This is a genomic window from Mangrovimicrobium sediminis (genome assembly GCF_004745945.1).
Taxonomy (GTDB): Bacteria; Pseudomonadota; Gammaproteobacteria; order Pseudomonadales; family Halieaceae; genus Mangrovimicrobium; species Mangrovimicrobium sediminis.
The window spans coordinates 57,266-114,936 of the sequence record NZ_SRLE01000014.1; the positions used below are offsets into that span (position 1 = coordinate 57,266).

50 protein-coding genes and 1 pseudogene (1 of these 51 cut by a window edge) are annotated in these 57,671 nt (G+C 63.8%); 22 read left to right on the forward strand and 29 right to left on the reverse strand.

The window, feature by feature from the left end; translation table 11 throughout:
- The first annotated feature begins 143 nt into the window (after positions 1 to 143).
- Both E4634_RS18725 and E4634_RS18730 read left to right on the forward strand, forming a co-directional pair.
- A complete protein-coding gene (locus tag E4634_RS18725; protein ID WP_135446201.1) occupies positions 144 to 1,262 on the forward strand; it encodes an epoxide hydrolase family protein in 1,119 nt (372 codons plus the stop codon).
- Positions 1,263 to 1,272: 10 nt separating this feature from the next.
- Positions 1,273 to 2,049: an SDR family NAD(P)-dependent oxidoreductase gene (locus E4634_RS18730; RefSeq protein ID WP_206046950.1), complete on the forward strand. Its 777-nt coding sequence runs from the start codon at positions 1,273 to 1,275 to the stop codon at positions 2,047 to 2,049.
- Positions 2,050 to 2,103: 54 nt separating this feature from the next.
- On the opposite strand, the gene E4634_RS18735 is transcribed toward E4634_RS18730, so the two are convergent.
- The gene (locus tag E4634_RS18735; RefSeq protein WP_240725250.1) at positions 2,104 to 3,015 is read right to left on the reverse strand and encodes a tetratricopeptide repeat protein; all 912 of its coding nucleotides are present in this window, start codon (positions 3,013 to 3,015) and stop codon (positions 2,104 to 2,106) included.
- A 105-nt stretch (positions 3,016 to 3,120) separates the two neighbouring features.
- Positions 3,121 to 3,432 (reverse strand): annotated as a pseudogene (locus E4634_RS22095) (winged helix-turn-helix domain-containing protein); the annotation flags it as partial.
- A gap of 271 nt (positions 3,433 to 3,703) precedes the next feature.
- Between E4634_RS22095 and E4634_RS18740 the strand changes: the two are divergent.
- From E4634_RS18740 to E4634_RS18760, 5 genes are all read left to right on the forward strand, one after another.
- Positions 3,704 to 5,287: a DcaP family trimeric outer membrane transporter gene (locus tag E4634_RS18740; protein WP_135446203.1), complete on the forward strand. Its 1,584-nt coding sequence runs from the start codon at positions 3,704 to 3,706 to the stop codon at positions 5,285 to 5,287.
- Positions 5,288 to 5,370: 83 nt separating this feature from the next.
- The gene (locus E4634_RS18745) at positions 5,371 to 6,249 is read left to right on the forward strand and encodes a hypothetical protein (protein WP_135446204.1); all 879 of its coding nucleotides are present in this window, start codon (positions 5,371 to 5,373) and stop codon (positions 6,247 to 6,249) included.
- Between the two features lie 75 nt (positions 6,250 to 6,324).
- Positions 6,325 to 7,677, forward strand: coding sequence for a serine hydrolase domain-containing protein (locus E4634_RS18750; RefSeq protein WP_135446205.1), 1,353 nt, complete (start codon positions 6,325 to 6,327; stop codon positions 7,675 to 7,677).
- 73 nt (positions 7,678 to 7,750) lie between these two features.
- A complete protein-coding gene (locus tag E4634_RS18755) occupies positions 7,751 to 9,277 on the forward strand; it encodes a M20 family peptidase (protein ID WP_135446206.1) in 1,527 nt (508 codons plus the stop codon).
- A gap of 36 nt (positions 9,278 to 9,313) precedes the next feature.
- On the forward strand, positions 9,314 to 10,672 hold the full coding sequence (locus tag E4634_RS18760; protein ID WP_206046951.1) for a metal-dependent hydrolase family protein: 1,359 nt from the start codon (positions 9,314 to 9,316) through the stop codon (positions 10,670 to 10,672).
- Between the two features lie 157 nt (positions 10,673 to 10,829).
- Here E4634_RS18760 and E4634_RS18765 read toward each other — a convergent pair whose 3' ends face one another.
- Entirely contained in the window at positions 10,830 to 11,276 is a 447-nt protein-coding gene (locus E4634_RS18765; protein ID WP_135446207.1) for a hypothetical protein, read from the reverse strand.
- A gap of 313 nt (positions 11,277 to 11,589) precedes the next feature.
- On the opposite strand from E4634_RS18765, the gene E4634_RS18770 reads away from it, so the two are divergent.
- Together E4634_RS18770 and E4634_RS18775 are read left to right on the forward strand one after the other, a co-directional pair.
- Positions 11,590 to 12,615: a tyrosine-protein phosphatase gene (locus E4634_RS18770; RefSeq protein ID WP_135446208.1), complete on the forward strand. Its 1,026-nt coding sequence runs from the start codon at positions 11,590 to 11,592 to the stop codon at positions 12,613 to 12,615.
- Positions 12,616 to 12,732: 117 nt separating this feature from the next.
- The gene (locus E4634_RS18775; RefSeq protein ID WP_135446209.1) at positions 12,733 to 13,503 is read left to right on the forward strand and encodes a hypothetical protein; all 771 of its coding nucleotides are present in this window, start codon (positions 12,733 to 12,735) and stop codon (positions 13,501 to 13,503) included.
- Between the two features lie 123 nt (positions 13,504 to 13,626).
- Here E4634_RS18775 and E4634_RS18780 read toward each other — a convergent pair whose 3' ends face one another.
- Entirely contained in the window at positions 13,627 to 13,824 is a 198-nt protein-coding gene (locus tag E4634_RS18780) for a hypothetical protein (protein ID WP_135446210.1), read from the reverse strand.
- Between the two features lie 355 nt (positions 13,825 to 14,179).
- Between E4634_RS18780 and E4634_RS18785 the strand changes: the two genes are divergently transcribed.
- Complete coding sequence (locus tag E4634_RS18785; protein ID WP_135446211.1) at positions 14,180 to 14,626, forward strand: cupin domain-containing protein; 447 nt, start codon at positions 14,180 to 14,182, stop codon at positions 14,624 to 14,626.
- On the forward strand, positions 14,623 to 15,309 hold the full coding sequence (locus E4634_RS18790; RefSeq protein ID WP_135446212.1) for a glutathione S-transferase family protein: 687 nt from the start codon (positions 14,623 to 14,625) through the stop codon (positions 15,307 to 15,309). The genes E4634_RS18785 and E4634_RS18790 overlap by 4 nt, the downstream gene beginning before the upstream one ends.
- 71 nt (positions 15,310 to 15,380) lie before the next feature.
- Here E4634_RS18790 and E4634_RS18795 read toward each other — a convergent pair whose 3' ends face one another.
- Complete coding sequence (locus tag E4634_RS18795; protein ID WP_135446213.1) at positions 15,381 to 16,649, reverse strand: hypothetical protein; 1,269 nt, start codon at positions 16,647 to 16,649, stop codon at positions 15,381 to 15,383.
- A 12-nt stretch (positions 16,650 to 16,661) separates the two neighbouring features.
- A complete protein-coding gene (locus E4634_RS18800; RefSeq protein ID WP_135446214.1) occupies positions 16,662 to 17,843 on the reverse strand; it encodes a sulfotransferase family protein in 1,182 nt (393 codons plus the stop codon).
- 257 nt (positions 17,844 to 18,100) lie between these two features.
- Here E4634_RS18800 and E4634_RS18805 point away from each other — a divergent pair, with 257 nt between their 5' ends.
- Entirely contained in the window at positions 18,101 to 18,700 is a 600-nt protein-coding gene (locus E4634_RS18805) for a TetR/AcrR family transcriptional regulator (protein WP_135446215.1), read from the forward strand.
- Between the two features lie 122 nt (positions 18,701 to 18,822).
- Here the strand turns inward: E4634_RS18805 and E4634_RS18810 are convergent, their stop codons facing one another.
- Positions 18,823 to 19,782: a TauD/TfdA dioxygenase family protein gene (locus tag E4634_RS18810; protein ID WP_135446216.1), complete on the reverse strand. Its 960-nt coding sequence runs from the start codon at positions 19,780 to 19,782 to the stop codon at positions 18,823 to 18,825.
- Between the two features lie 168 nt (positions 19,783 to 19,950).
- Here E4634_RS18810 and E4634_RS18815 point away from each other — a divergent pair, with 168 nt between their 5' ends.
- Positions 19,951 to 20,700: an IclR family transcriptional regulator gene (locus tag E4634_RS18815; RefSeq protein ID WP_135446217.1), complete on the forward strand. Its 750-nt coding sequence runs from the start codon at positions 19,951 to 19,953 to the stop codon at positions 20,698 to 20,700.
- A gap of 249 nt (positions 20,701 to 20,949) precedes the next feature.
- Positions 20,950 to 21,810, forward strand: coding sequence for an alpha/beta fold hydrolase (locus tag E4634_RS18820; protein WP_135446218.1), 861 nt, complete (start codon positions 20,950 to 20,952; stop codon positions 21,808 to 21,810).
- A 104-nt stretch (positions 21,811 to 21,914) separates the two neighbouring features.
- Here the strand turns inward: E4634_RS18820 and E4634_RS18825 are convergent, their stop codons facing one another.
- The 6 genes from E4634_RS18825 to E4634_RS18850 form a co-directional block, all read right to left on the reverse strand.
- Positions 21,915 to 23,654: a class I adenylate-forming enzyme family protein gene (locus tag E4634_RS18825; RefSeq protein WP_135446219.1), complete on the reverse strand. Its 1,740-nt coding sequence runs from the start codon at positions 23,652 to 23,654 to the stop codon at positions 21,915 to 21,917.
- A 4-nt stretch (positions 23,655 to 23,658) separates the two neighbouring features.
- A complete protein-coding gene (acuI, locus tag E4634_RS18830; protein WP_135446220.1) occupies positions 23,659 to 24,642 on the reverse strand; it encodes an acrylyl-CoA reductase (NADPH) in 984 nt (327 codons plus the stop codon).
- A 132-nt stretch (positions 24,643 to 24,774) separates the two neighbouring features.
- Positions 24,775 to 25,797: an acyl-CoA dehydrogenase family protein gene (locus E4634_RS18835; protein ID WP_135446221.1), complete on the reverse strand. Its 1,023-nt coding sequence runs from the start codon at positions 25,795 to 25,797 to the stop codon at positions 24,775 to 24,777.
- A gap of 4 nt (positions 25,798 to 25,801) precedes the next feature.
- The gene (locus E4634_RS18840; RefSeq protein ID WP_135446222.1) at positions 25,802 to 26,998 is read right to left on the reverse strand and encodes an acyl-CoA dehydrogenase family protein; all 1,197 of its coding nucleotides are present in this window, start codon (positions 26,996 to 26,998) and stop codon (positions 25,802 to 25,804) included.
- Between the two features lie 57 nt (positions 26,999 to 27,055).
- Positions 27,056 to 27,367 (reverse strand): Rieske (2Fe-2S) protein, encoded by a 312-nt coding sequence (locus E4634_RS18845; protein ID WP_206046952.1) that lies wholly within the window; start codon positions 27,365 to 27,367, stop codon positions 27,056 to 27,058.
- A gap of 243 nt (positions 27,368 to 27,610) precedes the next feature.
- Positions 27,611 to 29,023: an aromatic ring-hydroxylating oxygenase subunit alpha gene (locus E4634_RS18850; RefSeq protein WP_135446224.1), complete on the reverse strand. Its 1,413-nt coding sequence runs from the start codon at positions 29,021 to 29,023 to the stop codon at positions 27,611 to 27,613.
- Between the two features lie 203 nt (positions 29,024 to 29,226).
- Here E4634_RS18850 and E4634_RS18855 point away from each other — a divergent pair, with 203 nt between their 5' ends.
- From E4634_RS18855 to E4634_RS18865, 3 genes are all read left to right on the forward strand, one after another.
- Entirely contained in the window at positions 29,227 to 29,700 is a 474-nt protein-coding gene (locus E4634_RS18855; protein ID WP_135446225.1) for a VOC family protein, read from the forward strand.
- A 191-nt stretch (positions 29,701 to 29,891) separates the two neighbouring features.
- Positions 29,892 to 33,392 (forward strand): indolepyruvate ferredoxin oxidoreductase family protein, encoded by a 3,501-nt coding sequence (locus E4634_RS18860; protein ID WP_135446226.1) that lies wholly within the window; start codon positions 29,892 to 29,894, stop codon positions 33,390 to 33,392.
- 124 nt (positions 33,393 to 33,516) lie between these two features.
- A complete protein-coding gene (locus E4634_RS18865) occupies positions 33,517 to 34,494 on the forward strand; it encodes an NAD(P)H-dependent flavin oxidoreductase (protein WP_135446227.1) in 978 nt (325 codons plus the stop codon).
- A gap of 236 nt (positions 34,495 to 34,730) precedes the next feature.
- On the opposite strand, the gene E4634_RS18870 is transcribed toward E4634_RS18865, so the two are convergent.
- The gene (locus tag E4634_RS18870; RefSeq protein WP_135446228.1) at positions 34,731 to 35,162 is read right to left on the reverse strand and encodes a nuclear transport factor 2 family protein; all 432 of its coding nucleotides are present in this window, start codon (positions 35,160 to 35,162) and stop codon (positions 34,731 to 34,733) included.
- A 258-nt stretch (positions 35,163 to 35,420) separates the two neighbouring features.
- Here E4634_RS18870 and E4634_RS18875 point away from each other — a divergent pair, with 258 nt between their 5' ends.
- Together E4634_RS18875 and E4634_RS18880 are read left to right on the forward strand one after the other, a co-directional pair.
- The gene (locus E4634_RS18875; protein WP_135446229.1) at positions 35,421 to 36,086 is read left to right on the forward strand and encodes a hypothetical protein; all 666 of its coding nucleotides are present in this window, start codon (positions 35,421 to 35,423) and stop codon (positions 36,084 to 36,086) included.
- Positions 36,087 to 36,096: 10 nt separating this feature from the next.
- Entirely contained in the window at positions 36,097 to 37,236 is a 1,140-nt protein-coding gene (locus tag E4634_RS18880; RefSeq protein WP_135446230.1) for an MBL fold metallo-hydrolase, read from the forward strand.
- Positions 37,237 to 37,251: 15 nt separating this feature from the next.
- Here the strand turns inward: E4634_RS18880 and E4634_RS18885 are convergent, their stop codons facing one another.
- The 4 genes from E4634_RS18885 to E4634_RS18900 form a co-directional block, all read right to left on the reverse strand.
- Entirely contained in the window at positions 37,252 to 37,581 is a 330-nt protein-coding gene (locus E4634_RS18885; RefSeq protein WP_135446231.1) for a hypothetical protein, read from the reverse strand.
- Positions 37,582 to 37,618: 37 nt separating this feature from the next.
- Positions 37,619 to 38,833 (reverse strand): catalase family protein, encoded by a 1,215-nt coding sequence (locus E4634_RS18890; protein WP_240725251.1) that lies wholly within the window; start codon positions 38,831 to 38,833, stop codon positions 37,619 to 37,621.
- The gene (locus E4634_RS18895; protein ID WP_135446232.1) at positions 38,830 to 40,902 is read right to left on the reverse strand and encodes a di-heme-cytochrome C peroxidase; all 2,073 of its coding nucleotides are present in this window, start codon (positions 40,900 to 40,902) and stop codon (positions 38,830 to 38,832) included. The genes E4634_RS18890 and E4634_RS18895 overlap by 4 nt, the downstream gene beginning before the upstream one ends.
- A gap of 72 nt (positions 40,903 to 40,974) precedes the next feature.
- Entirely contained in the window at positions 40,975 to 41,841 is an 867-nt protein-coding gene (locus E4634_RS18900; protein ID WP_135446233.1) for a lipase family protein, read from the reverse strand.
- 147 nt (positions 41,842 to 41,988) lie between these two features.
- Between E4634_RS18900 and E4634_RS18905 the strand changes: the two genes are divergently transcribed.
- The gene (locus tag E4634_RS18905) at positions 41,989 to 43,794 is read left to right on the forward strand and encodes a sensor domain-containing diguanylate cyclase (protein WP_135446234.1); all 1,806 of its coding nucleotides are present in this window, start codon (positions 41,989 to 41,991) and stop codon (positions 43,792 to 43,794) included.
- A gap of 72 nt (positions 43,795 to 43,866) precedes the next feature.
- Here E4634_RS18905 and E4634_RS21540 read toward each other — a convergent pair whose 3' ends face one another.
- Complete coding sequence (locus E4634_RS21540) at positions 43,867 to 44,403, reverse strand: GNAT family N-acetyltransferase (protein ID WP_167854988.1); 537 nt, start codon at positions 44,401 to 44,403, stop codon at positions 43,867 to 43,869.
- A 310-nt stretch (positions 44,404 to 44,713) separates the two neighbouring features.
- Here E4634_RS21540 and E4634_RS18915 point away from each other — a divergent pair, with 310 nt between their 5' ends.
- Positions 44,714 to 46,024 (forward strand): cytochrome P450, encoded by a 1,311-nt coding sequence (locus E4634_RS18915; protein ID WP_135446236.1) that lies wholly within the window; start codon positions 44,714 to 44,716, stop codon positions 46,022 to 46,024.
- Positions 46,024 to 46,215, forward strand: a complete 192-nt coding sequence (locus tag E4634_RS18920; protein ID WP_135446237.1) for a ferredoxin — start codon at positions 46,024 to 46,026, stop codon at positions 46,213 to 46,215. Before E4634_RS18915 ends, E4634_RS18920 begins: the two co-directional genes overlap by 1 nt.
- 27 nt (positions 46,216 to 46,242) lie before the next feature.
- Here E4634_RS18920 and E4634_RS18925 read toward each other — a convergent pair whose 3' ends face one another.
- The 10 genes from E4634_RS18925 to E4634_RS18970 form a co-directional block, all read right to left on the reverse strand.
- Positions 46,243 to 47,535 carry an MFS transporter gene (locus tag E4634_RS18925; protein WP_135446238.1) on the reverse strand — a complete coding sequence of 431 codons (1,293 nt, stop codon included), beginning with the start codon at positions 47,533 to 47,535 and terminating at the stop codon, positions 46,243 to 46,245.
- A gap of 33 nt (positions 47,536 to 47,568) precedes the next feature.
- On the reverse strand, positions 47,569 to 48,312 hold the full coding sequence (locus E4634_RS18930) for an SDR family NAD(P)-dependent oxidoreductase (RefSeq protein ID WP_135446239.1): 744 nt from the start codon (positions 48,310 to 48,312) through the stop codon (positions 47,569 to 47,571).
- A 232-nt stretch (positions 48,313 to 48,544) separates the two neighbouring features.
- Positions 48,545 to 48,880 (reverse strand): DUF4286 family protein, encoded by a 336-nt coding sequence (locus E4634_RS18935; RefSeq protein ID WP_135446240.1) that lies wholly within the window; start codon positions 48,878 to 48,880, stop codon positions 48,545 to 48,547.
- A 72-nt stretch (positions 48,881 to 48,952) separates the two neighbouring features.
- Positions 48,953 to 49,756, reverse strand: coding sequence for an enoyl-CoA hydratase/isomerase family protein (locus E4634_RS18940; RefSeq protein WP_135446241.1), 804 nt, complete (start codon positions 49,754 to 49,756; stop codon positions 48,953 to 48,955).
- Between the two features lie 8 nt (positions 49,757 to 49,764).
- Positions 49,765 to 51,495 carry an FAD-dependent oxidoreductase gene (locus tag E4634_RS18945; protein ID WP_135446242.1) on the reverse strand — a complete coding sequence of 577 codons (1,731 nt, stop codon included), beginning with the start codon at positions 51,493 to 51,495 and terminating at the stop codon, positions 49,765 to 49,767.
- A 61-nt stretch (positions 51,496 to 51,556) separates the two neighbouring features.
- A complete protein-coding gene (locus E4634_RS18950; protein WP_135446243.1) occupies positions 51,557 to 51,886 on the reverse strand; it encodes a 2Fe-2S iron-sulfur cluster-binding protein in 330 nt (109 codons plus the stop codon).
- A gap of 96 nt (positions 51,887 to 51,982) precedes the next feature.
- Complete coding sequence (locus E4634_RS18955) at positions 51,983 to 54,382, reverse strand: TonB-dependent receptor (RefSeq protein WP_135446244.1); 2,400 nt, start codon at positions 54,380 to 54,382, stop codon at positions 51,983 to 51,985.
- Positions 54,383 to 54,539: 157 nt separating this feature from the next.
- On the reverse strand, positions 54,540 to 55,847 hold the full coding sequence (locus tag E4634_RS18960; RefSeq protein ID WP_135446245.1) for a cytochrome P450: 1,308 nt from the start codon (positions 55,845 to 55,847) through the stop codon (positions 54,540 to 54,542).
- A gap of 29 nt (positions 55,848 to 55,876) precedes the next feature.
- Positions 55,877 to 56,917, reverse strand: a complete 1,041-nt coding sequence (locus E4634_RS18965; protein WP_135446246.1) for a helix-turn-helix domain-containing protein — start codon at positions 56,915 to 56,917, stop codon at positions 55,877 to 55,879.
- 203 nt (positions 56,918 to 57,120) lie between these two features.
- Positions 57,121 to 57,671 carry the 3' end of a CaiB/BaiF CoA transferase family protein gene (locus E4634_RS18970; protein WP_135446247.1) on the reverse strand. The gene runs 655 nt beyond the window's last position, so 551 of the gene's 1,206 nt are visible here — the last part of the coding sequence; its start codon lies off the right edge, out of view; its stop codon occupies positions 57,121 to 57,123.

Consider the following 57,671-nt stretch of genomic DNA (forward strand, 5'->3'; position numbering starts at 1 on the left):
GTCGTCGCGTGGATACAGCGTTGGGTGAAGATATGATACCTTGTTTTTTAATTTTCACCCATGCCCGATTCCATCCGGCATGGCCGGCCCGATAACAAACGCCCGTCGCCGCGAGGCAGGCGGACAATAAAGGGAACCACCGTGTGAGCGACCTGCGCAATTTCATTCTGGAAATCCCCCAGGCGGAGCTCGACGACCTGCACACGCGCCTGCGCAGCACGCGCTGGCTGCAGGACAGCTTCGACGGCGACTGGGCCTACGGCGCGCCCCTGCCCTTCGTGCGCGAGTTGTGTGCCTACTGGCTGGAGGGCTTCGACTGGCGCGCGGTGGAGGCGAAGGCCAATAGCCACCGGCAGTGCCTGGCCCGGGTCGATGGCCTCGACGTGCACGCGATGTACCGGCAATCATCGCACCCGGATGCAATCCCGCTGCTGCTGTTGCATGGCTGGCCGAGTTCCTGCCTGGATTTTCTCGACCTGCTCGAACCACTGGCCGAACCGCCGGTGGGCCAGCCCGCCTTCCACCCGGTGGCCGCCTCCCTGCCCGGCTACGCCTTCTCCACCAGCCGCCCGGGCATGACACCGCAGGCGATGGCACCGATCCTGGTGGGCCTCATGGAACAACTGGGCTACCAGCGTTTCGCCGTGCAGGGCGGCGACTGGGGCAGCCTGGTCGGCACTGAACTCGCGCGGCAGTTCCCGGAGCGGGTGATCGGGCTGCACCTCAACCTGGTCAACGGCAGCCCGCCGGAGGACCCGGACGCGCTGCCGCTGGACGACGAGGAGAAAACCTGGACCACCGCCATCGACGACTGGCGCAGCTACCCGCACCTCACCCTGCAGTCGCAGAAACCGGCGAGCCTGAGCCATGCGCTCAACGACTCCCCCGCCGGCCTGGCGGCGTGGATCGGCGAGAAACTGCACGACTGGACCGACAACCGCGACGGCCCCGCCGTCAGCCCGGACCAGATGCTCGCCAACATCGCGCTGTACTGGTTCAGCGGCTGCGCCGGCTCCGCCTCGCGCCTGTACTACGAGATGGCGCACAACCCGGTGCAGGAGCGCTACGTCACCGTACCCACCGCCGGCGCCATCTTCCCGCTGGAGGTAGTGAAACTGCCGCGCGCCTGGGCCGAGCGCCACTACAACATCGTGCAGTGGACGGTGTACGAACGCGGCGGGCACTTCCCTGCCTGGGAGCAGCCCGCGGCGCTGCTCGACGACCTGCGGCGCTTCGCCGCCCACCTGCAAGCGAACCACTGAGGAGAACCGCGTGAGCAACCCCTATGCACAACTGGACCTGGGCGGCAGAACCCTGCTGGTCACCGGCGGTACCGGTGGACTCGGCAGCGCCACCGCGCGGCTGTGCGCCAGCCGCGGCGCGCAGGTGGTGATCGCCGACCTCGACGCCGACGCCGGCACAGCGCTGGCCAAAGACATTCGCGCGGACGGCGGCGAGGCCGCGTTCGTGCGCACCGATGTCACCGACGAGGCACAGGTGAAAGCCATGGTCGCGTTTGCGGTCGACACCTTCGGAGGCCTGCACGGAGCGTTCAACAACGCCGGCATCGACAACGGGCACAAGACCATCCTCGAGGCGGACCTCGCCCACTGGCAGCAGAATCTCGCGGTCAATCTCACCGGCGTGTTCCTGTGCCTGAAGTACGAGATCGAACACATGATCGCCACGGGTACCAGCGGCGCCATCGTCAACACCTCATCCACCGCCGGCGCCGTGGGCTGCGCCAACGCCGTGGCCTATATCAGCGCCAAGCACGGCGTGGTGGGCCTGACCCGCTCGACGGCGGTGGATTACAGCGCCAAAGGTATTCGCGTCAACGCGGTGCTGCCCGGCGCGGTGAACACGCCGATGCTGGAGGGCGCGCTGGAGGACAAGGCGTTTGCGGAGATGGTCGCACGCAGCCACCCGATCGGGCGGGTGGGTCAGGCGCCCGAAGTGGCGGAAACGGTGGCATGGTTGCTGTCGGATGCGGCGGCGTTTGTGACCGGCGCGTGTGTGTCGGTGGATGGGGGATTTACCACCCAGTAGCGCCCATCCTCGCAATGGGGAGCGAATCGCGCGCCAGGTGGTCCGTAGCTCGATTCAGTCGTAGACCGTGGCCAGTCTGTCGTCGCGCAGCAGGTGCGCGAGCCGCGGGTCGGTGCGCATGCCATAGAACCAGGGGCAGTGTTCCTGCTTGCTCTCCAGCAACAGCGCCACTGCCTCATCCTCACGACCCAGTTCGCACAGCACCGGCATGAGGTGCGGCCGGGGACAGCGGTAGCGATCGGCTTCCAGCGCGAAGCGGGCAAGCTCAGCAGCCTTGTTGCAATTACCCACCGCGGCTTCCACATACGCGATATTGGCCACCACGGCGGGAATGTCGCAGGACAAGGTCATCGCGCGCGCGGCGGCTTTGAGCGCCTGCCCGCCACGGCCAAGGTAGGCCGAAAATACCGCCAGGTAGGTATGGGCAGTGTCGTCGTCCGGGTAGGTCTCGGCGAGTTCCGCCTCCAGCGCAATGGCACGCTCGACATCCTGGCTGTGAAAAAGTGTGCAGGCCAGCCCGTGGCGGTTGAGCAGGGACTCGGGATTCAGCTTGAAACCGTGTTCCTGGTCGCGGGCGGCCGCCTCGGCATCGCCCATTCCGCGCATGAACCAGGAGCGGTGGGCGTGGCCCGCGGCGTACTCCGGGTCGTCCTGCAGTGCGGCGTCCAGCATCGCCAGGCCGTGCTGCAATTGCTGGCCGACGATGCCCTCGAACCAGCCCTGGATCACCCTGGTGGGAACATGCAGGGCATGGTGGTGCACGACGGTTCGACATGCGTGCAGTGCCCGGTCCCGCGCCACGTCTGGCGCCACGTAGCCGCGCACACACTGGTACATCGTCACATCGGCAATCTCTGCCAGCGCCGCGCTGTAGTCCGGGTCCAGTTCTACCGCGCGGTGGAGGAAATCAATGGCCAGCTCGAGCTTTTCCGGCCTCGGATTACTCGCCTCTCGCAGCGCAGACATATAATAGGAATACGCGGTCGCACTGGACGTCTCAACCGAATCAAACCTGGCGGAACCGGGCCGCACCTGCGGCGCCCGCTGCACAGGCACTGTCATCCGGTACCCGTGTTTGGGCACTGTCTCAATACAGCCGTCAACGCCAGATCGCCGCAACAGCTTGCGCAGGGAATAGACACAGCGGGCGAGGGACTCGTAGCGGACCTGCTGTCGGGGCCACAGGGTCTTCTCTATGCTAGCCTGCGGAACCACACTCCCGTTGGCGGAAAGCAGCAGTTCCAGGAGCTGTGCTTCCTTGGGTGGCACCGACAGGCGGTTGTCTTCCTGGAACAGGCCCTTATCCGGATGAAAGCGCAAACCAGCGAACAGGTAGGTGGGTACGCTCGTTAATGCCCCGGAGTTGAATGCCTTGCGTTTCATTCCCGACGTACCGCCCCCCAAGTACAAACCATTCCAGCATATACCAAATACAGACACGGGATCACCGCAGCGACCATCCGGATTCCTTGCGTTCGCGGACACATCACCACGCGTGGTTCATCAACATTTCATCAACTTCCCGGACGTTAGTGTGGACTATATTTGGGTGAATGCTTGTCTCAGCCAGGCGCGCCCGGATACCCCTGCCGCCCCCCTCCGGCTGGAACCAGCCTACAGTTGTAACAATCAAGTGCAGGAGTTCACGGCAACCATGACTGCCCAGAGCGCGCTTCAGACCCACGATCAGAGCTCCATGTTTGAGACAGAGGATCGCCCTGAACGACCCGGGATACCAAAACTCGCCCCCGCCCTCCTCTTAATTATGGCAGCCCTCGCCACACCCGCCAGCGGCCAGACGATGACCCTGGAAGAAATGCAGGCCGAACTGGAGGTAATGCAGGCGAAAATGCAGCAAATGCAGGCCATGCAGCTAAAAATGGAGCAGATGGAAAAGGAACTCAAGCTGCTTCGGGAAAGGGACGCGGCCCGGCAGGCAGAGACAGGTGGACAACTAGTGACACATAGTGACACGAGCAGCGGCACAAGCCAGGAAGTCCTCCCGAGCACCGCAGGTGCGGAGGCCGAAAGCGACGCCCAAATTGCCAAGCTCACCACGCCGGACACCCAGGCGATACTGGACACCATGCCGATTGCCCCCCTGGGCCGCGGGGAGCAACTCAACGATCCCGACTTCAAGAAATCCGTGCCGCTGTTCGGCTCGGACTACCGCTTCTCTATTGGCGGCTACGCCAAGACCGACCTGATCTTCGACTTTGACGGCGTGGGTGACCCCTACGAGTTCGTGCTCGGCGCAATCCCGGTGAACGACTCGCCCCAGGGGGGTAGCTACAGCAAGTTGGGGATTCGGGAGAGTCGCACCAACCTGGAAATCCGCAGCATGAATTCGCGCTTTCCGATCGACAAGTTTTTCCTCGAATTTGATTTCTGGGATGGCGCGGAAAATACCAACTTCCGCCTGCGCCACGCCTACATGCAGTACGGACAGCTCCTGGCGGGCCGTACCTGGAGCATCATCACGGAATTGCGCGCCCTTCCCCTGATCATGGACTTCGCCGCTGGCGACGCGATCCTCGGCGGGCGCTCCGAGCAGATCAAGTGGGATGGCGACAAGATCTTCGGCGCGCTGGACTGGGCGATCGGTCTTGAAGCCTATGACGATACTCGCATCGTGACCCCGGACACCCTCGAGGGCCGCGGCCTGGCCCGTGCCGATGCGCCGCGCCTGTCCGGGGGGCTGAGCTACCCCTGGGACCACGGTGTACTCAGTGTCGGTGGTGCGGTCAACGAAGTCCGCTTTGACGGCACGGACGGCTTGGGGGATGAATCAGAGTTGGGCTGGTCCGCGGTACTGGGTTCGCGGATCTACCTCGATCCAGATAACCAGCATTTCCTCGGTTTCAATGCGGGATACACCAATGGCACGGTGGCGGACATTATCGCTTTCGCCAATGACGGCACCCCCAACGCCGCCCTCGACGAGAACGGCAACCTGGACCTGGCCGAAGGCTGGAACGCCAACATTGGCATGCACCTGAACCTCCCCGGCAAGTTCTCGACCAACCTCCACTACGCCTACACCAAGCTCGAAGAGATTCCCGAGCTTTTTGCGCCGGACGAAATGGCCGAGGCCTGGGCGGCCCACGTCAACCTTATCTACGACTTCGATCCGCGTTTCCGGGTGGGGATGGAGTACATGTGGGGCGAGAGGCAAATTGTTTCCGGCGACGATGGTGACGCGTCACGCCTCCAGTTCAGCACCTTCTACTACTACTGACGCTCAGCTTTGAGTACGCCGAGAGTTCCCTGAATCGGTTAGCCGCCCCCCTGTCCGGGCCACATTGACACGAGGAGAGAGCAATGCAGCATGCGAAGCGCAATACAAGAACGATCCTCCGATGCACGTATTCTACAGCCTTGGCTCTGGCGTGTTCCTTCGGCATGTCGGACCTGACGCAGGCGGAAGAGGAACCCCGGGAGAAGACAGCAGCAGAAATTGCCGCCGAGTTGGCCAACCCCAATACCGTCCTCGGCACCATGAATTTCAACCTGGACTACATCGCTTTCGACGGCGATCTTCCTGATGCAAACGATCAAAGCGCCTTGCGCATGACCTTCCAGCCCAGCCTGCCCTACCCGCTGGAGAGCGGTATGAACTTCTTCGCCCGTCCCGCGATTCCCATCATTCTCAAACAGGATGTCCCTGTCGCCGGGGGCTACGATGAACGGGATTGGGAACTGGGCGATATCGGCTTCGACGTCGGTGTGGGCAAGACTTTTTCGAATGGTGTTGTCGCTATTGGTGGGATGGTCGGAACGTTACCCACCGCTACTGACGATGCATTTGGCAAAGACCAGTGGGCACTCGGCCCGGAAGCACTGATTGCGATCGTCAAACCCTGGGGTGCGCTTGGACTGTTGGTGACCCACCAATGGGACGTCGCCGGTGACAACGATGTCGATACCAATGTGACGGCTGGCCAGTACTTCTGGGTGGTGAACTTGAAGGAGGGCTGGCAGCTTCGGTCCGGACCGACGTTCGCCTATGACCACGAGGCCGAGAGCGGGCAGCGCTGGACGTTTCCTGTCGGTGTAGGCATCAACAAGACCGCCATCCTTGGAAAAACACCCTGGAAGTTTGGCCTGGAGTACTGGAAGTATGTAGAAGCCCCGGATACGTTCGGCCCTGACTACCAAATCCGGTTTGTTGTCGCACCGGTAGTGCCGCTGCCCTGGTGACGAATTGAAGCATGGACCAGAGCGATCACGGCCAGTGAAGATGGACCTGGCCCTGGTAGATACGGAGGAACCTGCATGAAAATCGTTAAACGATCGAAACTTTCCCCTCTGGAACACCGTTCAATCGTGACCAGGAACCTCGCAAGTTTCGCCGGCGTCATTCTCATGGCCAGCCATGGCGTATTAACCGCACTGGCTGCAGAACCCATCGTGTCGCGGGACACCTCCATCGCTGAGGTGCGCGAGATCTTCGATTACTTCCACACACCTGCCAACGTGGTCCAGATCCAGGTTGCCAGTGACAAGACGCTCTATGCCTGGCAGAACATGTCGGCATTCCAGTACACGATGCAAATCAACCGCGCCGGCCCTATCAGCAACCTGCCAGAGAAAATCGACCCCAAAATTGGCCAGCTCAAGTTTACCCGGCCGGGCATGACGCCGGAGACGGTCGCAGGGCATTTCGAATCCAGCACCATGGATGGCCTGTTGGTGCTGCACAAGGGAAGTGTGGTGTACGAGCGCTACAAAACCATGAGGCCTTTCGACAAGCACCAGTGGTTTTCCTGCAGCAAAGTCGTTCCGGGAACGCTGGTGGCGTTACTGGCGCTCGAGGGCAAGGTCGATATCAAGAAGCCGGTGAGCGACTACGTTCCGGAACTGAAAGGCTCCGAGTGGGACAGCGTGACCGTCGAAGAAACCCTGGATATGGCCACCGGTCTCGATTCCACCGAACACGAAGAACATGACGCGCGAACCAACCCCGAGCGCGGCTGGTACCGCTGGGCGGTGAGCCTTGGGTTGTTCGAGGACAAGGACAAGCTCAATTTGTCACCCTTCGACGTGCTGCGGAATATGAAGCGGGTCAAACCCGGCCACACGGTTTTCGAATACAACTCCATCAATACCTTCGTACTGGAACTGATCGTTGACGGGGCCACTGACCATACGCTCAACGAGGAATTCGGGAATCGCGTCTGGCGCAAGATTGGCGCACAGAACGACGCCTTTGTCGGTGTGACCAAACATGGACTGGGCAATGGATGGGGTTTCATCAACTCAACCCTAAGGGATATGGGCCGTTTTGCCATGCTGTATACCCCGAGTTGGGGCAAGGTCAGCAAGGAACGGATCATCCCGCCGGCACTCATCGATTCGATCCAGCATGAGGGCAAGCCGGAAATTTATCTCGGGGGCAATGTGGGCAAGCTGCTGCAAAGATCATTCCCTGACATGCAGGGACTCACCAACCGTTACCAGTGGGACATCGTGTTTCCGGACGGTGATTTCTACAAGGGCGGTGTAGGCGGACAGGGAATCTATATCTCCCCCTCCGCGGATACGGTCGTCGTCTGGTTCAGCACCGGCAAACAACAGGAAGAGGTCATGGCGAGGGAGATTGTAAACATATTTAAAAAGACGAGCTAAGTCGGTCTATTGTCGAACAGTGCCCATCAACACACGTCAGGTCACGAAAAACTGAATCAGGAGAAGATCCACGATGAATACGTCAAATCAGGGTTGGAAGAAATACGTATTGGCCACGCTGCTCGGCGCCAGCCTGTCTGCAACGGGCTATGCGAGCCAGGACTTTTCATCCATGCAGATGCAGGGCATCGAGCAAACTAGCGTCGATATAGATATCGATGCCGCCGCAAAGCGCCTGTCCCGGGCCGTTCAGTTCCCCACAATTTCGAACCAGGACAGGGACGACTTCGATACCCAGGCATTCACCGACTATCACGCCTACCTGGCGGAATCCTACCCCAACGTGACCAAGACGCTGAAGCGGGAGGTCCTTGGGGACCCCCGGCCCTACAGCCTTCTGTACACCTGGCAGGGAACCGATCCGAACGCGGAACCTGTGCTGTTCTACGCGCATATGGATGCGGTCCCAGTACCGGAAGATTCGCGTGACCAGTGGCTCCAGGATCCTTTCGCCGGGGTGATTGCCGATGGCTACATCTGGGGCCGCGGCGTGCTGGACGACAAGTGCCAGGTCCACGGCATCCTCGAAGCCGCCGAAATGAAGATCAAGGAAGGCTGGAGGCCCAAACGGACGATGTATTTCGTCTTTGGCCAGGACGAGGAAGTGGGCGGGCCGGAAGGCGCTCGTTTCATCGCCGAAACACTCGAAAAGCGCGGGATCAAGCGCTTCGCCTATGTGATGGATGAATCAGCACCGCTCGTCCCCGGCCTGTTCCCCGGCATTCCTGGCAATACAGCGTTGATTGGCATTGCGCAAAAAGGCTACATAAGCCTCGAGTTAGCGATCAATGCAGTGGGTGGGCACTCGTCCCAACCTCCCGCTGAATCCAATATCGGCATCCTCGCGAAAGCCATCACCAAGCTGGAAGCTGCGCAGTTTCCCTATCGGATCCATCCAGCTGTTCGCTCGCAGTATCGCTATATGGGTCCCGAACTGCCGGAAGCGCAACAGCCGATGTACAAGGCTGTCGCCTTCGGCAAGGATGGTCAAATGACCGACCTCGAAAAGCAGTTCATCAAGGCCATGGCCGCCAACCAGGTCACACGGGCCATGCTGCACACCACCATCGCCGTCACCATGTTCAACGCCGGCACCAAGGACAATGTCCTGCCCCCTTCCGCGACGGCCGTGGTCAATTTCCGGCCCATGCCGGGGGATACGCCAGAAGTGATCATCAAGCACGTGAAGGAAGCGATCGGTGACGATCGCATCACGGTGAGGGATATTTCCGCTTCCACTCCCGCGACGGCCATTGCCAATCCGGACAGCGATGCCTACCGGATGCTCGAAAAGACGATCCGCCAGACCTGGGGGAACGACCTGATTGTCGCGCCCTTCTTCGTGATCGGCGGCTCGGATTCCAAACATTTCCAGGCCCGGCCCTTTGCTCCGGACACCTTCACCATTACCGCGCTCCAGCTTGAAAACACCAAGGAGTTCGAAGGGTTCCACGGGGTGAACGAACGCATTCTTGTGGACGAATACGCAAAAACCATCGGCTTTTTCTACCGGATCTTCGAGAATCTCAATGCAATGTAAGGTACAGACTCAACGACGCGAAAATCGGGGGTTCCCATGATGAAAGCAACAATCACCGCAATACGCGGCACCGTGGCTTTTTGCCTAGCTGCCATCGTCGGACTGGCAATCCCGGCAATTGCTCAGGAAGCCGATGGTCCGATCCTCTTCACCAACGTCAACGTGTTTGACGGCGTTCACGAAAAGCTGATCAAGAATGCGAACGTGGTGGTCACCGGCAACCTGATCAGCAAGGTTTCGACCGAGCCGCTGATGGTCGCCGGCGGCAGGGTGATCGACGGCGGTGGCCGCACCCTGATGCCCGGGCTTACCGATGCTCACTGGCATGTGATGCATGCCCATATCGCAAGTATGCAGATCTTTGTGAATGACATTGGCTATCTGACGCTGGCGGGGGCAGAAAGCGCCGAAGCAACGCTGATGCGTGGTTTTACAACGGTCCGCGATATGGGGGGGCCAGTTTTTGGCATCAAGAAGATGATCGACGAGGGACGATACCTGGGGCCGAGAATCTATCCATCCGGTGCTTATATTACCCAGACCTCCGGCCATGGCGATTTCCGCTTTCCCACAGCAATGCCAAGAAAAGATGGCCGAGAACTTCTCGACGGGGAACTGATGGCGTGGACGGCCGTCGCTGACGGTGTTCCCCAGGTGCTGAGACGGGTGCGTGAGAATCTAATGAGAGGCGCCTCCCAGATCAAGGTCATGGCGGGCGGTGGCGTGGCCTCACTCAGTGACCCTCTGGATGTAAGGCAATATACGCAGGAGGAAATGAAGGCTGCGGTGGACGCGGCAGCTACCTGGAACACCTATGTCGCCGTGCATGCATACTCGGATTACGCGGTTCGTGGAGCCCTGGAAGCGGGGGTCCAATCTATTGAGCACGGAAATATGATCACTGAAGACACCGCAAAACTGATCAAGAAGAAGGGCGCATGGCTTAGCTTGCAACCCCTACTGAATGACGAGGACAGAATTCCATTTCCTGAAGATTCCTTCGAAAATCAAAAATTCCTAGCGATGACCGCTGGGACGGAGAAAGCCTACGAGTTTGCCAAAAAGTACGACCTAAAGGTCGCCTTTGGCACAGATTTGCAAAACGGTGCGGAGGTTGCGGCCAAGCAGGGGAAATCACTGGCGAAACTCACAAGGTGGTATGAACCGTGGGAGGTGTTGAAGATGGCAACCAGCACCAATTACGAACTCTTCAAGATGTCTGGACCCAGGGATCCCTATCCCGGAAAGAACGGGGTCATCGAAGAGGGCGCCCTGGCGGATATACTACTGGTGGACGGCAATCCGCTCGAGGACATCAACCTGATCGCCGACCCTGAGAAAAACTTCGTCCTGATTATGAAGGACGGGAAGATCTATAAGAACACCGTCAACTAGGATCATCGCCTTGCCGAAAGCGCGTGATGAGTCGTGGGGCTTCCGGCAAGGCTACCTGTTTAACGAGATTTCTGTTGCATCGATGTTAGCAGCAAGGATCAATCCCAGAGAAGCACTTCCATACCAGGTTGGTTCGATTGACCTGTAACAGTAGCTTTCAATCGAGCTTGAGCTGGGTTGACTTCGCATCCGACATAAATTTTCCGACCTTCTTTTTGGCACTATCAAAACTTTTGACGCGTTTTGTGTAGTCGGAATAGCTGTCGATGGTCGCTCTCTCGTACACGACTTCCTTTTCATCCAGGAGAAACACGGTGGAGAGCGTGAAAGAGTCGTGCTCCTTGATCAGGGACTTGATGGCCTTGGAGTCCATTTTACCTGGATCGATTATCTCGCCATTCGGAAGTTCGGCGATCAATTTGGAACTAATCTGTTGAACCTGGCCGAGATTATAAAGACTGCCGTTGTAGACCAACGTCTTTTCGGCGGTGTAAACCTTGGTACTACCGCAGGCAACCAGCAGAATCGACATGCCAGCGGCGAATACAATATATAGCCAGTTTTTAATAATAGTAGGTCGGGCGGTACGCGAAAAAAAGTCCATCTGTAAGGTCCCCTTAAGGCAATCCAGTAATTTGATAGTACTACAAAACTTCCAGTCAGCGGAAAACTCCCCGCCCCAGAATCGTATTGTTACCCGCCGGTCGCCCGAGCGCCGGCCACCGCGATAGCGGCCTCTATATTGTTGCCTGGAAGTCGCTCGAGAAAGCCACGCGTCGGATCTGACTTCACCAGCCCTCGACCTGAAACACGATGTCTGAACCAGCTGACAATTGGGCGCTACTCAGCGACACTTGTACTTTCGTTGTCACCCTGGATACGTGGCAGGCAACCAGGAGATAGGACTCGTCAGTTTCATGAACTACCAAAACAATGTCCGCATAGAGCGCGAGGCAAATGGGGATTATGTCCTCTACTGGGACGACAATTTCTCGACCTCGCCGGTGGAAATCTATGCCGCTGATTCCCCCGCGGCAGCCATGAATGGAACTCTCGTAGGCACAGGGACATGCGGCTCTGTGCGCATCGACACCTTGCGCGAACCGGTTCGCCACTACTTTCACCTGGTGCCCGAAGGCAAGACCGGAACGACCGTTGGCGAACGCGCGCTCTCGGTGGGCGGAGGCATGAACCTCAGGGACCTGGGGGGCTACCGGACCGGGGACGGCCGGCAGGTGCGATGGGGCAAGTTGTACCGCTCAGGCAAGCTGTCCATCGCAACGCAAAGCGGCATGGACTACCTCAGTTCACTCGGCCTGAAAGTAAACTGTGATTTTCGCGTCGCCAGGGACTTTACCGGCGCGACCAATACACTCCCGGACGAAGTAGAGGCGCTGAACCTGCCAGTGGACGCCGGCAGCTTTTCCACGTTCTTCAAGACCATTACCCAGGAACAACTCAACGAAGCAGCGATGGTCGAGACCATGCGCGAGGTCAACCGCCAACTGGTCACGCAGTACCAGGACGAATACAGACAGATGTTTGCAGCACTGCTGGCGCTGGAAGACGGCGGCTTCCTCGTCAACTGCACCGCGGGCAAGGATCGCACTGGTTACGCCGCCGCGCTCATCCTCCACGCGCTGGGCGTTCCCCGCGAGACCATTGTTCACGACTACCTGCTCTCCGCGCGCTATTTCAGCATCGACCCCAACGCTGTCGACCACGCGGCAATGGCCAGCAAATACCCGCCGGAGGTCCTGGCAATCCTGAAGAGCGACGCCACCAAACCGCTGGGCGAAGTACGCAGCGACTACTTGGAGGCGGCGTTCAGCGCCATGGAAGCCGCCAGCGGCTCGGTGGAGCGGTATCTCGAGGAGGTGCTGGGTGTGGGCGAGCCAGAGCGCGCAGTCCTGCGCGAGCGTTATACGACGAACGACCAATGACACATCGTCCGCCCGTAATTTGAGACGCTGGTCGACAACACGGGGAGTCCGCTGGCGCGGAGCATTGCCGACAGCGCCAGACTTCTGGCCCGAATATGCTGAGCTGGTGAAAAAACCATGCAAACAAGCATACTGCGCGTAATAGCCCTGGCCAGCCTCGGGCTGTTTCTCGGGCTGTTCAGCCTCACCTACGGCATGCCGGAGACCGTCGAAAACTCGGCCCGCGGGTTCGTGCAATCCCAGATCGAGCGCGAGCTGCAGGAGCGCTACGCAGACAGCGCAGCACGTGACGTGGAAGACGCCGCGCTGAAAATCGCCAGCCGGCTCGGTTACGAGGAGGACGAGCTACGCGAGGCGCTGGCAACGGGCATGGCCGACAAGATCGCCGAAATCATAGCTATGATGTGCGGTTACGACTGCGAGAAGAAGAAAGAAGTGTCGGCCTCCATCGCCGCCGGCTACATGGAACGCATAGCCAGCCTGGGTATCGCGCAACAGACCCTGGGCGACATCGTCAAAGGTAAGTATCTCGAGATCGTTGGCAAACTGCGCACGGACCTGCGCATTTTCCTCGGCTGCAACGCGGGCTTGTTCTCACTGCTGTTGCTGGCCAGCCTGGCGCGACGCGAGGCTGTGGCACACCTGTTCCTGCCCGGTATTTTCCTGCTCATCTCCACCGTCGCGGCGTCCGCCATCTACATACTCGGCCAGGATTGGTTCTACACCATCCTGTACAACGACTACATGGGTTTCTGGTACCTGGCCTACGTTGGAGCAATATTCGGCCTGTTGATGGACGTGTTCTTCAACCGGGCGAGGGTTACCACGGAAATCATCAACGGGATCCTGAACGCCATCGGCTCGGCCGCATCGCTTGCGCCCTGCTGAGCGACGCACCCGCACGCGTTGGCTGTCGTCCAACGGTTGCAGGGCTCCGGGCGTGTTAGAGAGGAACCAGAGCAATGGCCCCGCCTCCCTCCAGCCCGGATGGCCCGAGTAGCCCGGTGAATCTCAGTCGAATATTGAATCGGATAGCAATGCCAGGGCGAGGCCCAGCACCAGGATGCCGCCCAGAATCGACAGGGCCAGCGGCAGGTCGTAGTACCAGCAGACAACGGCTCCGGCGCCGGTACCGATACCAAACGCGATCAGAAACTTCACGAGCGCGTCAAAGCCGATTTTCAGAAGGTCTTTTAAAAAATCGAGCATGTCGTGTCCGAATAAAGTTCAAGTTCGCGTCCAAGGCGCGTGACATCCGGGCATACACAGCACCTACGTCCACAGACAACAAGCCGGCGAGAGCCATCCAGCTCAAATGGCTGGTGAGCAGCATCCCCTGTACAAAAGTAAAACAATTGCCAGGTTAAAAAAAGCGACTTCGTCCCCTTCCACACGACAGGCGTGGACTCAGTCGTCAGTGCAGGCAAAGAGCCCCGGAAAACACCTAGCCGGCCCCCTCCATCAGGATACCCGAACATCACGCCTCCCTTGCACCCTTCCATGTTTTACAGCGACACTGCACAGCGCAATTCCACGCAACCCGATACCCTGAGAGCGCGATACAATGATAAAAGCCCAGTTCAACCCCGAAGACGCCCACGCCGGCGCCAGCTATCCCTCCCCCCACGACGAGCCCTGCCGCGGCCGGCGCACCTGGACCGTGACCCGCCAGTACCGGCTGACCCAGTTCGGGGTCAACCGCGTCGAACTGGCGCCCGGGGCCTGGTCGACCCAGCGTCACTGGCACAAGAAAAATGACGAGGTAGTGATCGTGGTGTCCGGGGAAGTCGTACTGGTGACCGACCTCGGCGAGGAAGTGCTGCGCGCCGGGGACTGTGTCGCCTTCAAGGCGGGCGACCCCAACCCGCACCACCTGCAGAACCGCTCCGACCAGCCGGCGGTGTTCTACGATGTCGGCGGCCGCGACTTTACCGACGTCTCCACCTTTCCCGATATCGGCATTGAGGCGCGGCCCAACCTGCAGATCGAATTCCGCGACGTCAAAGCGTGAGTACTGGCATCGAGCTTTTTTATTTCCCCAGCCCGAACGGCAAGAAGATCAGTATCGCGCTGGAGGAAATGGAACTGCCCTACACAGTCACGCCGGTGAACATCCTGCGCGGCGAGCAGCAGGCGCCCGCGTTCCTCGAGATCAGCCCGAACAACCGCATTCCCGCACTGGTGGATTGCACTGCCAACGGGCAGCGCATCACGCTGTTCGAATCCGGCGCCATTCTTCAGTACCTGGGGCGCAAGAGCGGGAAGCTCTACCCCAGCGATGAGGCAGCGCGCTGCCAGGTGGATTCCTGGCTGTTCTGGCAGATGGCGGGTCTGGGCCCGATGGCGGGCCAGCTGAGCTGGTTCCTGCGCGTGTCGAATATCCCCGATCGCGACGAGCGCGACTACGGCTACCCGATACACCGCTACCGCAAGGAGGTGCGCCGGCTGTACGGCGTGCTGGAGCGGCAACTGCAGGGCCGCGAGTATATCTGCGATGACTATTCGATCGCCGACATCAGCGCCTGGACCTGGGTGGACCAGTATCACTCGCAGGTCGGGGAACTGGATGACTTCGGGGCGATAATGGCCTGGCATGCGCGAATCGCCGAACGGCCCGCCGTCCTGCGCGGGTGCGATATCTGGCACCCCGAGAGTAACGATGGCTGGTCTGCAGCCGGGCAGGCACCCGGCTGAGCCCAATCCGGCCAGATCGAAGCGCGTCAGACCGGGGGCAGTCGCGGCCGGGCGAGCCAGGTATAACCGACTCAGTAATCCAGCCAGCGTCGCTTGTAGCCCTCCAGGCGCTTGTGCAGTTGCTCGCGTCGCTCCTGCGCTGAGATACGGCGCACCTTCGCCGGGAGTTCCCGGTCGAGCGCCGAAAACGGGACCACGCGCGCTGCGATGGCTGGCGTACCTGCCGTCGAACCAGGCGGTATACCCTGCCAGCGGTGCCCGAGAATGGTCCGCCGCAGGCCGCCGGTGTCCAGCCAGTTGTGTATTCCAGGGTCGCGGTGCGCGACAACGTAGGTGAAGTCGCCGTCCTCGTCCGCCGCCATCTGGCACATGTTCAGGCTCCCGGTCCTCGACCAGTAGTCGGCAGTGAGGAAGAACTGGTCGCACAACACCACGTTGCGAAACAACGCCCCTGCCGCGTTCGCCGTGATCACCAGCGCCTGGTCATCCTCCAGGCAGAGATTGCTCTTCGCCCCCCACTGCGTGGCCATGCCACCGAACGCGCCGGATGACGCCGGCGCCCGCAGTTCATTGGGTGGCTGCCCGGACGCGGACTGGGTGCAGTAGAACGTGAAATACAGCGACTGCATGGCTCCCTGCGCTGCGCGCGCCGCCAGCACATCCTCGTCCAGCGGTTCCCGGCCGGGTGCATCCAGCAACTGCGCGCTGATGTGGTTGGGCGTTTCGGAGCCCCAGTCGCCGATGGCGTCGCGGATCAACAGGTGATCGGCGCCGGGCGCCAGGCGCAGGTGGTTGGGTCGCGCTCCGGCGTCATCGTCGTCCAGAGTCAGGACAAACGAGCCGTCTTCCTCGTAGCGCATCTCCGCGCTGTCGAGCACCGCCAGGGTCGCCGTGGCCGCACCGCCGCTGGCGAGCGAGTACGTCACGCTGGACGGCGCAACCCCACTGCACCGCCCGCGAATCTCGTAGCGCTGACCGGGCTCTACCGGAATCATGCGGTAGATAAAGTCCGGGCTGTCGCCACCCCAGCGGGAGCCGGGGATAGCGCGCCCGAACCAGTGGCCCGGCGGGTTCATCAGGCGCAGCACGCGCGGGTACCGCGGGTCGCTGTTGGCCGCCCGCAGCGCGTGGTGGAACAGGTACTCCTCGAGCATGTCGTCGAACCGGTCCATCTGTTCGCGCGCCGGGTAGGCGATGCCGTTGCGCCACAGCATCTCCACGATGGGTCGCACTCGCGCCACCGCAGGGGAGCACAACAGGCGCAGGGCGAGGTCCTCGAGCGCGCGCTCGTCCGCCGTGGCCAGCGGATTGTGCGGCAGCGTATCCGGGGGTTGGGGCATTGCGTCCTCCCGCTAGGCGTCCTGGTGGGCGCGCAGCCCGAAACGTTCGGAGTAACCGGCGAACAATTGTTCTATCCACTTCCGGTCCAGGCCGTAGGGTGGATAGGAGTAGTCGTAGCGGCCGTAGCGGTCCACCGCGTTCTCCGGGTCGTCCAGCCAGCGTCCGACGCGCTGGCGATATTCGTCGGAAACATCCCAGCCGCGGCGCGCATATATGGCTTCGATAGTCCCGATCGGGTCACCGACCAGCTGGTGGAACGGCAGGTGGAGAATCCTCGGGTCGTCGATGATCTCGCTGTTCATCATGCGCTCGACCGCCGCCTGCATCTGCTCGGCCCGCGCGCGCGCCTGGCTGGTCCAGTCCATGGGCCGGCCGTTGATCGCGTCGTAGGTCGCGGCGCGCACGGCCACGTTGGAAGCATAGATTTCCGACAGCGGGCGGTGCGCCCAGATGCACAGCGCGTCGGGGTAGGTCTCGAACAGGGCACCGAGGTCCTGCTGCGCAGTGGCGAACTTACTCACCCAGTGTCGCTTGCCGGTATTCCACATCAGGTGCTGCACCACCTCGCGATGGAAGCGCACCGCCTCGCCGTAGCCGCCGTCGAGCACTACGCGCACGTCGAGCGTGGGCACGCGGTGAAGCAGCGAGGGATAGGCCGTGCGGAAATCCAGCGTCAGCAGTTCCTCGTCCTCGATCAGCTGGTAGGCGCCCTTGTCGGCGTAGGGGTGCAGGATCAATTGCCCGGGACAGAGGTTGATCCAGCTCTGTACATCGTGATCCGCGTAGGCGATGCGCCCTTTGCAGACGGGCCCCGCGCCCGGCGGGGGCGACGGCATCCGGCTGTGCCACGCGAGCGGCGCACACGCCTGTGGGTCCTGTGCCAGCAGGGCGTGCAGCAAGGTGGTGCCCGCCCGCGCGAAGCCGATGACGAACACCGGTTGCTCTACTGGCGTTTTCGCTATTCCGGGGTAGCGCCGGCGGTCCGCCGCCAGGTGCAGGCGACTGGCCAGGATATGCTGGATCTGGCGCTGCATCGCCAGCACCTGGTCGGGGGTGTACGGGCCGCGCTCGTTGATCCATTGCACGAAATCGGCGACGCGCTGCTCCAGGTCCGCATCCATGTCGTCGAAAAACCCGGCCTCGCGCCGGGCCAGGGTCAGGATATGCGGCAACTCGAGGGTGACTGGCTGCATGGATTCGTAGCACTCCGGGGGGGTGACGACGCCGGGCGCCGTGATTGTTATTTTTAGCGTTCGCTCAATTATAGGACAATTTTTAGCGACTGCTAAATACCAGGCCCTGCCATTACCCGGGGAATCGATTGTATGTGCTTGTTTAAACAGATTCGGTACCGGAAAATGCCCGGACAGGTGGGCAGTTGCCCGCACTATCAGCGCCTCCAGCCAGGCATGGAGCCCCCTCCCCTCCCGACACCGACACAGGAGCCGGCATGACCCGCGTCGCCAACACCGCCAAGCGCCAGCGCACCCGGCAGCGCGGCGATTCTTCCGACACCCGGCAGCGATTGCTCACGGCCGCGGAGCAACTGATGCGCGAGCAGGGCTACGCCGCGGTGACCTCCCGGCGCCTCGGCCAGCAATCGGGGGTGACCGCGACACTGGTGCACTACTACTTCGCATCCATGGACGACCTGTTCGTCAGCCTCTACCGCCAACACGCGGAGACCACCCTCGCAAGGGTCAGGCAGGCTCTGGACACGCAGCAGGTACCGCAGGTGCTGTGGGCGTTGAATTCAGACCCCATCGACGGCGTACTGCACGTGGAATTCATGGCCCTGTCCAACCATCGCCCGGCGGTGCGCGAGGCGATGGCCAACTACGGCGAGGTGTACCGCAAGATCCAGCACAACGCGTTGAAGAAGTACCTGAAGAACAATGGCATCGAGCCGGCGATGGACCCGGACCTGATGATTACACTGATGGCCAGTACCGGTTTGCTACTGAGCCTGGAGCAGGCTTCCGGGATGACATTCGGCCACCGCAAGACTCGCCGCTTCATCGCCGAACTCATCGATTCGCTGGAAGCATAGGACTCTCACCCGGCTTCCCACCGCGCCCAACCATGTAACCGGCACCAACAAAAAGGCCACCTCCGCGGGGAGGTGGCCTTGCCGGTTTACAGTCGAGCCGGGAGGTAACTCCCGACGCCGCGCTAGACCATGGTGTCTTCGAGCACCTTGTCCCCCACCGCGTCATTCTCGAAACGCCCAAGGCCGTAGTCGCCCTTGATGGTAGTACGCTGCATGCGGCGGTGAATACCCGGGGTGTGGCCGCTGACGCTGTGCAGCATGCGCCAGTTGTCCCAGATCAGCATGTCGGTGGGCTTCCACTTGTGGTAGTAGGGCTTGATCACGCGGTAGATCTCCTGGCACACCGCCTCCAGCAGTGCATCGCCCTCGGGATCTTCCTGGCCTTGCAGGCCCACGGCCATCCACGGCGACACGTGCAGCACCTGCTCCCCGCTCTTGCGCTCCCACACCGCCGGGTGCATTGCCCGCGGCATGGTCTTGGCGATCTCCAGGGTCGCCTTCATGGCGACATCCAGGCGCACGTCCCTGAGATCGCCGGGGCGACCGAAGCGCATGTGGTCGTAGAGCAGGTCCAGGGTGTACAGCACATCCTTGCCCGCGATGCGCTCACGCAGCGCGGGGTCGAAGTCGCGGTACAGTTCGATGCCGTCGGCGAAGCCGGTCATGCCGCCCTCCGGCGGGATGTCCACCGCGCGCAGCACGCCGGCGCGGTTGAGTTCGTTGTTGTAGCAGTGGTCGAAGTGCCAGGGCAGCCAGGAGGAGAGTTGCTTGCCGTCCAGTTCGACGATGCCGCAGGTATCCGGGTTGTGGTCCATGTCGATCACGCCGGGCATGGCGTCCTCGTCGACACGTTTGACCGAGGCCACCGGGTGCTGCTTGAGCGGGCCGAACACGTCGCTCAGTTCCACCAGCATCTGCGGCGAGGACTCGATCTCCTCGAAGATGATCATGCCGCGGTCTTCGAACAGGTCGTTGATCTGCTGGCGCAGTGCTTCGTCTTTCAGGTTCTCGCGGGTCACGCCGGTGACGCGTACGCCGAAGGAAAGGTCATCCTGCAGGGGACGCACATCGATTGCTGACATTGGTTTTCTCCTCCCGGATCAATCTCGGGCTTGTTCGCTGGTGGTGGCAATGATCACTTGCAGGGCTCTCTAGCAGGGCTCCCTTGCAGCGCTAATTTGCGCTCTTCGCTTGTGTTACAAAGTGATCTGATATATCGTTTGGTGACATAATACTAAGGCGAGGCTCCCATGGCGGTCAAGCGCAGTCGCAGTGCATCCCGGGTGCTCTCGGTACTCGAGGGCATCGCCCAGTACCAGCCGGTGGGCGTCACCGAACTCTCCCGCCGCCTCGACGACGACAAGAGCGCCGTGCAGCGCGCCATCATGACCCTCGCCGACGAGGGCTGGATTCGCGCCACCGAAACGCGTCCCACGCGCTGGGAGCTCACCGCGCACATGCTCACCCTCACCTACAGCGCCCACCTCAGCAACGCCCTGGTGCAGCGCGCACGGCCCATGCTGGAAGCCCTGCACAGCCAGAGCGCGGAGACCATCCTGCTGTGCATCCCGGACCGCGGCCGCTTCGTGGTCATGGACGTGCTGGAAAGCCCCAACCTGTTACGCACCGTGCCCTACGTGGGCATGGAAGTGCCGGTTGCGACCAGCGCCACCGGCCGTGCAGTGCTGCCCTACCTGAGCCCGGAGCAACAGGAAGAGTTGCTCGGGGAACCAGTAAGCGAGGCGCTGCAGACCAAGCTCGCGGAAACCCTGGTGCGCGGCTACGCGGTCAGCGCCGGCGATGTCTTCCCCGGCTCCACCAACATCGCCGCGCCGATCGTCGAGCAGAACGGCGTGCCGGTGGGCGCGGTGGTGATGTCGGCGCCCACTGATCGCGTCGGCCCGGACCGCTGGGACTGGGCCGGCGGCCTGGTCAGCGATACTGCGCGGCGGCTGTCCCGCGGCCGGGCACGCGCCAATGCGACACTGACCGCGGCCTGAAGTAGCATCGGTTCCAGAATACGCAAGATACACGGACCGCGGCAAACAGGCGCACCCTCAGGGCTTTTACAGACAAGCATCGTAAACAGGAGTCGCACACAAAATTCGCAAACGGCTAACACCATAGCCATCGGCAAAAACCAGAAGTAAAAAACCATCAGTAGCAGCGAGTAGCAACCGCTATCAGCACCAACGATCACCAGGAACAATCATCAACAACTATCGCAAATAAAAACGGGAGAACACCACGTGCCTACCATCGAGATCGACGGAATCAACATCGCCTATGAACTGCACGGCAAGGAAGGCGACCCGGCCATCGCCCTCACCCCCGGCGGCCGCTTCAACAAGGAAAGCCCCGGCCTGCCGGAACTGGCCGACGCCCTGGCCGCGGGCGGGCGCCGCGTGCTGCGCTGGGACCGCCCCAACTGCGGCGCCTCGGACATCTGCTTCGACGCCGAGAGCGAATCCGAACTGCACGGCCGCACCCTGACCAAACTGATCCGCGCGCTGGACCTCGGCCCCACCACCCTGGCCGCCGGCTCCGCCGGTTCGCGGGTGTCGCTGATCGCCGCCTCGCGGGACCCGGAGATCGTCTCCAAACTCGCCGTATGGTGGATCAGCGGCGGCACCCTGGGACTGATTTCCCTGGCCTACTACTACTGCTGCGACTACGGTATCGCCGCCAGTCACGCGGGCATGGAAGCGGTGGCGGCGATGCCCGGCTTCGCCGAGCAGATCGAGCGCAACCCGCGCAACCGCGACATCATCCTCGCCCAGGACCCGCAAAAGTTCATCGAGACCATGGAGCGCTGGGCGACCTTCTACCTGCCGCGCGAGGATTCCCCGGTGCCCGGCATGAGTCCGGAGGACTTCACGAAGCTCACCATGCCGGTGCGCATCTACCGCAACGGCGTGAGCGACCTCAGCCACCCGCGCGCCACCAGCGACTGGGTGCAGAAGCTGATCCCGCACTCTGAATACGTGGAAGCGCCCTGGGCGGACACCGAGTGGAACGACCGCTGCGCGGCCCAGCTCAAGGACGGCAGCCCGCTGTTCATCAACTGGGTGAAGCTGGCGCCGTCGCTGCTGGAGTTTACGGCGGGGTGAGTGGCAGGGCGGGCCGGGGTCAGAGCCGTGGCTCCGACCCCTTGCTTCGGGCATCGGCTGGACCGGGGTCAGAGCCATGGCTCTGACCCCTCATTTCCCAAGCGTCAGGTGTCGATACCCAGGCGCTTGCAGGCCATGGCCTTCACATCCGAGGCCTTCACCTTCTCGTTGCCGGTGAGCGGAAACTCCTCTTCCGTAAACAGCAGCACCTCGCGCGGCACCTTGAAGCTGGCCAGCTGCTGCTTGAGGAAATCGATGATCGCCTTGCCGTCGAGTTCCTCGCCCTCCAGCGGCACCACGCAGGACACCACCATCTCGCTCAGGGTGTCGTGGGGCACGCCCACCGTCTGCGAGCGCTTCACGCCGGGATACAGCGAGATTGCCGTGTCCACTTCCTTGGGCGAGACATTGGCGCCGCCGGTCTTGATGATGTCGTTGAGGCGGCCCTCCCAGTACAGGTGGCCCTCCGCATCGAGGTAGGCGCCGTCGCCGGTGCAGAAGTAGCCCTCGTCGTCGAAGGTCTCCTCGGCGGCCTTGCCCACATAGCCCATCATCAGCGTGGGGCCCTTGATGCACAGCTCGCCGCGCTCGCCCAGCGGCATCACCGCGCGGGTCTGCGGGTCGATGATCTTGAGCACGTTGCCGGGTAGCGGCGTGCCAAAGCTGCCGGGGTAGTCCGAACGCTGCAGGCGAATATCGAAGGACGAAAGAATGGTCATGGTCTCGGTGGTGCCGAAGGAGTTCGGCTCCTGCCAGTCGCAGGTGACCGTCGGGTGCTGCTTGATCAGGTCGCCGTTGAAGATGTACTTCAGGCTGGAAAGATCCACGCTATCCCAGTTGTCCGCCGCCTGCAGCCGCGCCCACTGGTGCGGGCGGCCGTTGGCCATGCTCACTTTTTCCGCCTGCATCAGTTCGAGGGCGGATTCCGCCTCGAACAGGGGCTGCAGGACGATGGCGCCACCGCTGCCGAGGGCGGAGCCCACGATGATCGAGATGTTGCCGGACCAGAAAAAGCCGTTGCCGGTCCAGGCACGCACCGGGCCATCCACCCGGCACAGGCGCGGCCAGCGCCACCACTGGATGGTGAACGCGCGCTGCGAATGCAGGATGCCCTTGGGCAGGCTGGTGCTGCCGGAAGAGAAAAACAGCCCGCCGGTATCCGAAGGCTTGACGCTGGCGGCGCGGCCCTCGACCACTTCGACGGGCACTGCCGAGCCAGCAGCGAGGAAATCCGCCATGGATTCAAAGGCGGTGCAATCGACCGCCGTCGACGGGTCCGCCGCGGTCACGCCGGGCAGCCGCACCAGGCGGCGCAGGAAAGGAAACTTCTGCGAATACAGGGTACCCGGCGCGGCCTCGCGCAGGGCCGGTTCGAGGTCCGCCAGCATGGCGCCGAAGTCCTTCTTCAGCACCTGGTCCTCGAACAGCAGAACGGAAACGTCGGACACCGAGAGCAGGTACTCCAGCTCCGGCTCCGTGGAAAACGTGCTCAAAGCCACGCACACGCCGCCGGCCAGGGCGGTGCCGAACATCGCCGAGATGAACTCGGGCCGGTTGGTCATGAGAATGCCCACCCGGCTGTCCTTGCCCACCCCGGCGGCGATCAGCGCGCGGGCGATGTCGGTAGAGCGCTGCCACAGCTCGTCGTAGGTCCAGCGTTCGACGCCGTCCGGGCCGTGCATGACCAGCGCCTCGCTGCCCGCGTAGCGCGTGGTCACCTCGCGCAGGAATCCGGGCAGGGTATGCGCACCCTGCCCCGGCTCCTCGGCCAGCGGCATGCCCCTGGCGATGGATATCGCCTTGTCCTGGGGCGTCCCTGCGCCCGCTGCGGCAGCTGCTTCCATGGCCTTACTTGTTGACGTCGACGATGACGCGGCCGCGGATTTTGCCGGCGAGGATATCGCTGGCGGCGCCGATGGCCTCGGACAGGCCGATTTCATGGCCGATCACATCCAGGTCGGCGACGTCGAGGTCCGCCGCCAGGCGCTTCCAGGCAGCCAGGCGCGGCGCGCGCGGTGCCATCACGGAATCGATACCGAGCAGGGAGACACCGCGGAGGATGAACGGCATGACGGTGGCCGGGAAGTCCGGGCCCTGGGCCAGGCCACAGGCGGCGACGGCGCCGCGGTACTTGGTCTGCGCGCAGGCGTTGGCCAGGGTGAAGCTGCCGACGGAGTCGACGACACCGGCCCAGCGCTCTTTCTGCATCGGCTTGCCCTTCTCGGCCAGCTCGGCGCGGTCGATGATGGTCTCGGCGCCCAGGCTCTTCAGGTAGTCCGCCTCGGAAGCTTTACCGGTGGCGGCGGCGACGCTGAAGCCGGCCTTTTTCAGCAGGGTCACGGCGAAGCTGCCCACGCCGCCGGTGGCGCCGGTGACCAGCACTTCACCCTGGTCCGGGGTGACGCCGAAGTTGACCAGCGCCTCGACACACAGGGCCGCGGTGTAGCCGGCGGTGCCGATGGCCATGGCCTGGCGGGCGGTGAATTCCGCCGGCAGCGGCACCAGCCAGTCGCCGTTCAGGCGCGCTTTCTGGGCCAGGCCGCCCCAATGGGTTTCGCCCACGCCCCAGCCGTTGAGCACGACTTTATCGCCCACGGCCCAGTCCGGGTGCGTGGTGGCGCTGACGGTGCCGGCCAGGTCGATGCCCGGGACCATGGGGAACTTGCGGACCACGGGCGAGCTTCCGGTAATCGCCAGGCCGTCCTTGTAGTTGATCGTGGAGTACTCCACGTCGATGGTGACGTCGCCTTCGGGCAGCTGCGCCTCGTCGATCTCGGCCACTGCAACGCTCTGCGCGTCGTCGTCCTTGCTAATCAGAATTCCGGAAAACATAAGCACCTACCAGTCTTGGTCATTTGAGAATGGGATGGGACGCCCCGTGGCGGCCCCGCCGGCGTCGAAAACGCGCGGCATAGTATACATCAGTGTTGCTTACTTGGTTGTACTCACTCGAGCGCTGCCCGCTCAGGCGCTCGCCTCGAGCAGCGCCGCAGCCAGCGCCTGCGGGTAGCTGTCCACCGGCGCGCCGAGGTGCTCGTCGAGCATCGCGCGCTTCAGGAACAGGTGGCACACGTGCTCCGAGGTCATGCCGATACCGCCGTGCAACTGCAGGGATTCCTCGCCGACCCCGGTGTATACCGTGCAGGCCAGTTCCCGGGCCGCCTGGGCCAGCAGTGCGTCGTTGCCACCGCCGAGGCGACCGAGGTTGTCCAGCAGCAGGGCTTCCGCCGCCACCACCTGCGCCTTGAGGTCCGCGCAGCGGTGTTTCAGGGCCTGGAACAGGGCCAGCGGACGACCGAACTGGCGCCGGGTCTGCAGGTATTCCACGGTCACGTCGAGCAGCGCAGCGGCGCCGCCGGCGGCATCCGCGGCCAGGGAGAAGTCGCGCAGTACGGCGAGTTTCGCGGCAATCGCCTCGGCGTCGGCACCGCGCGCCAGCACGCCGGAGGCGGGAACATCCACGCCTTCCAGTTCCACCTCGAACAGGCGGCGGGTGGTATCCCAGGTGGCAGTCGCGGTCAGGGTCACCGAGTCCGCGGGCACCAGCGCCAGCACTTCGTCACTGCTCACCAGGATGTGGCTGGCCTTGTCCGCCGAGGGCACCGCACACAGCGTGGCGCTCAGGGTCACGCCATCGCCGCTGGCACTGCACTGCACGGCATTATCCGCGAGCGAGGCGGCGACGTAGTCGGCGCCGGCCATCAGGTTCTCGAGCAACTCGGACGCCGCGCCGCTGGCGCTGACCGCCTCGATAGACATCAGTGCGGACAGGTAAGGCGCGGTGGCCAGGCCGCGGCCCATTTCGATCTGCAGGGCGCAGGCCGCTTCCAGGCCCATGCCCAGGCCACCGGCCTCCTCGGGCACGCTGACCATCAGCCAGCCGAGTTCGCCGAGCAGCGCCCAGGATTCGTTCTCGGCGGCGGCCAGGCCGCTGCCGTCCATCACCTGGCGGGCGGAGTCGCGCAGTTCGTTGATTTCACTGCTCATCGGCTCAGCCCTCCAGTTTCCAGGTCTTGGGTTCGCGCGGCATGCCGAGCATGCGCTCGGCGATGATGTTGCGCTGGATCTCGTTGCTGCCGCCGGCGATCGACCAGTTGTAGGAGTTCATGAAGTCGACCATCCAGTTGCCCGTCTCCTGGGTCGCGCCGCGCATGAAGCCGCGGTCGTACTGCCCGGAAAGACCGGCGACGCGCTTGCCCAGGCGGGTGAACTCGCGCAGGGTCTCGGCGAAGTAGAGCTTGACGATGGACGCGTCGCCCACCTGCTCCTCGCCGGAGATACGGCGCATCAGGTAGCGGTCGGCCAGCGCGCAGGTGGCGTCCACGCGGGCGGACAGCTTGCCCAGTTCGTGGCGCAATGAGGCGTCGTCCTCACGGCCGGCCTCGCGCATGGCGGCGGTGATCATCGGCAGGCTGTAGCGCATGCGCTGGCCCAGTTCCACCAGGGTCAGGCCGCGCTCGGAGGCCAGCGTCGCCTGGGCCACCGCCCAGCCGTTGCCCTCCTCGCCCACGCGGTCTTCTACCGGCACTTCCACGTCGTCGAAGAACACCTCGGAGAATTCGTCGTCGCCGGTGATCTGGTGGATCGGGCGCACGGTGATGCCCTTGGCTTTCATGTCCAGCAGCAGGTAGGTCTGCCCCGCCTGCGGCGGGCCGGATTTATCCGTGCGCACGAGCAGCAGGCAGCGGTCCGCGTACTGGGCCATGGTCGACCACACTTTCTGGCCGTTGATCACGTAGCGGTCGCCCTTGCGCTCGGCGCGGGTTTTCAGCGAGGCCAGGTCGGAGCCAGCGTTGGGCTCGGAGAAGCCCTGGCACCAGACCTGCCCTTCGATGATGCCCGGCAGGTACTTGTCCTGTTGCTCCTGCGTGCCGCACTCGAACAGGGTGCAGGCGGCGTGGTAGAGGGAGACGAAGAACATGATCAGGCGCGGCGCATCGGCGCGCGCGACCTCCTCGAAAATTACTTTCTGCTCGGCCAGGGAGCGGCCGCCGCCGTGCCAGCCCTCGGGCCAGTGCGGGGTGGCGTAGCCGGCATCGACCAGCTTGCGGAACCAGTCGCGCTGGGCCTGGGCGAAGGCCTCCTGCTCGACGTTGGTCATCGCCTCGCGCCAACCGCTGGGGACGTTGTCCGCCAGCCAGTGGCGAATTTCCTGGCGCAGGGTATCGGTGGATTGTGCTTGGGTCATCGCTAGCCCTTTGTTGGTATGCGGCGTTGCTGAATCGCGAACGGGCGGACGCGCCCGTCAGAGGCAGACCTCCACCCAGTCGTCGACCACGCGCACCTCGTAGGTGGCGATGGGCTTGGTGGCGGGCAGGTCCAGGGGTTCGCCGGTTTTCAGGTCGAAGCGCGCGCCGTGCACCGGGCAGGTCACCTTGCAGTTGCGCACGCGGCCGTTGAACAGGGGTTTGTCCTGGTGGGAGCAAATCGCCGAGACCGCGAACAGGCCGTCGTTGGTGTTGCAGACCATCACCCAGGTGTCGTTGATCTTGGCGGCCTTCTTGCCGCCTACGGGGACGTCCGCAAGCGGGCAGAAGCGGGTAAATTCACTCGACAAAATATCCTACCTTCGATGCTGGCTGGGGGCGAAAAGCGCTTTGCAGCGCGCTTTTGCCGGGATTTTCGCAGGGCGTATTCAACCATTATCAGCGGCTCGAATAAAGCCTGAATTGGCGCCGGCACTGGCCGTGCGCGCACCGCCGATTGCCCTACAATGCAGAACCGGCAGGCGCTGCCCGCACTGCGCGGGCGTCGACTACCGGTTCCGGAAAGTGGCCGCGGCGTACCGCGGCCGCAGGTCTTAGGCGTTGTCCGCCACGTACTTGTCCACGGTTGCCTCGAAGTGGCGCACGCGGATCTCCTGGTAGTTGCCCAGGGTGATGCCGGGCTTGGCAGTCGCTTCCAGGCCCTCCTGCTGCAGCAGCAGGTTCTCGGTGTCCTGGTCGAGGATCTCGCCGAAACCGGGGTCCATGCCCTCGGCTTCCTTGAACGACTGGTGCTCCTCGAGCATGACGCACTCGGCGGGCTCGGGGCGGTTGCCATCCTTGGGCACCGGGCGCAGGAAGAACACTTCGTACAGGCACTTGCGGTGGTCGTTCGCGACCGGGCGGAAGCGGTAGACCATGGGCAGCGAGATGCCGGCGAACAGGAAGGTGTTCGGGAACACGGTGTAGGAGAAGCAGTCCAGCAGCTCGGAGTCGGACACGCCGGACAGGTCGCTGTTGGTGGCCTTCTCGAACATCTCGCGCATCATGTCGGCCATGCGCTGGCGGGCGGTCTCGCCCTCCTTCAGCTGGCGGTCGGCGCCGGAGAGCACCGAGCTGTCGCCGACGGTGAACTGGTCGAGTACGTCCTGCTCGGTGTACTGGCCGCGCAGGTGCGGGCTGAGTACGCCCAGCGAGGAGATGAAACGGTTCACGTGCTCGCCGTAGGTGTCGTACTGGGAGTTGGCGTCCGCGTTGGAGACCGCCACCTGCGGGTGGGTCTCGATCACGTGGTAGGCCTCCATGAAGGCCTCCATGGTCAGCTTCCAGTTGGCCGGGATGACCTTGGCGACGTGACCGACGATGTAGCGGTTTTCCATCTTCCAGGACTTCAGGTGGCCGAGGAAGTCGTCACCGAGGTACTCGGCCAGCGGCGGTGCATCGTGGTCCATGTTGATGAACACGAAACCGGCCAGCAGTTCGACCTTGGCTTCCGGCAGACCGAACTCGTCTTCCTTGACGTGGGGGAAGTCCCAGTCACACGTGGCTTTTTGCAGCGAGCCGTCCAGGTTCCAGGTCCAGCCGTGGAAGGGACAGGTGAACTCGCTGGCGCAGCCTTCGGTGTTGGAGGCGCGCAGTTTGGTGCCGCGGTGCAGGCAGGCGTTGTAGAAGGCCTTGACCTCGTTCTCCGCGGTGCGGGTCACGATGAAGGAATTGCGGCCGATGTCGTACACATAGTAGTCGCCGACCTCGGGGATGTGCTCCTCGCGGCAGGCGAACTGCCAGGTGCGGGTCCACAGGCGGTCGAATTCTTTCTGCGCGTAGGCCGGATCGACGTAGCGGTCGATAGTGACGTCGTCGCTGCCCATGTACGCGTAGGACTCGGAGCGAACCCAGGTGGGTGCGCCGACCTTGTCGCGGGCGATGATTTCCTGGGTGGTGGGCTCGTTCGGGCAGCGTGCCTGCCCCGGAGCCAGATTGCTTGCGTTGTCGAGAGCTTGTTCACTCATGGTAAACCTCCAGAACCTGTCTTATCTGCGCGTCGGCCAGACGCTTATGTCCGTTTGAGCCATTATGCCACTGCTCTCATTTTGCCCAAAATGACTGACTACGCATATCCATTTGCCTGAATCGACAACGGATTCAGCAATCTGTTGTTCTCGGACGGGAATTTCCATAATGTTTGATCTGGCGCAAGACGGAGGATATTCCAATGATAAGAGGCGTTCACCACTTCGCAGTCCACGTCAACGATATGGACAAAATGGTCAAATTCTACAAGGACGCGTTCGGCTTCGAACTGGTGGGAGAAGGATTCAGCTGGGAGAACGACGATTTTATCGACAAGATCGTAGATGTTCCCAACTCAGCCGCCCGCGGCTGCATGCTGCGTGCGGGCACCTGCTACATGGAGATGTTCCAGTACAGCGCCCCGGCGCCGAAATCCAGCCGGCCGCTGGACCCGCAGGACAAGGGCTACACCCACTTCTGCGTGGACGTGATCGGCATCGAGGAGGAATTCAAGCGGCTGCAGGGCCTGGGCATGACCTTCAGCCAGCCGGAGCCCATCAACGTGGGCCACGTGAAATCCATCTACGGTCGCGACCCGGAGGGCAACGTGATCGAACTCCAGGAGACCGTGAATTGCGATTTCCCCCTGGAGAACCTCGAGTCCGTCACGGCCTGAGGGCAAGGCGGCCCGAGGGCGGCGCCGGTCGGCCCGCCCCGGCGCAGCCGCAAATGCCCCCTCCCGGGCAAACACGCAGGGCCAACGGCGGCCGAGATGCGTAACATCCCAGACACGATCACGGCGCTTGCGGCCCACAGCCGCACGCGCCGCAAACACTGGCAAGACCTGGAAATACAGCGCGAGCACCGATGAGCAAAGCTGACGTAACACTCGATGACAAGTACCTGCAGGAAGGCGGGCAGGTGTTCATGTCCTCCAACCAGGCCCTGGTGCGCCTGCCCCTGGACCAGGCCCGGCGCGACCGCGCCGCCGGCCTGAAAACCGCGGGGTTCATCTCCGGCTACCGCGGTTCACCGCTGGGGGTCTACGACTCCGCCCTGTGGGGCGCACAAAAACTGCTCGACCAGTACGACATCAAATTCCGCCCGGGCCTCAACGAGGAACTGGCGGTCAGCTCTATCCGCGGTACCCAGGAACTGCAATGGTTCGGCAACTCCGAGTTCGATGGTATCTACGGCCTGTGGTACGGCAAGGGCATCGGCGTGGACCGCGCCTGCGAGTCGATCAAGCTCGGTAACTTCGAGGGCGCCTCCGCCAACGGCGGCTTCCTGGTGGTCGCCGGCGATGACCACGGCGGCAAGTCCTCGGACAGCGCACACCAGTCCGAGCACACCCTGATGGCGGCCATGGTGCCCATCCTCTACCCGGCGAATATCGCCGAGATCATCGAGTTCGGCCTGTTCGGCTGGGCCATGTCGCGCTTCTCCGGCTGTTACGTGGGCCTGAAGACTATCACCGACACCCTGGACCTCACCGGCTGTGTCACCCTGCCCGACCCGCACCGCCCGCTGGTGACACCCACCGACGTGACCATCCCGCCGGAGGGCCTCAACTGCCGCGAGAACCTGCCACCGCTGGTGGAGGAAGAATGGCTGGTGAACTACCGCCTGCCCGCGGCCACCGCATTTGCCCGCGCCAACGGCATCGACCGCGTGATCATCGACGGCGATAAACGCGAACTGGCCATCGTCAGCGCCGGCAAGGCCTACCTCGACGTGCGCCAGGCGCTGGACGACCTCGGCCTGGATGCCGCCGCCTGCGAGCGCCTGGGCATCCGCTTGTACAAGCCCGGCCTGGTCTGGCCGATGGACCCGGTGGGCCTCAACAACTTCGCCGGCGGCTCGCGCGCGGTGCTGGTGGTCGAGGAAAAACGCCCGGTGATGGAAGACCAGGTGGCGCGCCACCTGTACAGCCTGGACGGCGGCGAGCGCCCGGCACTGGCCGGCAAGCAGGACCTGGGCGGCGCCACGCTGCTGCCGTCGGTCGGCGAGCTCACCGTGGGCCGCATCCGCCACGCGATCAAGCGCGTGCTCGACCAGCTCGGCATCGTCGATGCGGACGTCGAGGCGGCCCATGCCCGCTACGAGCAACTCGAGACCAACTCGGCCAGCCTGGGCAGCGGCGTCATGCGCCCGGCCTACTTCTGCTCCGGCTGCCCGCACAACACCAGCACGAAACTGCCCGAGGGCTCGCGCGCCATGGGCGGCATCGGCTGCCACGGCCTCGCCGCGGTGGTCATGGACCGCGACACCATGCAGTTCATGCCCATGGGCCACGAGGGCTCGCCCTGGACCTCGGTGAGCCAGTTCGTGGACACCCCGCACATGTTCCAGAACATGGGCGACGGCACCTACTCCCACTCCGGCGTGCTGGCGATCCGCGCGTCTGTGGCGGCCAAGGCCAACATCACCTACAAGGTGCTGTACAACGACGCGGTGGCGATGACCGGCGGCCAGCCGGTGGAACAGCAGATCTCCCCGGTGGACATGGTCAACCAGCTGCTCTCCGAGGGCGTGCGGCCGGTGTACCTGGTGTCCGACCACCCGGAGAAATACCGCGGCATTTCCCTGCCCACCAACGCCAGCGTCTATCACCGTGACGAACTGGACAACCTGCAGAAAGAACTGCGCAAGATGAAGGGCGTCACCGGTATCGTCTACGAGCAGACCTGCGCCACGGAAAAACGCCGCCGGCGCAAGCGCGGCCTGATGGACGACCCGGACAAGCGCATCTTCATCAACCCGGAAGTCTGCGAGGGCTGCGGCGACTGCTCGGTGCAGTCGAACTGCATCAGCATCACGCCGCTGGAAACCGAGTTCGGGCGCAAGCGGCGCATCGACCAGTCCACCTGCAACAAGGACTACAGCTGCGTGAAGGGCTTCTGCCCGTCCTTCGTCACGGTGACCGGGGCGAAGATCGCGGTGAACGCCTCCGGCGACCCACAGCGCCTGGAAGCGCTGGTCGCCAGCCTGCCGGAACCGGCCCTCGCGCCGCTGGACGCGCAGGGTTACAACATCCTGGTCGGCGGTATCGGCGGCACCGGCGTGCTGACCATCGGCGCCCTGCTGGGCATGGCCGCGCACCTGGACGGCAAGGGCGCGACCATCCTCGACATGACCGGCATGGCGCAAAAAGGCGGCGCGGTGACCAGCCATATCCGCATCGGGCCGAGTCCCGAGGGCATTTACACCTCGCGCCTGACCGAAGGCATGAGCGACCTGGTGCTGGCCTGCGACATGATCGTCGGCTCCGGCACGCCGGTGCTGAAAACCGTTAAACCCGGCGTCACCGCGGCCATCCTCAACACCGACGTGGCCCCCACCGGCGACTTCCAGAGCAACAAATACCTGGACCTCGGCGAGGCGCGCCTGCGCGCGGCGATTCTCAAGGCGCTGGACGGCGGCCCCGCCTTCGACCTGCACGCCAGCAAGCTGGCCACCGACCTCACCGGCGACAGCATCGGCACCAACATCCTGATGCTCGGCTACGCGGCGCAAAAAGGCCTGCTGCCGCTGTCGGTCGCCGCCATCGAGGAGGCGATCCGCCTCAACGGCACCTTCGTCAAAGGCAACCTGCGCACCTTCGCCCTGGGCCGCCTCGCCGCCCACGACCCGGCGGCGCTGGCCGCGGAACTGGACGACCAGCCGGAGCCGGTGAAACTGGATACCGTCGACGATGTGCTGGCCAGCCGTGTGAAGCTGCTCACCAATTACCAGAACGCGGACTACGCGCAGCAGTACACGGATTTCGTTGCCGGCATCCGCCAGCAGGTGGCCGCGAAGCAACTCGACGGCGGCGAGGCATTCGTGCGCCAGGTGGCGCTGAGCCTGGGCCGGCTGATGAGCTACAAGGACTACTACGAGGTCGCCCGCCTGTACACCGACCCGAAGTTCACCCGGCGCATACGCGAGCAGTTCAGCGGCGACTTCGAGATGCACTTCAGCGTGGCGCCGCCGTTCATCTCCGGCACCGACCCGGCCACCGGGCGACCGAAGAAACGACAGTTTGGCCCGTGGATGATGGGCGCCTTCGGCATCCTGGCGAAGTTCAAGTTCCTGCGCGGCACCGCCCTCGACCCGTTCGGTTATTTCCACGAGCGGCGCCTGGAGCGGCGCATCATCGGCGAGTACCGTGAGATGGTCGAAAGCATGGTAGCGCGCCTGGATGCGGACAACCTGGACGCCGCGATTGCGCTGGCTGCCGCAGCCTTCGAGATCGCCGGCTACGGCCCGGTGAAAGAGGCCGCCTTCGAGCGCTATTACGCCAACCTGCCCGCGCTGCAGGCGGCTTTCGAGTCGCCCGCGGCCGCGCCGGCCGAGGCAGAATTATTGGAAGTCCGGCAAGTATAAAGGTACATTACGACCCGCAATTTTCAGGCCGTCAGCGGCACTTGCATGCCTCGCGAAGGGCGCAGTGCCCGGGCAATCCCCGCCAGACCGCCGCACCACGACAACACTGGAGACGACAAGCGTTATGACACTGAAAACACGTTTTAGCGAACTTCTGGGGATCGAGTACCCCATCGTGCAGGGCGGCATGATGTGGGTGGGCCGCGCGGAACTGGCGGCGGCGGTCTCCAACGCCGGCGGCCTGGGCATCCTCACCGCGCTGACCCAGCCGAGCCCGGACGACCTGCGCAAGGAGATCGAGCGCTGCCGGACCATGACCGACAAGCCCTTCGGCGTGAACCTGACCATCCTGCCCTCGGTGAACCCGCCGCCCTACGCCGAGTACCGCAAGGCAATCATCGAGATGGGCGTGAAGATCGTCGAGACCGCGGGCCACAACCCGCAGGAACACGTCGAGGACTTCAAGGCCCACGGCATTACCGTCGTGCACAAGTGCACCGCCGTACGCCACGCAGTTTCCGCGCAGAAGATGGGCGTCGACGCCATCTCCATCGACGGCTTCGAGTGTGCCGGCCACCCCGGTGAAGACGACATCCCCGGCCTGATCCTGATCCCCGCCGCCGCGGACAAGGTCACCATCCCGATGATCGCCTCCGGCGGCTTCGGCGACGGCCGCGGCCTGGTCGCTGCGCTGGCGCTGGGCGCTGAGGGCATCAACATGGGCACGCGTTTCTGCGCGACCAAGGAAGCGCCGATCCACGACAACATCAAGCAGCTGCTGGTGGAAAACGACGAGCGCGACACCAACCTGATCTTCCGCTCCCTGCGCAACACCGGCCGCGTGGCCAAGACCAGCCGCTCCTCCCAGGTGGTGGACATCCTCAAGAACCCGGAAGCCGAGTTCAAGGACGTGGCGCACCTGGTGAAAGGCGCGGACGGCCGCGTGGCGCTGGAGACCGGCGACGTGGACGCGGGCCTGGTGTGGGCCGGCCAGATCCAGGGCTTGATCCACGACATCCCCAGCTGCGAGGAGCTGATCAAGCGCATCGTCAGCGAGGCGGAAGCGATCATCAAGCAACGCCTGCCGGGCTGTGTCGGCTGATTCCACGGGCCGAGTGCTCACCCAGAAAAGGCCGCGCTTATGCGCGGCCTTTTTTATTGTGGCTCTCCAGTTGTGGCATTTCGACGAGGGGCGTCAGTGCTTCACGATCTTGTGTCAGGGCCAGCGCCAGGTGTATCTGTAGCACGCGCGCGTAGGCGTCATTGCCGGTGCACATCGCGGCAGGCGGCGCAATGCCGGAGCAGTGTTCTCATAAGCTGTTATTTCGCAAACCGCGCTCAAGGCCGAAAGAAGCTGTCTTCGGCCATGTACTCGGTCTTGACCACACGGCGGGCAATCTTCCACTGGCCGTCGACCTTGCGAAACTCGTCGATGTACAGGCCGCAGTGATCCAGGCCGATGCTGGTGTTGACCTGGAAGTAGGTGCGCCCGCGCGCGCTTTGCTCGCTGTCCAGGGTGATCTTCGACGTGGTCAGGTTGTGCCGGACAAACCCGGGATGCCGGGTCTCGCCGCGGCCATCGGAGACGCGCCGGAACAGGCCGTTCACAATCGCCTCGCGCCCCTGGAAGCTGAACTGCTCCGTGCGCAGTTCGGCGTCCTCGGTGAACACCGAGGCGAACTCCTCCACGCGCAGGCTATCGCCGGCAGTATTGTAGGTGGCCATGAGATCGCGGATTGCCTCGCGTGCCAGCAGCTCATCGATGGTCATTGTCTCGCTCCGTGTCCAGACCCGATAGGGCCGTAGTGTAACGGTTCAGGATCGCGTAAAAATACAGCCTTTCCCTGACACGCGAGCCGGCGCCGCCTGCGTGTCAGCAGCTCACAAGGCCCGCCAGCGCAAAAAACGTTACAACGCCCCTCTCGCGACGGCTTGTTCGCGATAGGCCAGCGCTCGGCCCTATGGCACAATCAGGCTGGGGGTCGCCGAGGGGGGCGGTCGCAGGTTGCCCGGGGCAAGGAGGCATGCATGCAATTTTTCCGGATCGTTTTTCTCACACTGCTGGCGACCCTGCCGGCGGTCGGTCACAGCACACCGTACTACTACACGTTTTCAGGCTACGTCACCGACTACGAGGATGACGCCGGTATCATCGCCGACACGCTGGACATGTCGACGCTTATCGGCCGTGCGGTGGAGTTCGTCTACCTCATCGACTTTGGTGCCAAGGGCAAGGTGACAAACAGCACAGGGGACGTCGTCGTACTGGAAGACTGGTCGAACGAGACGGTCAGCATGTCCTATTTCTATGCACAGGGTATCTCCGGCAGTCTCATCGAAGCGAAGGACGGCGGGTACTACAACACGGTGCCCGGGTTGATCACCCAGGCCGACATCCAGTATGGCTACAACATTGCGGATGAGCGGACGATAACCGGCGCTGTCGGCAGCGGCAGCGACGACGACGTGTTCGCGGTCAGCCTCGATGGCCTGGCTGTGCAGGACTGGACTATCGGACAGGTGGTGGAGGGCCTTGATTTCGCCAACGACAGTGAGGGCATGGCCAGCTTGATCTACTCCAGCCTCACGCTGACCAGCATCACGCCCGTCCCCATCCCGGCGGCACTGTGGCTGTTCGGCTCGGCAGTCCTCGTGCTGGGTTCGTTGAAGCGCTGTACTTGCGCTCGACGGTAAAGCCGAAGCAGTGAGTTCGCGCCACCGGACCGAGACACCCTGGCACCGAAAGCCATTCCAGCTTTGCGCATTCCTCGCCGCACTGGGCCTGTCCGCCTCCGCTGTGGCGCAGCAGGCCGACACCTGCCTCGACGTGATCCTCACCGGGACCAAGGGCGGCCCCAACGTCTACGGTGATCTCGCAGGGCCCGGCACGCTGGTGAGCTTCGGCCGGCGCGACAATAACTGCCGCGACCTGCTCCTGCAATTCGACGCGGGCAGGGCCACGTCCATTCGCCTTGCCCAACTGGGCATCATGGCCGGCGACCTCGACGCCCTGTTCCTGACACACACCCACTCCGACCACGTCCAGGGCCTGGCCGACCTCATGCAGTTGCGCTGGCACTACTATTCAGAGCGCCCGCCGCTGGATATGGTCAGCACCGTGGATGTTCGCGCGCCCGGCGGACATACGCTCAGCGCCGGGAAGCTTGCCGCGCATATCGCCGCCCCCTTCCTGGCCTCGGGTGAGATTGCCCAGCGTCACGCCGAGCGCCCGCAAACGGCGGCCGAGGGGCCCGCCGCCCTGCTCAACCCCATCCTCGTCGAGCGCCCGGACAAGCCCACCGCGGTGTGGCGCTCGGGTGCAGTTGTGGTTTCCGCCATCGCCTCGACGCACACCGCCAACCACCTGTCCTACCGCGTGGATACGCCGGCGGGCAGCGTGGTGATCGGCGGCGACGCATCCAGCGACACCCGCAAGCCGCCGCGCGAGCATTCGACGTCCGCACAGGTGGAGTTGCTGGCACAGGGTGCTGATGTGCTGGTCCACTCCACCACCCACCCGGTGATGGGGCCCGAGGCCGGCGGCGGTATGCCGGCGCCGATCTTCTACCGCCAGAGCACGGCGACCGACCTCGGCGCGATGGCGCAGCGCGCCGGTATTTCACACTACCTGCTGACCCACCTCACGCCCTCGCTGGGTGAGGTGCCCGGGGACGAGGGCTGGGCGATACCCGGCGCGCCCCTGGATGCCGGGGATTTCAAGGCGGCGGTGCGCGTCGGTGGGTTTACCGGCACGATTGTGGTCGGTCCCGACCTCGTGGGGCTGCGCCTGCCGGAGGGTCTTGCCCTGCAACCGCCGGCGCCCGGGTCTACCCCTGCGCCCTGACGCGCTGCGCGCCAGCTACCAGGTCTGTTCCGCGCCCGCCTCCACGACATGCCCCGATGCCACCGGGCAGGTGATGACATGCACGCCATCGAGCGGCACACCGAAGTGCCTGGCAAGGGCGCGTACCAGGCCGAGTTGCAGTGAGGAGAGCGCGGACGGCGACCACGCGGTGGGCAGGTAGAGGGTGGCCATGACCGGGTACGGTTTGCCGTACTGCCGGTCTGCCACCACTACGTTGACCGTCATTTCCGTGGCACCCACACCGGACTCCCGGCCCCAACTTTCGCAAAGATCCTCGCTGCCGAACTGGCAGGAGGCACTGACGATACAGTTTGCAATCGGCATGACACTCGCTCCCGGGGGCGCGCAGGCTCGCCCGCTATCAGTGCGCGGAATGCGGCGCCGGCTCCACCCATTTCACGCTGTGAATCACCTCGGACAGGTCGCAACTCTCCGTGCTGGTAAGACACCAGTTGCGCGGCTCGACGAGCGGCGCATCGTTCTTTGCATGGCGAAACTGCGATACCGCATGGTAGACCAGCCGGCGGGCCCGGCTCAGGCTGCCCAGCGGCAGCCACTCACCGGCGCCGTGCCAGGGGTTCATCGACAGGTTCTCACAGAATGCCTGCTGCGCCTCGCTGGTGAAGGACTGCGCGGGGATATGGATGCGCGCCACCGGCACGAACGGTGACGCCTGCTCCGACCAGACCACCGTGGCGTCATCCAGCGGCATGTTGCTGCCGGGCACCTGCGCCTGCAGCATGAAATCGAAGCAGGCGTCGCGATTGTCGAGCTGCTGCGCCATGGCTTCGGTAAGATAGTCGTGGGCCGAGGTATCCACGTCGCTGTCGAACACCATGCCGGGACAGTGCCGCACCGAGAACTTCACCGGCGTATCCCCCAGCTGGTAGGGCAGCATGGAGTAGTACTGAGGCTGCAGCGGTGTGGGAATTTTCGACGAAACGGTTTTGGCGGCGATGTACAGGCGCCGCGGGTGCAGGCGCGGCGGCCACAGGCTGACGAACCAGGCCAGGCGCTTGTTTTCCGCGAGAAACTGCATGTCGTCGACATAATCGAAAATATTGCGATTAAAGAATGCGGGCGTGTTGGTCATGATGAAATCCTGGGTACCCGTCATCCCCAGTTCCGGCGCGATGGGCGCGCCCTCCACCCCCATGACCTTGATCGCCATGCCGCGGGCGTCCCCTTTGCCGTCCGGTTGCACCAGCATGTCGCCGTTGGAAAAGCGGATCCAGGCCTGGTACTCCCGCGTCGGTTCGGCGAAAACGCTGTGCCGGTAGTGTGCCGGGATGTCGCCATTCACGGAGAAAGTCGCGCGCAGGCAGCCGGTAGCCTTGGCGTGGGCGTCGCGCCGGTAGGGTGCGCCGTTGATTTTCTCGGCCCAGGTCGAGATCTCCCGCCCGTACTCCATGGAGCGGCGGATGGCGAGTATTTCCTGCTCGCTGATCTCCATGCCCAGGGCATCGATGTCCAGGGTGTTCACGTTGGCAGGCTGCGCAGAGCGGTCCTGGGCACCGGCTGAGAGACTGCACAGTACCAGCGACGTTATCGCCAGGCGTTTTGCGTGTGCAATCACAGGCTCATCTCCTCGCCCTTCGGCAGCATATCGGTGATCCCGTGACGCAGGTGCGAACTGTTGCAGGCCTTTGCGTTCCACTCATCGGCGGGTGGCTGGCTATAGGCCGCCCAGTCCTGCGCGTCGCCACCGAGCGCCTCGGTGAACGCCGGGTTGCCCATTACCTTGAGGTATTCGAGCAGGGCGTAGCGCTGTGCCTCGTCGAGGCGCGGCCCGATACGGCCCGGCGCGTCGACGTCGGTGAACAGGTGGCCCGTGTTGTGGTTGCCGAGGATGCTGGCATCGTGAAAGAAACTGCCGGGTGACTTGCCGGTGACATAACCCAGCCGCTGCGGGTCGTACTCGCGATTGCCCACGTAGAAGCTACGCGGCCGCTCCTCCTGGGTGGACAGCAGGTCGTAGATGGTTGGCACCGAACCGTTGTGCAGGAACGGTGGCGTGGCCCAGACACCGTGCAGGGGGCGCGACTTGTAGGCGCGCTTGTTGGCGATGCGGAACGGCACGTTGAGTCCGTCGTAATTGGGAATCGCATCGCCGGTGATGTCCCAGCGCTCGTACAGCATCGGCACCAGGGTGTTGAGCAATAACTGCAGGCCATCGCCGGCGTTGACCGGGCTGGAACCCGGCACCAGTTTGCTGGCGTCGTAACGGTTGTCCATGAAGTTGTCGGCGAGCTTCGGGTCGGTGCCGATATGTTCGGTGGGAATCCAGGGAATCGACCAGATGTCGGCGCGCCAGTCCCTGCGCACCGGCTTTCCGTCGACCTCGCTGATCTCGCCGGCCATGTCCCACTGCCAGTTACTGCTGATCTGCCCTTCGATTTGCGGGTTCTGCTGGTCCGCCACCGGCCACTCCGGCGGCGGCTTCACATGTGGACCGTGGCAACCCTGGCAGTGCTGTGCAAACAGCTGCTTGCCAGCGGTGGCGCGGGCGATATCGATCTCGCCGAGGACGTCCTCCGGCCACTGCGGCGGTTTCAGCATGCGCAGCAGGCCCTCGGCGCAGTGCAGTCCGTCCACGTCGATCACCGTTTCGCCGAAGTCCTTGCCCTTAAGCGCCTTGCCTTCGGCATCCACCAGTTTGATCGGCGCCAGTACGCCGAGGCTCTCGCCCACGTTGCGCGCCATCGCCTGGTTGGTGAAGCCGGTGTATTGCACCCAGTTGAAGCGCCAGATGTCCCAGATGAACGGGTAGCTCGCCGGCGCATCCGCCGGGTGATAGTTGCCGGGTTCGTCGATGTCGTAGCCGAACACCACGTTGGCGATACGGCCCACCGCATCGACCCGGCCCCTGCCCTCTTCCACCGGGTAGTTCTTCGGTGAGCCGGCTCCGCCGACGAAATGCTTGATGGTATCCGCGAACCCGGCGAAGCGTTTTTTCAGCTCGTCGCGCCGGGCTTCGTCGGCACCGGCAACGCGGGTGGCGAAGCGGTCCCACTTGAAGGGGTTGTACAGGGTTTCGAACACGGATGCCGCCAGCGTGGTGATGAATTCACCGCGCTTGGCATTGGCCATGCTCTGCACCGCCTGGCCGCCATCCACGCGCAGCGCGGTGCCCTTGTAGTGCAGCTCACCCGTGTGGCAGGTGGCGCAGCCGATGTCCAGGCGCTCCTTCCCGGTCTTCGGGTCGACATGCCGGCCGAGGCCCACCGGCAGGTTGCCGGGATTGAGCTGGTCCGGCCGCTGTCCCGGCGCCACGATAAAACCCCAGCCGCGCAGGTTTTCCGCGGTGGCCAGGGGTTCGTCGGAGAGCGGCAGTTCGAGATTCAGGAACCACTGGTAGTCGATGCCCAGCAGTTCGGTGCCCTGGGGGGTGTAGTAAAAGCTCTGGCGCTCCTCCGGCGTCCACCCGTCGTTGAGATAGCGCACCGAGTAGATGGTCTCCTGCGTCAGGTTCGGGGTGAGGAACACCTTCGCCTCGTGCCACGCCACAACCGCGACCAGAACCAGCACGCACAACACACGGAACCAGCGCGGGCCGATACTCGTCCACAGCTTCCACGCCGCGTGTAGGATACCTCCCGCCCAGCGCGCGATAGAACCCGCCCAGCTTCGCAGCCTGTTCAGCATACTTCCCCCTCTTTCGCGTGCCGCGCCGGCCGTATCCCGCCTGTACGGCGATGAAGACCCACAAAGCGAACGCTATTTTTTTATGTAAGTTTCACGTTGATCGAACGGCACAGCCTGCGATTCGCGCAGCTTGGCTGCAATATTTTGCAGGTAGTTCTTCATGTAGTGCTGCACGATGCTTTCGTCGCCCAGGTTGTCCCAGAACGAATCCACGTCATAGCGCTCCACCTGGTGGTGCGTCTGGTAAACGTAGTATTTGCCCGGCAGCAGGATCAACTCCGGCCCCAGGTGTTCATAGGCACCGTGCACCGAATCCACCAGGTCGGTGGGCGGCAGCAGCGGCACGATGTCGTTCTCGTCGGCGATGCGCAACAGCGGCAGGTTCCTGTATTTCTGCACCCCGGCGCGGTTGGTGACTTTCGGCTGTCCGAAGTTGATCGAGGGCTTCAGGTCGTAGCCCTCCTCGTGCAGCATCATCATCAGCAGGGTGGCGATCGCGGCGCCCAGGGAGTGCCCGGTGACAATCACGGGCCTGGACTTATCGAGGTGCGGCTGCAGCGCGTTGAAGATCTCCCAGGCGCCCGCGTCAAAACCGTCGTGGACATAAATGCCAAGACTGGGATTGCGCGACTCCACATACTTGGCGTCCTCGCGAATATTCGGCAGGTTGGCCGTGCCGCGTACGGCGATGACCTGGGTTCCGGTGTGCGGCTCGACCTCGAGGTAGTACTGCACGTCGTTGCCGCGTGTGGTGGCCACCAGCACCGTGCCCGGGTAGGCCGCGCGAATCTCGGCCTCCGATTTATACGCCATGTCCGCGTGCTGCGCGTACCAGTCCACCTCGGCGAAGCTGATAGTTACCGCATCGATCGTGTGGTCTTCTTCGTGGCAGGCAAACAGCAGGGGCAACAGCGCCCAACAAAGCCATCTTCTTATCATTTGCATCCCTGGCCGATCGTCTGGCAAAGCTGTGCGCGAGTTCCTGTTCCTGACAAAAACCGCTCTGTTATCAGCGTATTTTGCCTTATAGTTATCGCGATAATAAGGCGAATCTCAGTTTTCTCACTTTTTTTGCGGGCACATTGGATGTACTCACGAATCGTGCTGGCGTTGCTCTTGCTCTGCGCCCAGATTGCCTTCGCCGCCCCGGCTATCGACGTCACCGTAGACGAGTCAGGCAACAAGACGACCGGCCAGTCCGAGATCCTGTTCGACCCACAGGCCAGCCTCACTGTCAATGAAGCCGCGGCGAAGTATGCGCTGGGCGAGTTTACAGCGCTCGACACGGCGGGTTCCACGGGCCTGCAACCCGGCGCGGTGTGGAGCCATTTCCAGCTGCACAATACCTCCGGGCAGGCGCTGACCCTGGATATCGAGTATGTCGACCACCAGCTGATCGAACTCGACGCGTTTCAAGCCCCGACCTCAAATGGCGGAAACTATACCCAGGTGGCGAGCCTGTCACTGCTGGCCCCGTTCGAGAGCCGGCCGGTCGCGCACAACCGCTTCGTATTCCAGGTAACGCTGGCACCGGACGAACGCCGGGAATTCCTGGTCAAGTTCAGTTCGCACCAGGCGGGGTTCGTGTTCCCCAGCATGCGTATCTGGGCGCCGGAAAAGCTGCGCCAGAACAACAACGCCGAAACCGCCATGGTCATGTTCCTGTTCGGCGGCATCTTCCTCATGTCGGTGGTGTCCTTCGTCGCGGCCCTCGCCACTCGGGACAGGACTTTTTTCAGCTACTCGGTTTACGCGCTGTCCAAGATCGTCGGCTGGTTCACCATCCTCGGCTACACCCACCAGTTCATCGTCAAACAGCACTACCACTGGTCCTACATGACGATCACCGGTGCCATCGGCATTATCTTCGGCATCATCTTTTCACGTATTTACCTGCAAACACGACAGCACACGCCGAGGCTGGATTACGTCCTGCTGTTCATGATGGCCAACGCGGTCTTCATGCTCGTGTGTACGATCTTCGACCTGAACACCCTGGCGATCAGTTCGATCACCCTCGCACTCCTGCTCTATCCCGCCATCTGTATCGCCGGTATCGTGCGCTTCCGCCAGGGTTCGCGCGACGCCGCGGTGTTCGCCGTGGCCTGGAGCCTGCTGGTGCTGGGCATGGTCGGACAGGCACTGCGCGACCTCGGCCTGGTGGGGCACAGCGAGTTCACCTACTACTGGCCGGCCTTCGCCTCGTTTGTGGAAATGATCGGAATCCTCACCGCCATGGGCCTCAAGGTGCGCCGGCTGCGGGTGCAGAAAGACAAGGCGGAATCCCGTTACATGGCACAACTGGAGTCCTCCAAGGTGGAACTGGAGATGCTCGTCAGCCAGCGCACCGCGGAACTGGAAAGGGCCAAGGAAGCGGCGGAGTTCGAGGCCAGGACAGACCCCCTCACCGGTGCGCACAACCGGCGCAGTTTTCTCGTGGAAGCACAGCGCTGCCTGAGCCTGGCACACCGCAAGGGCCAGCCGCTGAGTTTGCTGATGTTCGACATCGACCACTTCAAGGCAATCAACGACAGCTTCGGCCACAGCATGGGTGACGAGGCACTGCGCCAGTTCAGCAGCACCGTCGCCGGCAGCCTGCGGGACATGGACGTGTGGGGGCGCCTGGGCGGCGAGGAGTTCGCGCTGCTGCTCTACGAAGACAGCCAGGGCAGCCTGCTGACAGCGAATCGCCTGCTGGAAACGATACGCTCCATCAGCATACCCAGCGACGCGGGGGATTTGCGCTTTACCGCCAGCATCGGCGTCGCCAGCCTGGCGGCGGACGAGGACATCGAGACGCTGCTCAACCGCGCCGACAACGCGCTGTACCAGGCGAAAAACCAGGGGCGGGATTGTGTGGTGCAGGACCAGGCACTCGCAACGCAAGCCTAGGACCGGATTGTTCCAGACCTGTATCCTCCGCGCCGATCGCAGGCCTGGAATATCGACCTCGACTCGCTTCCACTATGACCGCTGTGAACAATCGAGCGAGACCCAGTCGCAGTTCTCCATGCGATAGAAGTGTGTGACGCTGCCGTCGATGACTCGCTCCTCGACAAAACCAAAACCCAGGCGCTTGCACAAGTGCGCCGAGTCCCGATTGCCCTCGTCGGTGGCCGCCAGCAGGTAGCGAAAGCCGAGCCGGCCGAAGGCGTAGGCGATGATCTCCGCGCAGGCCTCGCGCGCGTAGCCCTGCCCCGTAAAGTGCTGGTGCAGGGCGCACAGCAGTTGGGGCTGGGTCTCGCCATAGAAACACCACAGGCCGGCATAGCCGAGATAGGCCCCGCACTCCCTGGCGATGATCTTCCACAGGCCCCACCGGGCATCGAGAAAACACCGTTGCGACTGGTCCAGGATGTCGGCGGAGACGCTTTGCCCAATGAGCTCGTCATCCCACAGGTAGCGACGCACGAAGGCGTCCGTATTTATGGCGTGGAACTCTGCGAGGTCGGCCGGCGACAGCGGTACAAGCCTGAGCCTGGCGGTGTCCAAATCAAGCATGGTTGCGATCCTCATCTCTCGAGGTGGTCCGCAGGCGCGAGCGGCACCAGGCACGGCAGTCCGGTTAAGTCCGGACAACATGCACCGAAAGCTCGTGTGTTGCCAAGTGAAACTATTCCCTAGGCCACCGCTTTCCTGTTTAACTATACCCTCGATTTTGCCGGCCTGGTGTTCAACAGGTTGTACACCATAAGAGAACCTGCCTCGCGGGCAGGAATTCGAGCCGGGCCGGCTCCCGCGCGACCCCTCCAGCACAGTGCAGCGGTAGCGCAGGCTTCCAGTCTCGATAATGTCCGAACAAGGAACCCGCATGAACGACAAGATTCAGGATTTTGAAGCGCACGATTTCTTTCGCAGCGACTTCTTCGTCAATGACCCCTACGCCTACTTCGACTACCTGCGGGACAAATCGCCGGTGTTCCGCGAGCCGCACCAGGGCATTTACATGGTCACCGGCTACGACGAGGCGCTCGAGATCTACAACGACCCGGACCGTTTCTCTTCCTGCATGTCCACCACCGGTCCCTTCGCCGGCTGCCCGATTCCGCTCGAGGGCCATGAGAACGAGGATATTTCCGAGCTGATCGAAGAGTACCGCGACAAGACCCCGTTCCACGACCAGCTGCCGACCCTCGATCCCCCGGTACACACGGACCACCGCTCCCTGCTGATGCGCCTGATCACCCCGGTGCGCCTGAAGCAGAACGAGGACTACATGTGGGATCTGGCCGGCAAGCAGATCGACACCTTCATCGCCGATGGCGAATGCGAATTCATGGCCGCCTTCGCCCAACCCTTCGCGGTACTGGTGGTATCCGACCTGCTGGGCGTGCCCGCCGCGGACCGCATCCAGTTCCGCAAGCAACTGATCCGCCAGGAACAGGAAAGCGCAGCCATCGGCGGCACCGCCGACAAGGAAGTGCAGCACTCGCCGCTGGAGTGGCTCTACGACACCTTCTCCAGCTACATCGAGGACCGCCGCGCCAACCCGACCGGCGACATCCTCACCGGGCTGGCGCAGGCCACCTTCCCCGACGGCTCGGTACCGGAGCCTATCGACGTCGCGCGGGTCGCCTCCAACCTGTTCGCCGCCGGCCAGGAAACCACCGTGCGCCTGCTGAGCTACGCCTTCCAGCTGATCGGCGACCGCCCGGACCTGCAAAAGCAGCTGCGCGAGAACCGCGACCTGATCCCCAACTTCGTCGAGGAGTGCCTGCGCTTTGAAGGCCCGGTGAAGGGCGACTTCCGCCTGGCCAAGAAACCGACCCAGGTCGGCGGTGTGGACATCCCCGCGGGCAGCTTCCTGTTCATCGCCAACAGCGCCGCCAACCGCGACTCCCGCCAGTTCGACAACCCCGGTGAATTCCAGCTGGACCGCGCCAACGCCCGTCTGCACGTGGCCTTCGGCCGCGGTCGTCACGCCTGCCCCGGCGCGCCCCTGGCACGGGCGGAGGCGGTGGTCGCCCTCAACCGCATGTTCGACCGCACCACCGACATCCGCATTTCCGAGAAGGTGCACGGGCCGGCCGGCGCGCGCAACTACAGCTACCTGCCCACTTTCATCCTGCGCGGCCTGACCCACCTGGCCATCGAGTTCGACGCAGCTCCGGGTGATGCGTAATGAAGGTCACGGTAGACGCAAACATCTGCGCCGGTTTCGGCGTGTGCCTGGGCCTGTGTCCGGAGGTCTTCGAACTGCACGATGACGGCTACGCCGTGGTGCTGGTCGGCGAGGTGCCCGAGGAACACGAAGAAGCGGTGCGCGCCGCGGTCGGGCAGTGCCCGGCCAATGCGATCTCGGTCAGCGACTAAAGCTGGGCGCAAACTGCGTGGACGGGGCTAGTGTGCAGCCCCGTCCGCTTTCTCGCCGGCCGGCTCCCAGTCCGGGTAGCGCGGCATACTCAGCATCAACCCGCCACCGAGCAGGCACCCCGCAATCCCCGCCAGCAGGAACCACCGGTATTCACCGGAGTAGTCGTATACCAGCCCCGCCAGCAGCGGCCCCAGCCCCGCGGCCAGTGCCATCAGCGAGGACATCACGCCGTAGATGGCGCCGAAGTTCTTCATGCCCGCATAGCCCGCGGTGAGGAAACCGGTGATGTGGGTCTTGGTGCCCGCGGCGTACCCGTTGACCACCAGCGCGATGAGAATCAGCGTCGGCGAGTGGATGCCGTAGAGCAGCAGCGCAAACACCAGCGCGGCGACACCCAGGGTGATACCGCCTACCCAGTTCGGCCGGTAGCGGTCCAGCAACACGCCGGTGACCAGCTTGCCGATGATGCCGGCGATGCCGGAAAGCCCCACCAGCCACGCCGCCCGGTCGCGCTCGACGCCCGCCTCGGTGAGGATCGGGAACAGGTGAATGGCCAGGCCCATGGTCAGCAGCATGACAATAAAATTGGAAATCGCCAGCCGCCAGATCGCGGAGTCGCGCCAGGCCTGGGGAATGGTCAGGCCGGTAAGCTCGGCGGCGGGCGGCGGCGCACTGGCCTCGCGGCCGGCGCGCTCATCGGATTTGCGTTGCCGGGCCAGGCGGTCGCGATAGTCGAACAGGAACAGCAGGCAGGCCACCAGGGTCACCCCGCCCCAGCCCAGGCCGAGCCAGACGAAGCCGCCGCGCCAGCCGAACTCGGTAATCAGGTAGTTGCCCAGCGGCGGCACGGCGGTCTGCGCCACCGCGGTGCCGGCCAGCGTCAGCCCCAGGGCGAGGCCGCGCGATTTCTGGAAGATACCGACCACCGCCGTGGTCCACACCGTGGACTTGATGCTCACCGAGACCACGCCGAACACCAGCCACAGCGCCACCCACTGCAGCTGTGAACCGCCCAGCAGGCTGAAGGAGAGTATCGAGCAGGTGGTCAGCACCAGGCCGGGCAACGCCACCTTGCGCGCACCGAAGCGGTCGACGCACACGCCGAGGAACGGCCCGAGGATGGCGTTGACAATGGTCGCGATGGAGGGACCCGAGGAGAGCAGTGTGCGGCTCCAGCCGAATTCCTCGCCCAGCGGCCCCATGAACAGGCCAGTGCTGGCGAGCATGACGGAGTAGAAGGCAAAGCCAAGCGACGCCGCGAGCACCAGCGTCCAGCCAGCCCGCCATTCCTGTTGCGCCGTCGCCGGCATGTCACCCATCGTCTCCCCTCCCGGGGTTGCGTAGTCCTGCGCTCAGATGCCCGCGGCAAAGCCCCCGGTCACGCGCAGGGTCTCCCCGGTGATGAACTTCGCCGTCGGCCCGGTAAGGAACAGCATGGCGTCGACGATGTCCTGTTCCTCGCCGTCCTGGCTGAGGAACTGCATCGACTTGATGCGGCCCAGGGTGCCGGGGTCCATTTCCGAACGGATGGTGTCGGTGAGGATCACCCCGGGGGCGATCGCATTGACCCGTATGCCATCGGCCGCGAGTTCGCGGGCAAAGGTCATGGTCAGGCCGATCACCGCCAGCTTCGAGGTGCCGTAGCCGCCGCCGGAGAACGCCGCCGCGGAGGCGATGTTGACCACGCTGGCGCCGTCGCGGCCGGCCATGTAGGGCGCGGCAATCAGGGTGCAGGCGACAGTACCCATCACGTTCACATCAAACAGCCGGCGCACTTTCTGCAGCCCCATTTCGGCCAGGGGACGGCTGTATTCGTGGCTGTGCAGGCCGGCGTTGTTGATCAGGATATCGATACCGCCGTGGGCCTGCGCGATCTCTTCGCACACCGCCTGCATGCGCGCCTCGTCGGTCACGTCTGCGGCGATGCCGAAAGCGTTGGCGCCAATCTGCGCGGCGGCAGCCTCGGCTACCTCGCTATCCAGGTCGACCAGGTAGACGCTGGCGCCGCCGTCGGCGAGGGCCTGGCTGAACGCCTTGCCGAAGCCGCGGCCTCCCCCGGTAACCACCGCCACCTTGCCTGCGTAATTCGTACTCATGGTGTATCGCGTTCCTCTGTCGTGGTTGATCGTGAATCAACCACTGTACCGCGCCGCTATGCCCCTGGGGATATCGGATTCCGGCCATCGTGTCGCCTGCGGTAACCGGTGCAGCACGCTGGCCGGGGCACCGTCAGCGGGTGAAACCAATAGATCTGGAGGACTTCAGCTCGGGCGGATCGGAGAGAGCCCCTGCACATCGATGGGGTTGCGCCTGCGACAGCGGCGAACCTCAGGTAGTGATCACCCGTTCACCAAACTCGCCATACACTACCGCATACACATCGCTGAGGTCGATAGCGTCAGTCATGGTCAGCAGCTGGTTCTCGGCCATGCCGGTGAGTTGGGCCAGCACGGCATTGACGTCGTCGGTCTCCAACTCGTAGATGGACATGTAGGGCCAGGCGTCGCCTTCCACCAACGCGACCTCCATACGGAATCGCTGGGCGGCCTGGATGCCGGGGATCGAAGTCAGCTCCGGCAGGTGGACGGTCTGGTACCACTCGTTGTACTCGTCCTCACGGCCTTCGACAGGGCGTGAGAGCACCACGAACTTGTAGCTTGCCATGCGCACCTCCGGGGGATGCGGTTTTTATTGTCGGGGTTGTTTACCGCTGCTGGTCGCGACGCTCTGTCGCCGCTACTGCTCGCCGCCAAACACCGGCTTGCGCTTCTCCTGCAGGGCTTTCACGCCCTCGCGGTGATCCGCGGTACGCACGGAGACGGCCTCGTAGGCGATGCCCGCCTCCAGCACCGAGGTGGCGATGCGCTTGAGCTCCATGTTGGTGAGCACCTTGGTCCAGCGCAGCGCATTCTGCGCGCCGGCCAGCAGTTTCTCGCAAACCGCATCCACCGCGGCGTCGAGTTCCTCCAGCGGCAGGCAGTAATTCACCAGGCCGATCTCCTCGGCGCGCTTCGCGCTGAGCAGGTCGCCGGTGAGCAGGAATTCCTTGGCCCGGCACAGGCCCACACGCTGCGGCCAGATGATCGCGCCGCCGTCGCCGGCCACTAGGCCCAGGGCCACGTGGGGGTCGCCGATCTTGGCGTTCTCCGCGGCGTAGATGATGTCGCAGAACAGCGCCAGGGTAGCACCCAGGCCCACCGCGTGGCCGTTCATGCGGCAGATCAGCGGCTTTTCCATGTCGAGGATGGCAAACAGGATGCGCTTGGCCTGGCGCACGTCCTTGTCGAACAAATGCGGGTGTGCCGCGTTGTTGGCCAGGTGTTCGAGGTTGCCGCCGGCGGAGAAGGCCTTGCCGGCGCCGGTGAGCACCACCACATCCGAACCCTCGTCGACAGACGCGAAATGGAACACGTCCGCCAGTTCCTCGTGCATCAGCCCGTCCACGGCGTTCATCGCCTCGGGCTGGTTGAGGGTGATGGTCAGGCGGCGACCATCACGGGTCAGCAGTATGTTCTGGTACTCGGGCAATGTCTCCGGCATGGGGTCTCTCAGGCAGCGTTTTCGGTCGAAGTGGGCGCCTCGCCCTTGCCCGCGCGCGCGGCGATATCCTCGGCGGCGACGTAGGCAAAAGTCATGGCGGGGCCAATGGTACCACCCGCACCCGGGTAGCGGTTGCCGAAGGGGCTGCCGGAGTTGTTGCCCGCGGCGTACAGGCCGGGAATCGGCTTGCCGGCTTCGTCCACCACGCGCGCCTGGGCGTCGGCCTTGAGGCCGCCCTTGGTGCCGAGGTCGCCGGCGTTGATCGGCACAGCGTAGAACGGGCCGGTGTCGATGGGGCCGAGGCAGGGGTTGGGCGACATGTTGGCATCGCCGAACATGCGGTCGTAGTCGTTGCCGCCGCGGTCGAATTCCGGGTCCACGCCGGTGCGCGCGTACTCGTTCATGTTGGCGACGGTCTGGCGCAGGGCGTCCGCCGGGATGTCGATTTTCTTCGCCAGCTCGGGGATCGTGTCGGCCTTGAACAGGTAGTGGTCCCACCAGTCCACGGGGATGGTCCAGTCGGGCATGATGATGCTCGGCAGGAAGCCGCCGGCGGTCCACTTCTTGCGGAAGTTGGCGTCGAACACCAGCCAGCAGGGGTTGTTGGCGCCGGTCTTGATGTGGTCGGCGATCATCGCACCGCCGAACTCGTCGTAGCCGCAGGCCTCGTCGACAAAGCGCACGCCGTTGCGGTTCACGCACACGCTGTGCGGGCGGCCCACGTCGAAGGCCGCCTGGTGAATTTCCTCGAAGTTCGAGGCGGCGGGCATGGGCAGGTGCATGGTGGGCATCCACCAGGCGTCGTCGGTGTGCTCGGTGGCGGCGCCCAGCTTGAGGCCGGCGATCAGCGCTTCGCCGCGGTTGGCATCCTCCGGGGTGCTGCTGTGGCGGGTCAGGCCGGACACCGGCAGGTAGCGGTCGCGCAGTTCCTGGTTCCACTCGAAACCGCCGGCGGCGAGCACCACACCGTGGCGCGCGGCAATCTCGTATTCGCGACCGAAGCGGCTGACTTTCACGCCGGTGACTTCACCGCCATCCGTCAGCACTTCGTCCAGTTTGGTTTCCAGGCGCACTTCCACGCCGCGGTCGAACAGCTGCTTGAACAAATGGCCCATCAGCGCGCCGCCCTGGGTATAGCGGCGGTCGCGACGGCTGATCAGGCGCGTGCCGATATCGCTCCAGTAGCGCCAGACCATTTTCATGAAGACCTTGATCCAGCCCGGCGACTGGGTGGAGATGGCAAAGAACTCGACCAGGTCGATGGCGTAGCGACGCATGACCTTGAAGCGTGAATACTGCTCGCGCATCAGCGGGAACTTGTCGCCCAGCTGGCGGCCGTCGAAGGTGTCGCAGACGATGGAGCGGTCGGCGCGCGCGCCGGGCAGCGCGTGGAAGTAGTCCGGCCACGCGGCCACCGCCAGCGGCAGGCCCATGTTCTTGAGGTAGTACGCCATCTCCGGCGCCTTGTCCAGGTAGGCCTCCAGGCGCTCCTTCTGGATCGGCACCTCGATCAGGTTGTCGAGGTAGGTGGTGACCTCTTCGCGGGTGTCGTCGTTGGGCTCGAGCTGGTGATTGGGAATCCACATCACGCCGCCGGAGGTCGCGGACGTGCCGCCGAACTTGTGCGCCTTCTCCACCACCAGCACGGACAGGCCGAGGTCCGTCGCGCGCAGGGCCGCCATGACCCCGGCGGAACCGGAGCCGACCACGACCACATCGTAAGTTTCTTTCTCGCTCATTCGTTTCTCTCCGCTTTCGCTTCGCTGCTTGTCCCGGGAAGGCCGCGCTACCTGAACCCGCTCAGTCGGCGGGGGCGACGTTGACCCGCAGGCCGTCCAGTTCCGGCGCGAGCTTGATCTGGCAGCTCAGCCGGCTGTTGTCGCGGGTCACGTGGGAGACCATGTCGAGGGTCATCTCCTCGATATCGTCGGGCTTGCCGACTTTGGCTTCCCAGGCCGGGTCCACGTAGACGTGGCAGGTGGCGCAGGCACAGCCGCCACCGCAATCACCGAGAATACCATCCACGCCGCGGGAGCGCGCAACCTCCATCAGGGATTCGCCCACCGGCGCGTCCTCGATAGTGATGACCTCGCCGTCGACCTGGACCAGGGTTACCGTCACAGTACTCATTACAACTTACTCCTTGCAGCCGGCCCGCACGGGCGCGGCGGATTTACAGTGTCGTCGATGGGCCGGGAGCGCGCAGCGCGTCCCGGCCCGCGGGGCTCAGAACTCCCAGGCCAGCTCCAGGCCGTACATGCGCGGCTCGCCTACTGCAGCGGCATTGTGGCCCAGCGAGGATGCCAGGGCCATACCGCCCACAAAGTACTCCTCGTCGGTCAGGTTGCGCGCCCACAGCGCGGCGGACAGGCCGGTGCCGAAGATGCCGCGCCAGTCCAGGCGCGCGTTGAGCAGCTCGTAGCTGTCGAGCTTGGTGCGCGGGGCAATGCTGTCGGCGGTGTTGGAGAAGTAGAAACCGCTCTGCGCATAGAGGTCCGCGCGCAGGCTCAGGTCGCCGGCCTCGCCGGCCATGAAGGTCAGCTTGCCGTAGGCGGAACCGGAGTACTCGGGGGTGTTGGCCACCGGGCTGTAGGTGTAGTCGATACCGAACAGGCTGACGTCGCCATCGGTGAACTCGGCATCGGTGTAGGCACCGGTCACGCCCAGCTCCAGCCAGTCGGTGGGGGCCAGGGAGGCCTCCAGCTCGACACCCTCGACTTCCATCTCGGGCACATTGGCGGTGACCGCGATGGAGGCCAGGCCGCCGGGGCCGTCCGGGTCCGGGAACTCGACGCGCTGCACGTCCTCGATCCAGGACTTGTAGGCCGCCACGTTGAAGGTGGTCGGCATACCGGCGAGAACGCCGCGGAATTTCAGGCCCACCTCGACGTCGTCGACGGTCTCCACGTCGAACTTGTTACCACCGCCGGTCGCGCCGGCGTCCACCGGCGGCGCGGAGCCGTTGAAACCGCCGCTGCGGAAGCTGCTGCGGCCCTTCACGTAGGTGAACAGCTCGTCGGTGATACCCCATTCAACACCCAGTTCCCAGGACGGCTCCTCGAAGCTCTCGTCCTGGTCGGCGGCGCCGAAGGCGTCGGCCTGCTTCAGCTGCTCGATGGTCACGTCCTCCACCGTCCAGCGGAAACCGGCGGTAAAGGCGAGGTCGATGCCGGTGTTGCGCTCGATGTTGTAGGTGCCCTGTGCGTAGAACGCCTGGGTTTCCGTGGTGATGCGGAAATTGTTGGTGGCCGTGGTCGGCGGCGCCCAGGGGGTCAGGTCGAAGTAGGTCTGCGGCCACAGGGTGTCGGCCTGGTCGTCCTGGAAGTACAGGCCGACGATGTAGTCCAGGTCGCCCTCGAAGGCGGTACCGGTCAGCTGGATTTCATCGGAGATGGATTCCACTTCCATCTCGTTGCCATAGCGGCCGGTGTCGACGTTGCCGGTGATAATGGTCAGGAACGGCGCGCCCAGCTGCGGCTGCATGGTATCCATCTCGGCGCGCGATACACCGAGGATGTTCTTGATCTGCATGTTGTCGGTCAGATCGAAGGTGGTGTGGTTGGTGAAGATCCAGTCCTCGCCGTCGTGCTCGACCGAGGACGGGTGCTGGGTCTTGTAGTAGCCCAGGCGCTTTTGCTCCTCCACATAGGCGGCCAGGCCCTCGGGATAGGCCTCCGGGTGGGCCGCCAGGTAACCGGCCCAGGCGCCCTCGAAGCCGAACACGGTGTCCATGAACGGGCCGTACAGCGAGCTGCTGGCGCAGTTCAGGGCGTAGCCGTTGTTGGTCTCGCCGCACTCGTAAACGCTGAAAGTGTAGGAGGCGCCGGTGTTGGTGCCGCCGGATTCGGAGTAGGCGAACACGGAGTCGTTCTGGAAGCGCTCGCCGGGGCTGATGGTCAGCGACACGCGGCCGCTGTCGCGGTCCAGTTCACCGAGTTCGTCGCCGGTGAGGATGTTGTCGATATAACCGTCGCGCTCCAGCGTGTTGAACGCCGCGCGCAGCAGCACGGTGTCGTCGACGATCGGCACGTTGAGCACGCCTTCGACCTCCAGCAGGTCGTAGTTACCGCTGCGTACGCGCACGCTGCCCTCGAGTTCGTTGGTCGGTTTGGCGGAGGTGTAGAGCACGGCACCGCCGGTGGTGTTCTTGCCGAACAGCGTACCCTGCGGCCCCTTCAGCACCTGGATGGAATCCAGGTCGTAAAAGGTGGACGCGCCGCTGATGGTCAGCGGCACTTCGTTCATGTAGGCAATCACCGCCGAGGGCGAGCCGCTGAAGGTGTCTGCGGACTGGCCGCGAATCGAGTAGGTCAGCGAGTTGTTGCCCTGGGTCTGGCGAATGGTCAGGCCGGGCACGGCAATCTGCAGGTCGGAGTCGGTGCGAATGGAGCGCTCCAGCAGTTGCTCGGCGCTCAGCGCGTTGACCGAGATCGGCACCCGGGAGAGTCCTTCCGAGCGGCGCCGGGCGGTTACCACGACCTCTTCCAGGCCGCCGCTGGCGCCCTCCTCGGTGGCCTGGGCCACGGCGATGCCCGGGGCGGCGACGCCGCCGAGGGCGAGAATTGCACAGGCGCGGGTCACGGCGCTGCGCAAGGTGATGCGGTTGTACGGATCGGTGTTCAGCATTTTCTTATCCTCTGTTTAAACAGAATTATGGTCTTGCGATTATGGTGTTCTGGTATCCGGCGTCGGGATTATACGGCAGGCCCGGTTCATCTCTCCAACGCTTTACGCGACGCGCAAAGGCGCAAAAAATAGCGCCGACGCAGCGCGCCCTCCCCCCCTAGCGCTTGCTGAAAGTCAGCGGCAGGTGCTCGATGGAACGGGTCGCCACCGTGGGCAGGTAGCGCACGTCCTCTACCGGCATGTCCAGCCGGATATCCTTGAGCCGGCGCACGAATTCGCGCGCCGCGACCTTCACCTCCATGCGCGCCAGGGACAGGCCGACACAGCGGTGCACACCGCCGCCAAAGGCCATCTGGCGGCCGATGTTCTTGCGCGCCATATCGAACTTGCGCGGGCACTCGAACACGGTCTCGTCGTCGTTGGCCGAGGCGTACAGCAGCAGCATGTGCGCGCCCGCCGGCAGGGTCACCCCGCCGAGTTCCACCTCGCGGGTGGTGGTGCGCGCGAGGCCGCGCACCGGCGGCTCCAGGCGCAGCAGTTCCTCGACAAAACGCGTGGTGTAGCGGTCGTCGTCGATGTGTTCGTACAGTTCGCGCTGCATCTCCGGGCGCGTGGCGAGGAAGTACAGCAGGTTGCCCAGGGCGGTGGCGGTGGTTTCATTGCCGGCGATCATCAGCGCTCGCGCCAGCGAGACCACTTCCTCGAAGGTCAGCGTATTTTCCGCCTCATCCTCTGCGCGGGCGTGGATCAGGTCCGAGAGCAGGTCGTCCTGCGGGGTTTGCTGGCGTTTGCGGATTTCGGCGATGAGAAAATTCTGCAAATCGCAGATGTCCTTCGCGTTGCGGACCATCGCCTCGCGGTCCTGCATCTGGCTGATCTGGGCGGTGACCGCCAGCGACCAGCGCTGGATTTTTTCCGGGTCGAACTCGCGGATACCGAGTTGCGCGCAGATAATCTCGATAGTCATCGGCACGGCGAAATCGCTGACCCCATCGGCATGGCCCTGGTCGGCGAAGCGGTCGATCAGGCCGGAGACCACATCGGTAATCTCCGGTTCGAGCTGCTTTACGCGGTGCGCGGTGAACGCCTGCTCCATCAGCTTGCGCACCCGGGTGTGCTCGGGCGGGTCGGTCATGATGGCGTCCGGGAAGAAACCGCCGCCCTCGGCCTCGAGGATCGCCTTGAACTCGTCGAAGAAGCCCTTGGCGTAGCTGTCCTTGAAGCCGGCCTCCACCGAGAACACCACGGGGTCGGCGAATACCGCCTGCAGGTCCTCGAAGCGCGACACCAGCCACATGCCGATGCCCTCGTCGAAGTGCACCGGGTCGCGGTGGCGCATGGTCCAGTAGAACTCGTTGGGGTGCGCGCGCAGTTCCGGGTCTTTCAGGCTGGCCGAAGCGAGACTCGGCTCGTGGCCGGCCACCGGGCAACTGTCCAGGCGCGCCGATTCGTTATTGGTACTCATAGCGATCTCCTGGCGACGGTAGCGGACAGTTATTGCAGCGTGCTGCTGCTTCCGCCGGTGAACAGTTCCTGGTGCATATCCGGCAGGCCCTCGAGGCTGGGGCGGCTCTCCAGGCTGGCGCTGCGGTACTCGCGCGGGCCCTTGTTGTACACGCGCTTGAACATGCGGCTGAAGTGCGCGGGGCTCTTGAAGCCCACCCGGAACGCGATCTCCGCGATCGAGATATCGCTGGGCCGCGAGGAGGACAGCCAGCGGCTGGCGATCTTCAGCCGCTTGTCCCACACCAGCTCGGAAAACGGCGTGCCGTTCTGCTTGAGCAGGAAGGACAGGTAGCGCTGCGATATGCCGCAGGCCTCGGCCACCATCGCGGTGGACAGGCCGGGGTCGGACAGGTGGATCTCGATGTAGCGCAGCACTTCCTGCAGGCGCTTGTCGGGCAGCGACTGGCGCACCAGGGTGCAGTCCTCGCGGTCCTTGATGGCGTCGGCCACCACCTGCAGGGCGGACTCCACCAGCAGCTGCTGCACGTGGTCGGACAACTCGTCGCGATCGTTGAACACTTCAGAGAGAATGCTCTCGGCGATGGCGAAGGCGCGGCCGCTGCCGGGCACGGCGAAACCGGCGCGCACTTCCTGGGGAATGAAACGCCGCAGGATGTGCGTGGGCACGATCACGTGCATGACCTCGTGCACGGATTCGTCGTCGGTCTGGCAGTCGATGGAGAACGGCGTCATCGACTTGGTGATGGCGAAGTCACCGGCCTCGGCCACGCTGCTGCCGCTCTGGTGCGAGATGCACAGGCGGCCGCGCTTGACGAACCAGAGCACGACGACGTCGGTGGCATCCTCGCGGATATGCGACCAGGAGCGCATGAAGGACTGCTTGGTACGCGACTTGATATGGATGATCGAGCAGGAACCCACGGCCTTTTTCTCGGCGCGCACGTCGATGACCGAGCCGGTATCGATGGAATAGTCGCCCAGGTAGTACTCCTGGTTGTTATTCCCGCGATAGGCGTCCTGGCACTCCCGGTAGTTGCGCTTGTCCAGTACGAATAGCGTTTCCGACATATCCTATCCTCCGCTTGTCCAGCACCGTTCCGGGTGTGATCAACAACGCGTCGACCGCCAGTCCGGAGACCCCGGCACACAGCGCATCGCGCCAGTTTATCGCCTGGGTCAGGGTGTTTTCTTTTCCGCCCGCGCCGTTTATTCGATCTGAGACGCCAGGCGCGTACTGCCTGCCCGCACTGGCGCAGGGCCGGTGCGCTTCGCTAGCGGGTGACGCCGGAGGCCCGCAGCGTTTCCTGTTCCTCGCCCGACAGTCCCAGGATCTCGCCCAGGATGTAGGCATTGTGCTGACCCAGCCGCGGGGCGGCGTCGCCCAGTTGCGCCGGCCGCGACATCTCCCACGACGGGCCCAGGGTCGGCTTGCTGTTGCCGTCCGGGTCGGTGACGTCGCGGTAGAACTCGCGCACCCACAGGTGCGGGTCTGCGATCAGGTCCAGGGAACTCTGGCTCTTGGCCGCCGAGACGCCGCGTTTTTGCAGCTTGGTCACCAGTTCCATCGGACAGCAACCGGCGGTCCATACGGCGATCATCTCGTCGAGTTCGTCCTCGTTGGCCTTGCGGTCGGCGAGGGTGGCGAAGCGCGGGTCGCGCGCCAGTTCCGGCTTGCCCATGCACTCGGCGAGTCCGGCCCACTGCTTGCCGTTGGCCGCGGCGATGCTCACCCACTCGCCGCCGCGCGCCGGGTAGACGCCGTGCGGCGCCATTTCCGGGTGGCGGTTGCCGTCGCACTCGTGCACCACGCCGTTGAGCGCGT

Bases quoted from the DNA above. Each gene is read 5' to 3' on its own strand.
- E4634_RS18875 (WP_135446229.1), top strand. From the start codon at position 35,421: ATGCAATTTTTCCGGATCGTTTTTCTCACACTGCTGGCGACCCTGCCG.
- E4634_RS18770 (WP_135446208.1), top strand. From the start codon at position 11,590: ATGAACTACCAAAACAATGTCCGCATAGAGCGCGAGGCAAATGGGGAT.
- E4634_RS18815 (WP_135446217.1), top strand. From the start codon at position 19,951: ATGGCGGTCAAGCGCAGTCGCAGTGCATCCCGGGTGCTCTCGGTACTC.
- E4634_RS18840 (WP_135446222.1), bottom strand. From the start codon at position 26,998: ATGACCCAAGCACAATCCACCGATACCCTGCGCCAGGAAATTCGCCAC.
- E4634_RS18805 (WP_135446215.1), top strand. From the start codon at position 18,101: ATGACCCGCGTCGCCAACACCGCCAAGCGCCAGCGCACCCGGCAGCGC.
- E4634_RS18780 (WP_135446210.1), bottom strand. From the start codon at position 13,824: ATGCTCGATTTTTTAAAAGACCTTCTGAAAATCGGCTTTGACGCGCTC.
- E4634_RS18740 (WP_135446203.1), top strand. From the start codon at position 3,704: ATGACTGCCCAGAGCGCGCTTCAGACCCACGATCAGAGCTCCATGTTT.
- E4634_RS18920 (WP_135446237.1), top strand. From the start codon at position 46,024: ATGAAGGTCACGGTAGACGCAAACATCTGCGCCGGTTTCGGCGTGTGC.
- acuI (WP_135446220.1), bottom strand. From the start codon at position 24,642: ATGTTTTCCGGAATTCTGATTAGCAAGGACGACGACGCGCAGAGCGTT.
- E4634_RS18935 (WP_135446240.1), bottom strand. From the start codon at position 48,880: ATGGCAAGCTACAAGTTCGTGGTGCTCTCACGCCCTGTCGAAGGCCGT.
- E4634_RS18930 (WP_135446239.1), bottom strand. From the start codon at position 48,312: ATGAGTACGAATTACGCAGGCAAGGTGGCGGTGGTTACCGGGGGAGGC.
- E4634_RS18855 (WP_135446225.1), top strand. From the start codon at position 29,227: ATGATAAGAGGCGTTCACCACTTCGCAGTCCACGTCAACGATATGGAC.
- E4634_RS18955 (WP_135446244.1), bottom strand. From the start codon at position 54,382: ATGCTGAACACCGATCCGTACAACCGCATCACCTTGCGCAGCGCCGTG.
- E4634_RS18870 (WP_135446228.1), bottom strand. From the start codon at position 35,162: ATGACCATCGATGAGCTGCTGGCACGCGAGGCAATCCGCGATCTCATG.
- E4634_RS18945 (WP_135446242.1), bottom strand. From the start codon at position 51,495: ATGAGCGAGAAAGAAACTTACGATGTGGTCGTGGTCGGCTCCGGTTCC.
- E4634_RS18900 (WP_135446233.1), bottom strand. From the start codon at position 41,841: ATGATAAGAAGATGGCTTTGTTGGGCGCTGTTGCCCCTGCTGTTTGCC.
- E4634_RS18765 (WP_135446207.1), bottom strand. From the start codon at position 11,276: ATGGACTTTTTTTCGCGTACCGCCCGACCTACTATTATTAAAAACTGG.
- E4634_RS18825 (WP_135446219.1), bottom strand. From the start codon at position 23,654: ATGGAAGCAGCTGCCGCAGCGGGCGCAGGGACGCCCCAGGACAAGGCG.
- E4634_RS18775 (WP_135446209.1), top strand. From the start codon at position 12,733: ATGCAAACAAGCATACTGCGCGTAATAGCCCTGGCCAGCCTCGGGCTG.
- E4634_RS18925 (WP_135446238.1), bottom strand. From the start codon at position 47,535: ATGGGTGACATGCCGGCGACGGCGCAACAGGAATGGCGGGCTGGCTGG.
- E4634_RS18785 (WP_135446211.1), top strand. From the start codon at position 14,180: ATGATAAAAGCCCAGTTCAACCCCGAAGACGCCCACGCCGGCGCCAGC.
- E4634_RS18850 (WP_135446224.1), bottom strand. From the start codon at position 29,023: ATGAGTGAACAAGCTCTCGACAACGCAAGCAATCTGGCTCCGGGGCAG.
- E4634_RS18965 (WP_135446246.1), bottom strand. From the start codon at position 56,917: ATGTCGGAAACGCTATTCGTACTGGACAAGCGCAACTACCGGGAGTGC.
- E4634_RS18860 (WP_135446226.1), top strand. From the start codon at position 29,892: ATGAGCAAAGCTGACGTAACACTCGATGACAAGTACCTGCAGGAAGGC.
- E4634_RS18810 (WP_135446216.1), bottom strand. From the start codon at position 19,782: ATGTCAGCAATCGATGTGCGTCCCCTGCAGGATGACCTTTCCTTCGGC.
- E4634_RS18735 (WP_240725250.1), bottom strand. From the start codon at position 3,015: ATGTCTGCGCTGCGAGAGGCGAGTAATCCGAGGCCGGAAAAGCTCGAG.
- E4634_RS18915 (WP_135446236.1), top strand. From the start codon at position 44,714: ATGAACGACAAGATTCAGGATTTTGAAGCGCACGATTTCTTTCGCAGC.
- E4634_RS18795 (WP_135446213.1), bottom strand. From the start codon at position 16,649: ATGCCCCAACCCCCGGATACGCTGCCGCACAATCCGCTGGCCACGGCG.
- E4634_RS18905 (WP_135446234.1), top strand. From the start codon at position 41,989: ATGTACTCACGAATCGTGCTGGCGTTGCTCTTGCTCTGCGCCCAGATT.
- E4634_RS18800 (WP_135446214.1), bottom strand. From the start codon at position 17,843: ATGCAGCCAGTCACCCTCGAGTTGCCGCATATCCTGACCCTGGCCCGG.
- E4634_RS18750 (WP_135446205.1), top strand. From the start codon at position 6,325: ATGAAAATCGTTAAACGATCGAAACTTTCCCCTCTGGAACACCGTTCA.
- E4634_RS18895 (WP_135446232.1), bottom strand. From the start codon at position 40,902: ATGCTGAACAGGCTGCGAAGCTGGGCGGGTTCTATCGCGCGCTGGGCG.
- E4634_RS18940 (WP_135446241.1), bottom strand. From the start codon at position 49,756: ATGCCGGAGACATTGCCCGAGTACCAGAACATACTGCTGACCCGTGAT.
- E4634_RS18960 (WP_135446245.1), bottom strand. From the start codon at position 55,847: ATGAGTACCAATAACGAATCGGCGCGCCTGGACAGTTGCCCGGTGGCC.
- E4634_RS21540 (WP_167854988.1), bottom strand. From the start codon at position 44,403: ATGCTTGATTTGGACACCGCCAGGCTCAGGCTTGTACCGCTGTCGCCG.
- E4634_RS18865 (WP_135446227.1), top strand. From the start codon at position 33,517: ATGACACTGAAAACACGTTTTAGCGAACTTCTGGGGATCGAGTACCCC.
- E4634_RS18745 (WP_135446204.1), top strand. From the start codon at position 5,371: ATGCAGCATGCGAAGCGCAATACAAGAACGATCCTCCGATGCACGTAT.
- E4634_RS18755 (WP_135446206.1), top strand. From the start codon at position 7,751: ATGAATACGTCAAATCAGGGTTGGAAGAAATACGTATTGGCCACGCTG.
- E4634_RS18835 (WP_135446221.1), bottom strand. From the start codon at position 25,797: ATGAGCAGTGAAATCAACGAACTGCGCGACTCCGCCCGCCAGGTGATG.
- E4634_RS18760 (WP_206046951.1), top strand. From the start codon at position 9,314: ATGATGAAAGCAACAATCACCGCAATACGCGGCACCGTGGCTTTTTGC.
- E4634_RS18950 (WP_135446243.1), bottom strand. From the start codon at position 51,886: ATGAGTACTGTGACGGTAACCCTGGTCCAGGTCGACGGCGAGGTCATC.
- E4634_RS18885 (WP_135446231.1), bottom strand. From the start codon at position 37,581: ATGCCGATTGCAAACTGTATCGTCAGTGCCTCCTGCCAGTTCGGCAGC.